The organism is Zhengella mangrovi (assembly GCF_002727065.1).
GTDB lineage: Bacteria > Pseudomonadota > Alphaproteobacteria > Rhizobiales > Rhizobiaceae > Zhengella > Zhengella mangrovi.
On the sequence record NZ_PDVP01000013.1, the window covers coordinates 57672 to 112701 of the forward strand.

The window sequence follows — 55030 nt, forward strand, 5'->3', positions numbered from 1 at the left end:
AGAACGCGGCCATGGCCGAGGAGGCCACCGCCACCAGCCATTCGCTGAGCAACGAGGCCGCCGAACTGACCGCCATGGTCCGCACCTTCCGCATTGCGGCCGAACCCGCGGTCGCCGCCGCCGGCCCCGCCAGCGCGCCGCGCCCCTCGCCGGTGTCGGCCATGCAGAAACGGGTCGCCAGCGCCTTCGCGCAGGCGCCGCGCGGCAATGCCGCGGTCGACGAGGACTGGACCGAATTTTGAGACGCGACAGGAGCAAGAGGAGCAAGGGCATGAAGCTGAAGGAAGACCTCGCCGGACCACAGTCCGCCGCTCTCTTCGACGCATTTCGCGAAGCGCGGGGCAAGCCCCTGGTCGTGGATGCCTCGGCGGTGCGCAAGGTGGACACGCCGGGCCTGGAAATCTGCCTTTCCGCCGCCAGGACCTGGCGCTCGGACGGAAAGGCGCTTCGCTACGAGAACATTCCCGATGTTCTCGACTCGGCAATCCAGACAATTGGCCTGACGTCCGACGACTTCCAGGCAGAGGGAGACTGATATGAGCAAGAAGATTCTCGCGGTCGACGATTCCCGCACCATGCGCCTGATGATCGAGGACTGCCTCGCCATGGCCGGTTACGACGTGGTGCTGGCCGTCGATGGTCAGGACGGGCTGGACAAGCTCGACGGCAACATGCCGGACGTCATCATTACCGACATCAACATGCCGGTCATGGATGGTTTCGCCTTCATCGAGGCCGTGCGCAAGGGCGGTACGGCCAGCCGTGTGCCGATCCTCGTGCTGACCACCGAGTCGAGCCCCGAGAAGAAGCAGCGGGCACGCGCCAGCGGTGCCACCGGCTGGATCGTAAAGCCTTTCATGCCTGAAAAGCTGATCGCGGCCATTGAGCGCGTAGCCCATTAGACGAGTGTGGACGGCCTGGTGATGAATACAGATCGGATCAAGGAAACATTCTTCCTCGAATGCGCCGAGCAGATGGCGGAGATCGAGGAATCACTGATGTCGCTGCACGAGGACCCGGCCCAGCCGGAGTGCATCAACGCCGTGTTTCGCGCGGTTCATTCCGTCAAGGGAGGAGCGGGCGCCTTTGGCTTCAACGATCTTGTTCACTTCGCCCATGTCGTTGAAAACGGCCTCGACGTGCTGCGCAACGGTGCCAACCCGGGCGCCGATCCGCGCCTCGACCTGATCGCGCGGGCGACCGACATCCTGTCGGACGCCATTTCCGCGACCCGCGACGGAACCGCGTTTCCCGAGACGGCGGCCATCGTCGGCGAGATTACCACGGCCTTCGCGCTCGGCGATCCCGACGCGGAGGAAGAGGACATCGCCTTCGACGCTGTCCCGATCGCCATCGAGGCGCTCGAGATCGCGGCCCCGCAGGAGCAGGTCTACCTCATCACGCTCAGGCCGCAGATGTCGTTCTACGTCCGCGGCGACGACATGCTCAAGCTGATCCGCAGCCTCGCCGAACTCGGCCGCATCCAGGTCGATTGCGACCAGTCCGCGCTGCCCGATCTCGACGGATTCGACCCGGACAAGGCCTATCTCACCTGGAGCATCCGCCTGGAAACCGCAGCTCCGCGCGAGGAAGTTGACAGCGTTTTCGAATGGCTGGACGAGGATTGCCAGTTTTCCATCGACGTCGAGGGCGCCGGGTCCGGCGATGACTTCGATCTCGACGCCCTGCTGGCCGGCCTGGATTCGACCGGCGACGTGGCCGCCCCGGACGCTCCGTTCGGCCTGGACCTGCCGGCGCTCGAGCCTCTCGAAGCGACCGGCGCCGTCGAGGAACGCAACATTCTCACGCCGCCGGCGCTGGCCGGATCGGACGCCGACCTGGTGCCCCTCGACAGTCCGGCCCCGGCGCCGGCCGTCGTGGAGACCGAGGCGCGTGACCGCAAGGAGCCGCGCGGCGCCGTGCCTGCGCAGGCCGCCGCTGCCCAGGGCACCACGGCCAAGGCGACCGCGACGATCCGCGTTGAGTCGGAAAAGGTCGACCGGCTGATCAACCTGATGGGGGAAGCGGTCATCAGCCAGGCCATGCTGGCCGAGCGCATCGCCGAGAACATCGAGACCGCCAACGGCTCCACGTCCTACCAGGTGCTGGACGAGATGCAGGGCCTGATGCGCGAGATCCAGGAAAGCGTCATGTCCATCCGGGCGCAGCCGGTCAAGCCGGTCTTCATGCGCCTGGCCCGCGTCATCCGCGAAGCCTGCACCGCCACCGGCAAGCAGGCCCGCCTTGTCCTGGAAGGCGAGGGCACCGAGGTCGACACCACCGTCATCGAGAACCTCAACGACCCGCTCACCCACCTGATCCGCAATGCCATCGACCATGGACTGGAATCGCCGGAGAAGCGGCGGGAACTGGGCAAGCCGGAAGAAGGCACGATCAAGGTCTCCGCCTTTCACATGTCCGGCCGCATCGTCGTCACCATCGATGACGACGGCGCCGGCATCAACCGCAAGCGCGTCCTGGAGAAGGCCGTCGAAAAGGGCATCGTCGATGCCGGCGCGGAACTGGCCGACAGCGAGATCGACAACCTCGTCTTCGCCCCCGGTTTCTCCACCGCGCAGACGGTTTCCGACCTTTCGGGCCGCGGCGTCGGCATGGATGTCGTACGCCAGTCGATCCAGAAGCTCGGCGGCCGGGTATCGATCATCTCCGCCCCGGGCAAGGGAACCCAGATCCGCCTCAGCCTTCCGCTCACGCTGGCCATCCTCGACGGCATGATCGTGCGCGCCGCCGACGAGGTCTTCATCGTCCCGATCACCAGTGTCATCGAGACCATCAGCGTCAAGAAGGGCGACATCAACATCATCGGCGGCAAGTACGTCGCCCGCCGCCGCGACACGCTGGTGCCGGTCATCAACGTGGCCGAGCGGCTGGGTTTCCGCGGCGCCCAGAAGGACATGGACAGCGGCACGCTGCTGGTCGTCGAGGCGCAGGACGGCTCCGTGGTCGCCCTTCTCATCGACGAGATCGAAGGCCAGCAGCAGATCGTCATCAAGAGCCTGGAGCAGAATTTCGGCTCGGTTCGCCATGTGTCCGCGGCCACCATCCTGGGCACCGGCCGCATCGCCCTCATTCTCGATATCGACGAGATCGCCAGCACGAAGCATGCCGAGGCGAGATCGCACCTGCAAAATGGCCATGTCGAAAGGATGTCAGCATGACCGACACTCAATCCACCCACGAGAACCAGGAATTCATCGCGTTCATCGTGCGCAACCAGGAATTCTGCATCGACATAAAGAAGATCCGCGAGATCCGCGGCTGGACCCATGCCACGCGCCTGCCGCATGTCCCGGGCTATGTCGTCGGCGTGATCAATCTGCGCGGCACCATCCTGCCGATCTTCGACGTGGCCCAGCGCTTCGGGATGGAACCGTCGACCTCGGGCGGCCAGAACGTCATCATCGTCACCCAGATCGGTGCCCGCACCGTCGGCCTGCTGGTCGATTCCGTCTCCGACATCCTTCACGTCGACAGCGCGCAGATCCGCGATCTCCCCGATGTCGAATCCGACATGGCACGGGATTTCCTCAAGCGCGTCATCCTGCATGACAACCGCATCATCTGCGAGATCATGCTCGAGAAGGTCGTCGACACCGATCAGCTGGAAGCGGCGGCCTGACGCGCATGGAAGCACTCCTCCGGACAACGGCTGAGGGACTGCCGCTCGACACGGTGCTGAGCGACAAGGCCTTTCGTACCGTGCAGGCGCTCGTCCACGAGCGGATCGGCATCAACCTCACCGATGCCAAGCGCGACCTCGTCCGGACACGGCTCATCAAGCGCCTTCGCGTTCTCCAGTGCAGCGGCTTCGACGAGTACCTGGACTACGTGGCCGATCCGGCGAATGCCGGCGAGTTGCAGCAGCTGATGATGGCCATCACCACGAACGTGACGGACTTCAACCGCGAGCCGCATCATTTCCGACATTTCCGCGACCATGTCGTGCCGGTCCTGCGCCAGCGCGTGGCGGAACGCCAGCCGGTCAGGATCTGGTCGGCGGGCTGCTCGGACGGGCGCGAGCCCTACACGCTCGGTGCCGTGATCCTGGATGCCATTCCCGATGCCGCGCGGCGTGACATCCGCATCCTCGCCACCGATATCGATGCCAACATGCTGGACCGTGGCCGCAGCGGCCGCTACAGCGCCGAGAACGCCGGCAAGCTGCCGCAGGAACTCGCCAGCCGCTGGTTCGAGCGCACCGCCGATGGCGTCGAGGCCGGCCAGGACCTCAGGACCCTCGTCGCGTTCCGCGAGCTCAACCTGATCGGCGAATGGCCGATGCGCCGCCCGTTCGAGGCGATCTTCTGCCGCAACGTCCTGATCTATTTTGCCCGGGACCTCCAGGCCAAGCTGCTGCAGCGCTTTTCCGAGCGCCTGAAGCCCGGCGCCCATCTCTACATCGGTCATTCGGAACGGATGCACGGTCCGGCCGCGTCGAGGTTCGAGCAGACCGATATCACGACCTACCGCTTCTTGCCGTCAACGGGGAGTGTTCAATGACCAGAGTTCTGATCGTCGACGATTCGGCGATGATGCGCCACCTGCTGACGGCCATTCTCGACGCCGATCCGGCCATCGAGGTCATCGGGACGGCCGGCGATCCATACGAGGCGCGGGCCCTGATCAAGGAGCTCAACCCGGACGTGATCACGCTCGACCTCGAGATGCCGAACATGAACGGCATCGATTTCCTGCACAAGATCATGCAGTTGCGGCCCATGCCGGTGGTGGTGATCTCCAGCCACGTGGAGCAGTCCGCCGCGGTTGCCCGCGAGGTGATGGAGGCGGGCGCCTATGCCTGCCTGCCCAAGCCGAAGCTGGATGACGAGAGCAGCCTGCTGGCCATGCGCCGCGTCGTCCGCCAGGCCGAGCTGGTCCTTCCGGGCCGCGGCGCCGCCGACGGCGCATTGGCGCCCCGCACCGAGAGCCGGCGGATGCCGGAAACACAGCCGCTGCGCACATCGGCCGGCCAGCCCGACATGATTGCCATCGGCGCCTCGACCGGCGGCATCGAGGCGATCTCGGAAATCCTCTCGACCTTTTCGGCCAACTGCCCGCCGACGGTCATCGTGCAGCATCTTCCGGCGGGCTTTTCCCGCAACCTGGCCGAGCGGCTCAACCGTCTCGTCCAGCCGACGGTCAAGGAAGCAGCCGACGGAGAGGCGCTGGCGCCCGGCACCGTCTACATCGCCCCGGGCGGCGAGCGCCATCTCGTCGTCGCCGGGGCGTCGCCGAAATGCAAGCTGCTGGCCGGCGACGCCGTGACCGGCCACCGCCCGTCGATCGACGTCCTGTTCGGTTCGCTGGCCCAGATGAAGGGCATTTCGGTCTCCGCCGCCCTGCTGACCGGGATGGGCGCCGACGGCGCCCGCGGCCTGCTCCAGATCCTGCGCAATGGCGGGCGCACCATTTCCCAGGACGAGGCGACCAGCCTGATCTACGGAATGCCGAGAGCCGCGGCAGAACTCGGGGCGGCCTCGGAAATACTCCCCATCAACCGGATCGCCGATGCGCTGTTGGCGACCCGCAAGAACACAGAAAATGAAGGAATGGGCCAATGAGCCTCAAGGACATCGTTCATATCATGGTCGTGGATGACCACATCACCAGCCGGATGATGACGGTCGAATCGCTGCAGGAGATGGGGGTCAAGAACATTCAGATCGCCAAGGATGGCCGCGATGCTTTCACCAAGCTCTCGACGCAGCCGGTGCATCTGGTCATTTCCGACGTGTTCATGCCGGATGTCGATGGCTTGGCGCTCCTCAAGGCCGTTCGCGCCCATCCGAAGCTGTCCAAGCTCGGCTTCATTCTCCTGACAGGCAAGCGCGACTACGAGGTCATCACCAAGGCCCAGGCGCTGGGCGCCAACAACGTTCTGGCCAAGCCGATCGACAAGGCCGGCCTGCGGCGCGCCATCGAGGGGGTCATCGGGAGACTGTGATGACCTTGACCATGAACCGCATCATCATCGCGCAGGGCGAGCACGCCTTCAGCGACGATCCCGGCGTCGTCTTCGGCGCCATCCTGGGGTCATGCGTGGCGACATGCGTCTATGATCGCGCGCTCAATTGCGGGGCCATGAATCACATTCTCCTGCCGGGCGGACAGGCATCCGCGGAGCATGACGCGGAGCGGCGCTACGGGGCCTATCTCATGGAGATCATGCTCAACGACATGTATAAGCGCGGATCGCGCAAGCGGGACCTCGTCTTCAAGGTCTTCGGCGGCGCGAGCCTGTTCGGGGCGACCCGCGGGCCGGGCGAGAAGAATGTCGCGTTCGTTCGCCAGTTCCTCGAGGCCGAGGGCTTTGCCATCGCCTCCGAGAGCCTGGCCGGAACCAAGGGTCGCCGGGTCGAGTTCACGCCGACCACGGGCAAGGCGATGATGAAGTTCCTGCAGGGCAGCGAAACCATTCAGCCGGTCGAAAGGCCGCTTCCCAGACAGCCTGTTTGCGCGGGCGAGGTCGATCTTTTCTAAGGGGCAATCGATGTCGGTGTCAGATCACGAAATGTTTTTCTTCGACGGTGGCGACGAGGCCGCTGAAACGGCGTGGCGCGACGAGGCTCCGGTCCGCGTCTCCTCCCGCCAGGTTCTCGGCGGCGCCGTCGACGAGCTGCTCGACGTCGCCAGGGCGCTGGACAACAGCGATCACTGGCCGGTCGAGGCGCTCTCCACCGATCATCTCGATTTCATCCAGTCGCTGGACCTGATCAGCCAGAAACTGCGCGAGATTGCGCGCATCATGGGCACCTACCAGGAAAAGACGACGGACAGTTTCGACATGGAACTTCACAGCGGCCTGGAGTCGCTCCAGCGCAGGATCGCCGGCGGCCGCTAGGCCGGGCGCCGCAGGCCGGTCCGCCCCGCGTTCGACGCGGCCTGTGCCGGTTCGGGATCCCACCCGCCGCCGCTGGCGGGGATTCAGCCCCTTTTTTGGCTTCTTTTTCCTGTGCGTGGCTTCGCTGCGCGCAGTTTTACGTATTTGTCTAAAAAACGATGCATCGGAAATATTCCTATTGGAAACAAGCTTTTACAAGATCTTGCAACGTGACATTAGGCGGCAATTAACGAATGCCGCCGAAGACTGCATGCTCGTTGCACGGATCATGATCGATCCGTTTGGAATTCGGCATTTCACGGCCGCCACGAATGACACGTGGACATCGCTTCCAACGGAAAGATCATGGGAACCTGGTTTAGCAAGCTCAAGCTGTCGGCGAAACTTGCCGGCGTCATCATCGGTGTGAGCCTGGTCGGCCTTCTCACCTATTCCGCTGCGTCCTGGTACATGCAGGAACGGGCCGCGATCGGCCATGCCGTCCGCACCTGGTCCCAGGCAACCGACCAGTTCGCCACGCTCGCCGCCGGTGCGGTGAAGTGGGGCCAGGGCGATGCCGTCGCCGAGACCTACAAGCATTACCGCGATGATCCGAGCCTCGCGCTTGTCGGCTTCTCTGCCGTCAACGGAAGCGGCGAGACCGTCAACGACTGGTTCGATGACGCCAGCGTTCCCGCCGATGCGCGAACGGCCGTGGCCGGAGCTGCGTCGGCCGACCCGGAAACGACAGACTCTGTCACGGATGTCGGCAGCGGCCTGCTGGCGATCACGACGGCCCTGCCCAAGGACAAGGCAGGCAAGAGCATCGGCACGGTGACCACGGTCTGGAGCACGGCCGCCATCGTGGCCGAGGCCCGCAACAGCGCGCTGGTGCTGCTGGGGTCCCAGGCCCTGATCATGAGCCTCGTGGTGATCGTCTTCCTGTTCGCCCAACGCCGGCTGATGAGCCAGCCGCTGCGGAAGCTGAGCGACCGGATCGTTGCCCTGCGTGAGGGCGACACCACCAGCGCCGTGCCTTACCAGGCCAACAACGACGAGATCGGCGTGGTCGCCCGCGCGCTCGAGATGTTCCGGACCGAGACGATCGAGAAGCAGGTCCAGGAAAAGTCGGCCGCGCAGGAGCGCGAGGCGATCAACCTGGAGCGCAACCGCAACGCCGAGGAGGCTGCGGACAAGGCCCGCATGCAGGCGGACGTCGTGTCCCGGCTGGCCAATGCGCTCGAGCGTCTGGCCGGCGGAGACTTCTCGGCCCGGGTCGATGACCTCGGACCGGAATTCGAGAAGGTGGCAAGCGATTTCAACCGCATGGTCGGCGCCGTCGCAGCCGTTCTCGACGAGATCAAGGTGACGGCGGGAAGCATCGAAACCGGCTCGCAGCAGCTGCTGCAGTCGGCCGAACAGCTCTCCGACCGGACCGCGCGCCAGGCGGCGTCGCTCGAGGAGACCGCTGCCTCCCTGGAGGAGATCACCGCCACCGTGCGGCGTTCGTCTGAAAGCGCCTCCGAGGCCGGCCATCTGGTCGGCAACACGAAGGAGGAAGCCCGCAAGTCCGTCGCCAAGATGCAGGATGCCATCGGCGCGATGGACCGGATCGAGGCCTCGTCCTCGCAGATCGGGCGCATCATCGGTGTCATCGACGAGATCGCGTTCCAGACCAACCTCCTGGCGCTCAATGCCGGTGTCGAGGCGGCCCGTGCCGGGGAAGCCGGCAAGGGCTTCGCCGTCGTCGCCCAGGAAGTGCGCGAACTGGCGCAGCGTTCCGCCGAGGCCGCCAAGGAGATCAAGCAGCTGATCGCCACCTCCGTCGAGGAAGTCGAAACCGGCGCCGCGCTGGTCAACCAGACCGGTAGCGTCCTGACGGAGATCGAGCAGCAGATCGGGATGATCTTCGAGAGCATCCAGGGGATCATGCAGTCCTACGGCGAACAGTCTGCCAGCCTGTCGGAAATCAACACGGCCGTGTCCTACATGGACCAGGTGACGCAACAGAACGCCGCCATGGCGGAAGAAACGAACGCGGCCAGCCACGACCTGGTGTCCCAGGGCGACATCCTGAAGAAGGCCGTGGCCCGGTTTGTCACCGGAACCGCCTCGGCCGGTGCTTCCGCGCGTGTCGCCCGGCCGGCGCCGCAGGCCGTCAGGCCGCAAGTCGCGGCAAAGGCAGCCGCACCGTCTTCCGTCCCGGTCCGGGCCAGCGTCGGCAATGCCGCGCTCGCGGAAGACTGGGAAGAGTTCTGATCCTGACAAACAACTTCGCGCTTTCGTTCCAGAGGAGACCCAGCATGCGGAAAGCCCTTTTTACCACGGCCCTGTTGGCCGGTCTTGCATCGCTCAACACGGCCGCCCAGGCCGAGGAAGCCTACGTCGCGCCGATCAAGGCCTTCATCCAGGAAAACGTTCAGCCCTGGCTGAGTGATCCGGTCGTCATCTCTGCCGTCAAGGAGCAGAACGCGGCCCACGCCAGCCTGACGCAATCCGACATCGATGCGATGGACAAGGATTGGCGCGCCGGTGTCGACGGCGGTGACCACAAGCTGATCAACGAGGTCCTCGGCAACAAGGTCTCCCAGTTCCTGAAGCAGAAGCAGAAGGACTCCGCCGGGATGATCACCGAGATCATCCTCATGGACGACAAGGGACTGAACGTCGGCCAGAACGACCTGACCTCGGACTACTGGCAGGGCGACGAGGCGAAGTTCCAGAAGTCCTATGGCGCCGGCGCCGGCGCGGTCTTCGTCGATGCCCCTGAAAAGGACGAGTCGACGCAGATGCTGCAGTCGCAGGCGTCGCTGACGATCGTCGACGAGAGCGGCAAGCCCATCGGCGCGATCACCATCGGTGTGAATCTGTCAGAGATCTGACAGCCGCGGGGAGGGGGCGGCACCGCGTGGTTCCGTCCCCTTTCTGACCCCGGACGAAGCCGTGCATGACGGCTTTGGTCCGCAGGAAATATCCAATGTCGGTTCAGGACCCAGCCTCCAGCGCAACACCGCGACGATCGACTGTCCGGCAATGGCTGCTGGCCGCCAACGTGGCCGCGGCGCTCTTCGTGATCCTCGCCATCGCCATCGTTCCGACAGGATCGCGCCTGGTCGTCGTGGGATCACCCTTTTCGCCGCCCGGTGCCCTGATGGGCGTGGTCTCGCAGGCCGGGGGCGCCCTCGTCGACGGCGGCGCCGTCGACTGGATCGTCATCGCCGAAGGCAGCTCCGCCGACTTCGCGCAACGTCTTTTTGAATCCGGCGCATTGCTCGTCCTGGACGGGCGCCTCGCCTCTGCATGCATGGGGATTTGAACAATGGATGGACTGACCGCCATTCGCAGGAACGCCTCCAATTTTTCCATCGGGCTGCTCTGGCTGAACGTGGGCCTGGTCGCCGCGCGCATGGCCTGGGGCACCGACGCGAGCCTTGCCGTGCTTGCCATCGGGGCTCTGGCGCTCGCCGGATCGGCAACCGCCCTCTGGAGCATCGACCGGACCGGAAAGCAGACCGGAACGGCGATCGGGGCCGCCCAGGCCGGGCTGATTGCCCTGCTTGTCTATGCCTTCACCGGGTCTTCGCTGCAGATCGACATCCACATGTACTTCTTTGCCGTCCTGGCGGCACTGGCCTTCTGGGTGGACTGGCGGCCGCTGGTGGCGTTCACCGCCGTCACGGCGCTGCATCATACGGTTCTGTATGTCCTGCTGCCGCACGCCGTCTTTCCGGGCCAGTCGGATTTCACCCGGGTCATTTTGCACGCGATCATCCTGTTGACGGAGGCCGTCACCCTGCTCCAGATGACCCGCATCATGCGGCGCGCGCTGGGCGATGCGGCAACCGCGCTCGATGAATCGGATGCGGCCCGCCAGGATGCCCTGCAGAGCAACCGGCGCGCCGAGGAATCCCGGGAAACGGCCGATGCCGAACGCCAGGCGCGCGAACGGGCCCGGGAGCAGGAGGCTGCCACGGTTGCCGCAGTCGTCAACCAGCTGGCCGGCAAGCTCAATGCCATGGCCAGCGGCGACCTGACGGTCACGATCGACGATGCCTTCCCGGGCGATCTCGAACGCCTGCGGATCGATTTCAACACCGCTGTCAGCAAGCTGCACGAAGCCATGGGGCATATCCACGAGAACGCGTCGACGATCTGGAACGTTTCCGGCGAGATCCGCTCCGCCGCCGACGACCTGTCGCGCCGGACCGAACAGCAGGCCGCCGCCGTCGAGCAGACCGCAGCCGCGGTCGAGGAAGTGACTGCATCGGTGCGTGAATCCGCCGGCCGCGCCGAAGGGGCTGGCGTGCTCATGGCGCGGACACGGACGACGGCGGAAACCTCCGGCGAAGTGGTGCGCGAAGCCATCGCGGCGATGCAGGAGATCGAGGCGTCGTCGCGCCAGATCGGCAACATCATCGGCATGATCGACGACATCGCCTTCCAGACGAACCTTCTGGCGCTCAACGCCGGCGTCGAGGCCGCGCGGGCCGGCGAGGCAGGCAAGGGCTTTGCCGTCGTCGCGCAGGAGGTCCGGGAACTGGCGCAGCGCTCCGCGGAAGCCGCGAAGGAGATCAAGACGCTGATCGAGACCTCGGCGCAGCAGGTCAGGAGCGGGTCGGAACTCGTGAACCGCACCGGCCAGACGCTGCAGACGATTGTCGGCCAGGTGCAGGAAGTCAACGCCGACGTCTCCGCCATCGTCGAAGCGGTCAAGGAACAGTCGACAACCCTGCAGGAGATCAACGCCGCCGTGAACGAGGTGGATCGCGGCACGCAGCAGAACGCGGCCATGGTCGAGCAATCCACCGCGGCAAGTCACAGCCTGGCCAACGAGGCAACGACACTTTCGGGCCTTCTGTCTCAGTTCAAGCTGGCCGGTCTCGCCCCACTCTCCAGGTCAAAGCCGGCGGAACGGCCCACCCGCAAGGAGACCGCGAGGGTCTACCCGGTCCAGGGCAATGCAGCCGTCAAGGCGGACGACTGGGAAGAGTTCTGATCCCTGGAAAGATGCCGTTGCCGCGGCCCTGACGCTGCGTCGGGGCCCGTCAGCCTCGCGCAAGCAGCCGGCGCTACAACCTCCGCCGACGGGCCAGCCCGCACGTCGACATTTCGGCGCGGATCCAGGACGGGGTCCGTCCGGTCCTCGGGCCGGATACAGGGCTGCAGAAGACACGGACGTCGTGGTCGTGTCGCCGGAGCGGATGGTGAAACACGGGCGCCCTGGGCAGGGCGGCGCCGGCAGGAAACGCATGGCCGTTCGACGCCTGAATCGAGCGCTGCGGCAAGTGTCGCCGAACCTTGGGAAAACAGCCCCAAAAAGCCTCTCCGTCAGAATATTTTGCATGACTCAAACAGCAAGTTCACGAGTCATTGCAGTCGGTTAAGTGCTTCCTTGAAAAATGAAGTGCGAAATCTTGTAATTGCCACTGAGAATCCCGCCGCGTTAGCCCTGTTAACCAGAATCAATTAATGATTCGAGGGGATTAGGCACATGATCGTTGTCGTGGATGATCGCGAGATCGTTGTGGACAGTTATAGGTCCATGCTGGGTCGCGAGGGGTTTCCGGTTGCCGGTTTTTCACCGGACGAGTTCATCGAGTGGATGGAAACGGCCGGGGAATCCGACTTCGATTCGATCATCGCCTGCCTGGTCGGGGATGTTCCGGACGACGTGCCTTTGCCGCAGGCCGGCCAGGGCGCAAACCGGATCGCCCGCATCGCCCTGATCGAGCGGCAGAACCTCGCCCGTACGCTCGAACTGTTCGACGCCGGTTTCGATGACGTTGTTCGCAAGCCGGTTCACGTTCGTGAAATCCTGGCGCGCATCTCGGTCATCCGCAAACGCCACGCGCCGGAAGTCGTCCAGGAAGGCACCGAACGCCTCAAGGTCTTCTTCGATGGCCGCGATCCCGAGATCGACGGCGAGGTCTTCCCGCTGCCGCGGCGTGAACGGCGCATCCTTGAATTCCTCGCTTCCGCCGAGGGCCGGCGCGTCAGCCGGGCGCAGATCTTCAACGCGACCTACGGTGTCTTCGATGACAGCATCGAGGAATGCGTGGTCGAGAGCCATATCTCGAAGCTGCGCCGCAAGCTGCGCGGTGCGCTCGGCTACGATCCGATCGATTCAAGGCGCTACCTCGGATACCGGCTGGTGGTGGAATCTGAGGGCGGCGAGGCGCCGCCCGCCGAGAAGGGGCGTTCACGTGAATTGTCCATGGCCTGAGCGCCCTGCCGTCGGAAGCGTCGCCCGCCCCCGGGCTGTCGCGGCAGCGGCGGAATTGGGCAGACGAGCCTGGCGCAAGCCTGGCTGCATAGAATCGCGCGTATGAACGCGGAGGTGCGAAATGAGCATTTATGGCATGATGCAGACCAGCATATCCGGGATGCAGGCACAATCGAACCGCCTGTCCTCGGTTGCTGACAACATTGCGAATTCCGATACCTACGGGTACCGGCGCAGCAACGTGCTCTTCTCCACGCTGGTTGCCGGCGGCGGTGCAGGCAGCGGCGGCACCGGCACCTATACGTCCGGCAGTGTTCTCAGCCATACCGTCCGGATGGCCAACCAGCAGGGCGCGCTGGAATACACCTCCTCGGCCACCGACCTCGCCATTTCCGGTGGCGGCTACTTCATGGTCCAGGATGCCGGCGGCCAGGTCTTCCTGACCCGCGCCGGCTCCTTCCTGCCCGATGAGCAGGGGCGGCTGGTCAACCAGAGCGGCTACTATCTGCTCGGATACCCGGCCGACGGGGCCGGCGATCCGTCCGCCAACGGCATTTCCGATCTGGAGATCGTCACGCTGGATACCTTCCAGCTGAGCGCGGTGCCGACGACCTCGGGATACCTGCGTGGCAACCTGCCCGCCGGGGCGGATATCGTCACCGGCAACACGCCGTCCTCCAACGCTGCCGACGCGACCTTCACCAACAAGATCTCGATGGTGACCTACGACAACCTTGGCGGCGAGGTGGTCCTGGATGTCTATTACACCAAGACGGCCGACAACACCTGGGAGGTCACGGTCTACGACGCGGCCGATGCCGACCCGACCAGCGGCGGCTTCCCCTATTCCTCGGCCGCGCTCTCGACCGACACCATGAGCTTCGATCCGACGACCGGCCAGCTCGATCCCGCTTCGGCGACGTCGCTGTCGATGACCATTCCCAACGGCGCCACCTTCGACCTCGACATTTCCGACTTCACCCAGCTCGAGGCCGAGTTCGGCATTTCCGATGCCAACACCGATGGCCGTCCCCCCTCGACGATCAGCAGCGTGCAGGTGTCCGAGGACGGCTTTCTCTATGGCCAGTACGAGGACGGCTCGTTCCGTGACCTTTACCGGATTCCGCTGGGATCGGTCGCCAATCCGTCCGCGCTTCGCGCGGTCACCGGCACCGTGTTTTCGCAGACGCCGGATTCGGGCGACATCATGCTGGATTTCCCGCAGCAGGGCGGGGCCGGCACGATCGTGTCATCCGCCGTCGAGCATTCGAACGTCGATATCGCCGAGGAACTGACCAAGATGATCCAGGCCCAGCGCGGGTTCACGGCCAATTCCAAGGTCTTTCAGACGGGGTCCGATCTGATGGACGTCGTTGTCAATCTGAAGAGGTGATCGCGGGTCGCCGCATGACGGGCGGCGGCCGCGAGTGGAGGCAGTAGGGTATGTCACTATCAGCAGTGCTCTACACGGCCCAGAATTCGCTGTTCAACCTGTCCAGCCGGGCGGGCGTGACCGCGCGCAACATCCAGAATGCCTCCGATCCGACCTATGCGCGCCGCGCCGCGGTGCTCGAAACCTCCGAGAACGGCGCCTCGATCGTCACCATCGACCGTGCCGCAAACGCGCGCGTTGCCGCATCGTCGCGCGATGCCCTGTCCCAGGCGTCGGCGCAGGACCGGATCAGCGAGACCGTCAAGGAACTCGCCCTTGCCCTGAACGGCAGCGATGGCTCCCTGTCGCCGTCCTCGCTGCTGTCCGGGCTCCACGACGCGCTCCAGATCTACAGTTCGAACCCGAGCGACACGCTGCAGGCCAATGCCGTGGTCGAATCCGCCCGCACGCTGGCGACTTCGATCAGGGGTGCCGCCAACGAGATTCACGCGCTGCGCGCCCGGATGGATGGCGATATCGCGGCCGCAGCCGAGGACCTGCGCACGCTTCTCGACGATTTCCACGACGTCAACACGGGCATCGTCAAGGCGAACCTGCGCGGAACCGACGCCAACGACCTGCTGGATCGCCGCGACAAGCTGCTCGGCCAGATCGCCGAGATCGTGCCGGTCACGGTGACCGAGCGTGACAACGGCGACGTCATGCTGACCACGGCCAATGGCGCCATGCTCTTCGAGACCACGCCTCGGTCGATCAGCTTCACGCCCAAGGTCGCCTATGGCCCGGGCGAGGTCGGCAACGTGTTCCGTATTGACGGCGTGCCGGTCAATCCCGGCGCCGGCGCGGACTCCTCGTCCACCGGAAGCATCGCCGCCATGCTTCAGTTGCGCGACGAATTCGCACCGAAGGCCGAAACGCAGATCGACGAGATCGCCCGCGGCCTCGTGGCGACCTTCGCGGAAACGGACCAGACCGGCGGCGGCCAGCCGCCCCTGGCCGGGCTGTTCTCCTGGTCCGGCGGTCCCGCGATTCCGCCCGCCGGCGTCCTGGTTCCGGGCCTTGCCGCGTCGCTGTCCGTGAACGCGCTCTACGATCCCCAGGCCGGCGGCAATGCGGCCTTCCTGCGTGATGGCGGCGCCAATGGCGCGGCCTACGTCGCCAACACCGGGGGCGGGTCGGCCTTTTCCGACCGCATCATCGCGATGACCGACGCCATGTCCGTGCCGGGGGCCTACGATGCGGCGGCCGGCCTCGACACCAATGCCAGTATCCTCGACTTCGCCAACGGAGCCCACGCCTGGCTGGAATCCTACCGGGCCGATTCCGGCGCCGCGTCGGAAACCAAGACCGCCCTTCATGCCGCCCTCAACGACAAGCTGGTCGCTGAAACGGGCGTGAACATCGACGACGAAATGGCGTCCCTGGTGGAGATCGAGCGCTCTTACGAGGCAACAAGCCGGATCATCTCCACGGTCGACAGCATGCTGGCGGCGCTCCTCGAGGCGGCGAGGTAAGCCATGAAAATCCAGTCCGTCTCCACCCTCTCCATGGCAACGGCGCTCCGGATGTCAATCCGGGCGACGCAGGCCGCCATGGTCACGGCCCAGCAGGAAACCGTGACCGGCCAGAAGGCCGATCCGGCCCGCGAACTCGGAACCCGCAACGGCTTTCGCCTGTCGCTGCAGCGCGAGTCCGAGCGGCTCGATTCGATCCTGACGACCAACGAGCTTGCCCGCACCCGCATGACCGCGGCGCAGACCGCGATGTCGCAGTTCTCCGACATGACCGGCAATGCCATGCAGGTATTCAATGCCGCGCTCAGCGGCACCGGGTCGGCCGACATGCTGCTGGATACGGCCAAAACCGCGCTTCAGGACCTCACCAACGTCATGAACACCGCGGTCAACGGCGAATACATCTTTGCCGGCGTGAATGCCGACGCCAGGCCGCTGGCCGATTTCGAGGGCAGCGCCTGGCAGGCCGACCTCGACGCCGCCTTCCAGAGCCATTTCGGCTTTGCCAAGGACGATCCCGGTGCCGCGTCGCTGACCGCCGCCGACATGCAGGATTTCGTCGACAACGTGGCGCGTCCGCTGTTCGAGACCTCGGGCTGGCCCGGCCTTTCCGTGGCCAGCGACGATGGCATCCGCTCCCGCATATCGCAGAACCAGACTGCCGTGACGTCCGTCTCGGCCAACGAGGCCGGCTTCAAGGATGCCTTCTTCGCGCTGACCATGGCGTCGAACTTCGTCAACTCCGGCATTTCCGGCGCCGCGCGCCACGAACTGATCCGCCAGACGGGCGAGGGGCTCGGCAATTCCGCGACCAACGTGACGCTCGTCCAGGGCCGGCTCGGCCTTGTCGAGAACCAGGTCTCCGACGCCAGCGAGCGCATGACGCTGCAGAAGAACTACATGTCCGATCTCGCCACCGAAATGGGGTCGGTTGACCCCTACGAGGCAGCAACCCGCATGACCAACCTGCTCAACCAGCTGGAAACGGCCTACACGCTGACCCAGCGCGTTCAGTCCCTGTCACTGACCCGGTATCTGTAGAAAGGGAGTAACCTTGATCCATATCGCCCCCCCTTTCGAGTCCCGGTACCCCGCCAGCATGAGGCTGGCCGGACATCCCGAATGTTGGAACGGTCCCGCGGCGGCCCGCTCCATGCCCTCAGCCATTCAGGAGGGCTGACGTGTATATTCACAAGTACGAAGAAATTCAGACCGATGACCTTGAGGAGGCCCGCGCGCGTGAACGCGAGGCCTTCGACCAGTCGATCGACATGCTGCAGGCAGCCAAGGCTGCAGGCGCAAAGTCGATCGAAGCCATCCACGCGCTTCACTTCACGGCGAAGGTCTGGATGGCGCTGATGACCGATCTGGCCGACCCGGAAAACGCACTTCCCAAGGAAGTGCGGGCCAGCCTTCTCAGTATCGGCATCTGGATGCTGCGCACGGTCGACGAGATCAGACAGGAAAGGTCGGAAAACTTCGATGGCCTGATCGACATTTCAAAAATCATTCGGGACGGAATACGATGAAAAGCACGTTCAAGATTTCGCTGAAAGCGAACGAAAAGATCTACATCAATGGCGCGGTTCTGCGTGTTGACCGCAAGACCGCCATCGAGATCCTCAACGATGTGAACTTTCTCCTGGAAAACCACATCCTCCAGGCATCCGATGCGACGACGCCGCTCAAGCAGCTCTATTTCATCGTCCAGATCATGCTGATGGCGCCGAACGAAACCGACCCGGCCATGGTGGTCTACAAGAACCAGATGCCCGGCCTGCTGGCAGCCTTCGAGAACGAGCATATCCTGTCCGAGCTGAAGGATATCGACCGGATGGTTCATCAGAAGATGTACTTCGAGGCCATGCGGTCCACCCGCGCGCTGTTCCCGCTCGAAGCCCAGATCCTGGCCAGCGCTCCGTCCACCGAAATGCCCATGGCCGAGAGCGAATTCATGGGCGCCAACAGGATGGCCATGCGATGACACCGGTATCAGCGACAACCGCGGCGGCCACGCCGTCCGCGCCTGCCAGCCAGGCCAGCACGAGCAACATGCTCAACTACGACACCTTCCTGCAGATCCTGGTGACGGAAATGCAGAACCAGGATCCGACGGAGCCCATGGATGCGAGCCAGTATGTCTCGCAGCTCGCCAGCTTCTCCAACGTCGAGCAGAACATCCAGACCAACAACAAGCTGGATATCCTCCTCGCCGCCTCGGTCGTCTCGCAGGCCGGCAGCGTGATCGGTCACACGATCACCAGCGCCGATGGCAATGTCACCGGTGTGGTATCCGAAGTCCGCATCGGCTCGTCCGGCCTGATTGCCATCCTCGAGGATGGCACCGAAGTGCCCGTGACGGTTGGAACGGTCATCAGCGAATGAATGCGACCGACGCCCTCGACCTGGTCCAGTTCTCCATCTGGACGGTGATCGTGGTGGCCGCCCCGGCGGTCCTCCCGGCCATGGTCGCCGGCGTCGTCATCGCGTTGCTGCAGGCCTTGACCCAGGTCCAGGAGGTCACGCTGACCTTCGTGCCGAAGATCATGATCGTCTTCTTTTCCACAACGCTCGCCGCCGGGTTCGTCGGCAGCAAGCTGCTGATCCTGACCAACGTGCTCTACGGGCGGATCGCCTCGGGGTTCTAGAGCAATTCCAGCGAAAGTGGACGCCGGTTTCGCGTCCGGAATTGCGCCGGGAAAACTGAATTCCAGCGAAAGTGGACGCCGGTTTCGCGTCCGGAATTGCGCCAGGGAAAACTCAATTCCAGCGAAAGTGGACGCCGGTTTCGCGTCCGGAACTGCGCCAGGGAGAACTCAATTCCAGCGAAAGTGGACGCCGGTTTCGCGTCCGGAATTGCGCCGGGAAAACACAATTCCAGTGAAAGTGGACGCCGGTTTCGCGTCCGGAATTGCACCGGGAAAACTCAATTCCCGCGAAGTGGATACCGGTTTCGCGTCCGGAATTGCGTCGGGAAAACTGAATTCCAGCGAAAGTGAACGCCGGGTTCCGGTCTGTGATCTTGTCGAAATCAGTATCGTCCAGAATTTTATTAAAATTAGCCTATAATAGATAGTTTAACTACTAATTTAAGTAAGTAGTGATATACGGCGAAAGATCATGTACTGGCAGCCCGCACCGGGTGCATGACCGCGCCGGAAGGACGGCATGTCGTTGAGCCGCCAACACGAAATACTGGAAAGCATGTTGGATACGCTTCTCAACCAGCTCGATCATGGCGACCGGATGCTGATCGCCGCGATCGAGGACGATGATGTGTCGGAGATCAACGAGATCGACCGGCGGCTCGGCTCGACCTGGCAATCCATCCTGGCCTATGCCCCTCGCGATGACCACGACAAGCGCCGCTTGTTCGTGTACCTGATCGACTACATGCTCCAAGCCACCGGTTCGGGCGAAGGCCACATGCGCGACATTCGCGACAAGCTCGTCGCGCTCTTCGACACGAACGGCTAAGGTCCGCGCCGCGCCGCAGACCTGGCGAATGGCCCCCGCTTTGATCCGGCCCGGTCCGCAGGGATGCTGCGAAGCTGCAGACAGTCCGTTCTCACCGGGAAATTGCCGGCCGGTTGCCTGCTCAGGCAGACCTTGTATCGGCCTTCCCTTGCCGGCAGGGCGCCGCTGACCACGAGCAGGAAACTGCCGGACGCACCCGCCGCGATCCGCGCTGGAAAGCCGATGAGCCGCATTCGGCTGGACGCCGGGTCCGGGGAGACCGTCAACGCAACCTGCACATCCTCTTTTCCGGGATTGCGGATATGCAGGCGGAAACCCGCCTCCGGTCCGAGATGGATGGCCATGTCATTGACCGCGAAGAAATCCCGATGGTCGGCGGCTGGCACGTGGCCGGAAAATGACAGTCCCGCAGCCTGCGCCGCGCCGGCACCGCTGACCGCAAGAAAGCAGGCTGCAAGACCGGCGATGCGCTGAAGCGGCCGGGAAGGAGGCGGCGGCGTCCGTCTTGCGAAGGAACGGCCGCGGGGGCGGGCGAAAAAGGGCATGGAGTCCGGTCGGGCGCGGTCGCGACGCATGGGATGCAGCGATGGCGCGGCAATGCGTGCGGGGAGATCGGGAAAACATGCCGGGACACGGCGCTGCGAGCCGGTTTCATACACGTTGCCCGGGGCAAGCTCGCAGGCATAGTGAACACCAGCCGGGTTGACGGGTCGTTGAGAAATTGTTCGGGATTTGAACGATGGCCAGCGCGGCCTTCGCGAAAAAAAAGAGGCGGCAGCCGGGACATAAAGTGGCAGGGATATGGCCCGGCTGTCCGCCCACTAGGTTGATCGGATCAACCTGTAAGTTAATGCTGTCAAAGGAGAACCGTGGCCGCGACCGGGCGACCCGCAAGCGGGCAGCAATCAAGATTCGAGGTCGGGCGGTTCAGGACATCCGGTGCATACCGGGCCGCGAAGTTGCATCATGCAAGGTCCGGGAAGGACTGTTCGCTTGGCTTCTGGGTAGCCTGTCAGCTCTTAATTTCACGTTAAGCCGGAATTTACAGATCGAGGCTTCCTGCCGTGATTTTCGCACAAGCTAGAGCGTCTAACCTGCGGGGCAATTGTTGCCATCGAAGAGAATGCCAGTGTCCGCCCCTGCCGTCTCAGCCCTGCCTGGCCGTCCGACCGATATCGCGCTCGCCGCCGGTATCGTCTTCATCCTGTCCATCCTCTTCCTGCCGGTCCCGACCTTCCTGATCGACCTCGGCCTGGCGGTCTCGCTGGCCCTCTCGGTCCTGATCCTCATGGTGTCGCTGTGGATCGCGCGCCCGCTCGATTTCTCGGCCTTTCCGACCGTGCTGCTGATCGCGACCATGCTGCGCCTGGCGCTCAACATCTCCACCACCCGTCTGATCCTGTCGCAGGGCCACGAGGGCGTGAACGCGGCCGGTTACGTCATCAGCGGCTTCGCCCAGTTCGTCATGGGGGGCGACTTCCTCATCGGCGTCGTCGTCTTCCTGATCCTCGTGATCGTCAACTTCGTCGTCATCACGAAGGGCTCGACCCGCATCGCGGAAGTCGGTGCGCGCTTCACGCTCGATGCCATCCCCGGCAAGCAGATGTCGATCGACGCCGATCTCTCCGCCGGCATCATCAACGAGAAGGAAGCGCAGGACCGGCGCAAGGAACTGGAAGAGGAAAGCGCCTTCTTCGGCTCGATGGACGGCGCGTCGAAATTCGTCCGTGGCGATGCCATCGCCGGCCTCATCATCACCGCCATCAATGTCTTCGGCGGCATCATCATCGGTTACGCGCGTCACGGCATGTCGCTCAACGAGGCCGGCGACGTGTTCATCAAGCTGTCGGTCGGCGACGGCCTTGTCTCGCAGATCCCCGCGCTCATCGTGTCGCTGGCCGCCGGCATGCTGGTCTCGAAAGGCGGCACCCGCGGGTCCGCCGACGTCGCCCTGTTCGCGCAGCTGGGCAACTATCCGCGTGCGCTCTTCGTGGCCGCCGCCCTGATGCTGCTCCTGGCGATCCTGCCGGGCTTGCCCCTGTTCCCATTCCTGACGCTGTCTGCCGGCTTCGGCCTGATCGGTTACACGGTCAGCCGCCAGCATTTCCGGCAGGTGCAGTCGCGGGAGCGCGAACGCGAACAGGCCGATCGCGCCAAGGCGGCGGTGGAAGAAAACTCCATGAAGTCGTCGCTGAAGACGTCGGAAGTCGAGGTTGCCTTCGGCAAGCAGATCGCGACCGCCTTCCTGGCCTCGCAGGAAGAACTCGCCTTCCGCATGACCAAGATGCGCAAGAAATTCGCCACCCAGTACGGCTTCGTCATTCCCGAGGTGAAGATTTCCGAGGACCTGGCACTGCCGCAGAAGGCCTACCAGATCCGGATCCACGGCACGGCATTCTCCATGCACGAACTGCGCCTCGGCGAGGTTTTGGCGCTGACCGGCAACAAGCCCTTGCCCGACATTCCCGGCGAGCCGGTCAAGGAGCCGGCCTTCGGCATGCCGGCCCTGTCGGTGCCGCAGAATTTCGCTGCCGATCTCAAGCGGATGGGGATCCCGACGGTCGACAACCTCTCGGTTCTGCTGACCCACTTGAGCGAGGTTATCCGCAACAACCTGCCGCAGCTCCTTTCCTACAAGGATACCAAGCGGCTCATCGCCCAGCTCGATCCGGAATACCGCAAGCTCGCCGACGAACTGTGCTCCACGCATATCTCCTATCCCGGCCTTCAGGCGGTGCTCAAACTGCTGCTGGCCGACCGGGTCTCCATCCGCAATCTTCCGCTCATCATCGAGGCGATCGCCGAGGTGGCGCCCCACGTCCGGCGCACCGAGAAGCTGGTCGAGCATGTGCGCATGCGCATGGCGCAGCAGATCTGCGGCGACCTCGCCGAGAACGGCGTACTCAACGTGCTGCGTCTCGGCGGACGCTGGGACCTCGTTTTCCAGGAAAGCGTGAAGCGCGACGCGAATGGCGAGGTGCGGGAGTTCGACATGGATCCGCGACAGCTCGAATCCTTCGGGCGCGAGGCGGCGGCCGCCATCAACAAGCTGCTCGACCAGTCCAAGCAGTTCGCCGTGCTCACCTCGCCGGAAGCGCGGCCCTACGTCCGCATGATCCTCGAGCGCCTCTTCCCGGCCCTGGCCGTTCTCTCCCATGTGGAGATCGCCCGGGGCGTCGAGGTCAACGTGATCGGCTCGGTTGGATGAACGCGCTCCTGCCGGTCCTGTTCATGCCGGCCGTGCTGGTCTTCTGCCGGATCGGCGGCTGCCTCATGGTATTGCCGGGCTTCTCCTCCATCCGCGTCCCGGTACGCGTCCGCCTCTTTACCGCCATCGCGCTCAGCGTGGCGCTGGCGCCGCTGGTCTGGTCCAGCCTGCCGCAGGTATCCGTCAGCGCGCCGGCGCCCTTCTATCTCTTCATCCTCACCGAAACGCTGATCGGCGCCTTCCTCGGCCTGCTCGTGCGGGTCCTGTTCTCAGCCCTCGAGTTCATGGCATCCGCCGCGGCCATGTCGATGGGCTTCGGCAACATGATGGGAACCCCGGTCACCGAGGCCGAACCGCAGGCAGCGTTCAGCGCCTTTCTCGGCATGGCCGCCGTGGTCCTGTTCTTTCTCGTCAATGCGCACCACGCGGTCCTCGCGGGCCTGATCCGTTCCTATGACATCATCCCTCCGGCCGGTGTCCTGGATCCGCAGCAGCTTCTTGCGCGGCTGGGTCAGCGGTTGAACGACGCTTTCCTGCTGGTCCTGCGTCTCGGCAGTCCGTTCATCGCCTACGGGATCCTGATCAACCTGATCATCGGCCTCCTAAACAAGCTGACGCCGCAGATCCCGGTCTATTTCATCTCGCTGCCCTTCGTGCTCGCCGGTGGCCTGCTCATCGCCTATTTCGTTTTCCCGTCCATGCTGAGCCTGTTCATTACGGCCGTGCCGGACAAGGGATTTTTCCACTAGGCAGGTCCGGCGAACGTGCATGCCGGTTCACGCCCGGAGTTGCGAAAGTCTCGAAGATGGAACCGGGCAGGTTCGGCGAATCGCGGAAATGACGTCTGGGCAAGGGGAAGCCATGGCACAGAAAAGCAAGGATATCCGGCGGCTGGTCCGGCTGACCGGCCAGCTTGAAAATCTCAACAAGGCGCACAGCGCCCATCTGGCCGGACGTATCAGCGCGGTGGAGGCCGACCTGCAGGCGCTGGACGCGCTGGCCCAGGGGCCCTCGCTGGCCATGGACCTGTTTCCCGACATGTTCGTGCGCAAGCAGACGGAACTGAAGACCGAGAAGTCCCGCCTGGTGGCCGAACGGGATCGCGTCGAGCGCGACCGCAAGCGCCGGGAGCGCCAGAAGGAGAAGCTCGGCGAGCGCCTTGCCGAGGCCGAGCACGAGGCCGAGAGCTCGTCCCAGGAGGAAAACGGCAACGACTGGGCCGCGCGTTCCGGCCGCTCCGGGACCAGTTTCCGGCAAGCATGAGACACTAGTGTGAGACCTGTTCGGAGCCGTAGGATCGGGGTGTGATCATGGATGCGCGAATAGCTTCCCTGGCAGGTCTGGCGCCCGCCGCGCCGGTTGCGGGGACGCCGTCTGCACCGGCCGCGAAGGCGGCAGAAGGAGCAGCCTGGCGCGATACGCTCGCCGTCGGTGCTCCGGTCCGCGCAGAGAAGGCCGCGGCCGCGGATGCCAGCGCGCTGACCCGTTTCGAGGCGGTCGTCCTGCAGACGTTCATCGCCGAGATGCTGCCGCAGGACGGGGATTCCGTTTACGGTGCAGGTCTGTCGGGCGACATGTGGAAATCCATGCTCAGCGAAAAGATCGCCGAGCAGGTCGCCAGCAATGGCGGGTTGGGCATTGCCGAGCGGATCGGCGAGCAGCTGGCACGGCGCGCCGCGCGCCAGGCCGATGGCGCATGAGACAGGACGAATGGTCGGGGCCGGGCAGGCTGAAGGACGTCCCAGACTGCCTGGACAGACGGAGTGAGACGACATGGTAGAGCAACGGATCGACAGTCTCCGCAAGCGCGAGGAGGAAGACCACCGGTCGATTATCCAGGTGCTGGAGGCCATCGGCGCGTGCCTCGATGGCGAGCGTGACATGCTTGCCGATCGGCGCCTGTCCGAACTGCAGGCCTACAACACCCGCAAGAGCCGGCTTCTCTACGAGCTGTCCCGCGCGATCAACGGCAATCCGGGCTGGCGGCGCATCGCCGGCCTTCGCGAGCGGCTCGACGACCTGAATTCCAAGTTGAGGGCCAATGCCCGCAGCCTCCAGGCCCAGGCCGCCGCCGTGCGTTCCGTGGCAGACCTCGTCATCAACGAGATCCGCGACAGCGAGGATGACGGAACCTATTCGACGGCATCGGTTGCCGGCCGGCTATGATCAAGTCCATCCTGTTCGGCCTGGTCGCGATCGCGGCCGCCTTCGGAGGCGGATTGGCCTCCACGCTCATGCCGGCCGGCGCGCCGGTCGAGGAAATGGCTGCGGATCAGCAGGCCGCCGAGCCGGAACCGGTCTTCTGGGATTCAGGCATTCTGGTCGCTCCGGTGATCCGGAATGGAACCGTGGCCGAATACAGGACGTTGAACATCATCGTTAAGACTGGTGCCAACAGTTCGCCGGACCGCTACCCGATGGTTCCGATCAGGATTCAGGAAATCTACCAGGAGTTGCTATTGTCTCCGGAATTCATCGAAAAGATGATCGATACGGCGGTTAACCCCAAGGTTATTTCGGAAAACATCAGTCTTCGCTTGACGGAAGCCTTCCCGGACAGTGACGTGAAGGATGTCCTGGTGGTTCATGCCGATCGTTTTGCCCCCAACGAGTTGCGCAAGAACCTCATCGACGACAATGGGACTGTTGGCGTTGGCCACGAAGTCAAGAAGGGGGTCGAGACCGAAAAGGCGCATTGATCTGTGAATTGTTTGATATCCATCAACTTCAATCTTTGCGAATTTTCGTAACATGTCACCGTTGAAAGAGGGCGGTAAGGTGAAACGTGAATTGATCGGTTCCGGACTTCCTGGCGACAGGAATTCGCAGCGGCGGGTTGTCGTCGAAAACATGTCCTGGCTGATCTCGTCGCCCCATGATGCATTCTCCCAGATCTTGAAGTTGTGCAAGCGCCATGGTTTTGAGGACTTCCTGATCTATCGCGGCAAGCCGGTTCATCTTCAGACAGGGTCGCTGGCCGATGTATTGTTGATGACCAGCATGTCGTCCTATTTCATCGAGATGCTGGATGGCGCCATCCAGCGCAGCGGCTGCGATCTGCTGGGCCCGGTGCGGGGCCATGTTGCCCCGGTGCTCTGGAACCTCGTCGAGCTCGACCCCGAGGCGGCGGGCGATGAAGACGGGGAGGGCATCGACGAGGGCAAGGAAAAGCTCCGGGAAGTGTTTGCCGAGAGCGGCATCGCCGGGGGCGTGATGATCCCGATCGCGACCGATGAACTCGGCATTGTCGTCTTTCATTTCGTATCCGCCGAACCGGTTCGCCGGATCACGTCCGAACTGATTGTCGAGGCGCTTGCGACCTTCGAGTCCGCGGCACGATTTGTGAGCAGTGGCATGCGGGAAGAAGACGAAGTGCTGACCGCGCGCGAGCGCGAATGCCTGTACTGGGCGGGCGAGGGCAAGACGAGTGCCGAAATGGCCTTCATCACCGGCCTTTCCGAGCACACGGTGAACCACTATTTCACGACCGCGTGCCGCAAGCTCAATTGCGTCAGCCGCATCCAGGCTGTGGCGAAGGCCGTCCGCAGCGGCTTTATTTAAGCGATATCGAAAATACAATCTGGCTGTTTGTTCGTCATTGCCTCAAGGTGGAAGGCGTTGTAACCTGCTGCTTTAAGTGCTCTGCACAAAATAATTGCATACAGTCAATAATGAGCAGCCGAACCACTTCATGTTCAAATATAGAAGCGCGAACTCGTTCCCTGTGCTTTCGATGGAATACGAAAGCATCATGTCGGCCATCGACGTGGCGATTCAGGCCGAGGACATGGCTGCGCTGAAGAAACTCGACCTGCAGGCCATCGAGGCATTCGAGAACATCCTGGCCTATGAGCCGCACGGGCACGAAGAAGCTGGCGAGATGTTTGATTACCTTCTGGAGATGCTGTGCGTCTTCGAACGGGGCGGCCGCCTGTGGTGGGCTATCAGGGCCCGGCTGAACCGGCTCTACGAAGAGCGCTGAATCCGGGCCTGCGCCCGGAGAGCGCCGCGGCAACCTTGATTTGCGAGCGATGGCGGCGGTGCGGGTGGCCGGACCGCGGACGCGTCCAGACGCATCATGAGGCGTGAGGTACGATAGCCATGCCCGGAACGAAGCGGAGGGCCGGCGTTGCGCCGGCGGGGCCGCGGGCCTCCGGTCCGGCAATGGGCGCCGGACCGCGATTTCCTTACTTGAACAGCGCCAGGATGTTCTGAGCCGAGGAGTTGGCGATGCCAAGGGCCTGGATACCCAGCTGCTGCTGCGTCTGAAGCGCCTGCAGCTTGGTCGACTCCTCCGTCATGTCCGCGTCCACGAGCGTGCCGATGCCCCGGTCGATCGCGTCGAGCAGCGTATTGACGAAGTCCGTCTGCATCGAGATCCGGCTCTTGGTCGCGCCCAGGTCGGCAGCCGCCGAGGTCAGGCCGACATGCGCCGCGTCGACCGCGGAGATCATGTCGTCGAGATCCTGGTTGGTCATCGTCGGATCGGTGATGTCGAGCGTGGCGACCGACACGGTCAGGGCACCCGTGCCCGTCGTCGTGAAGGTCGAGTCCATCATGCCCGACTGGTCGGCCGCGTCGAACAGTTCCAGGTTCGCGGTATCGATCTGGATCGTGTTGACGGTCACGCCGGCGCCGGACCGCGTGAAGGAGGAAACGACTTCCTTGACCTGCACGTAGTTGGCCGCGCCGGAATCGACCGACAGCCAGTTCTCGCCGGAGAAGGACGCGGATTGCGCGATGGCCCGCAACTGCGCCTGCAGTTCCGTGATTTCGCTCTGGATGCTCGACTTGTCGACACCCGGTTCGCGTGCCGCGACCAGCTTCGACTTGATCTTGTCGACCACGTCGATGCTGGAGTTCAGGCTCATGTAGGTGACGTCGATCTTCGCAGTGCCGAGGCCGAGCGCATCCTGGACCGTGGAAAGCGCCTTGCTGTCGGACTTCATGATCGTGGCAATCGACCAGTAGGCGGCGTTGTCCGAAGCCTCGGAAACGCGGTAGCCGGTCGATACCCGGTTCTGTGTTTGCTGGAGCGCTGTATTGGTCGCATTGAGCGTCCGCAGCGCAATCATTGCGGCGGGGTTGGTTTTGATGCTGGTCACGATCCCGGTCCTGTTGGGAACAAGCTGTCACATCCTGTCAACCAGGTGGGGTGATGCGGCATCATGCCTGGGCCATGCGGCCCACCACCCCAATTCGCTCAAAACGCATTTACAAACACGTTACGATTTTATCCAGCATGGTTAACAAATGTTAAACCATGTTAACAGGGAAAAAATATCATATGCGTTTCAGGTACTTGATACGCAACACTTCAAGTTTCGAAATCAGCGGGGCGGCATAGCGGCGATTGGCCGCCTCTTCCAGCCGGTCCCGCAGCCAGTCTGATTCGGGGACGCTTTCCTCGTCCTTCGGCACGTCCTTGGCGTCGTGCAGCAGCTGCAGAAGCGCGTCGCTGAGATACCAGGCGGCAACCTGGTCATCGACCGATGGCGCAAGCTCGCCCGCCACGTTGGCCACGATGTACCCCGTGACCGATCCCTTGGTGAACACGGGGACGATCAGGTCGGCGCTTTTCATCTGTTTCGGCGCCGCCACCGCGTGCTCGGACACGGCAGGCGCTTCCGGTGCGACGGGTCTCGCGATCAGGAAGGCGACCGCCAGCACCGTGACGATGCCGGTCGTGGCGATGATGGCGCTCCTGAGCATGAATGCACGTCCTGTTCCAAGCCTTCCGACCCTTCTATCCGGTGAAGCTTGCGCGAAGTCTGCGGGAAAGAATTTGGTAACCCTGTCCGTGCCAGTTTCCGCGAAACGACGCTTTTGAGCACGGGTATTTAGGAGTCAGAAACGAAATACCCTTATCACCGGCTCTTGAAACAGCAGAGGCGCCATTTTCCGTGGCGCGTGGCATGATGCCAGACTGCTGTACCGGACGGCCCGGTATGTCCCTTTTTTGGAAGTTTGGAGGGACACTTCATGTCCAGCATTATCACGAACTCTGCCGCAATGACCGCTCTGAAGTCGTTGCAGATGACCAACCACGCCATGGAAACGACGCAGAACCGGATCTCGACCGGCTACCGCGTTGCCGAAGCGTCGGACAACGCCGCCTACTGGTCGATCGCGACCACGATGCGGTCCGACAACAAGGCGCTTTCCACGGTCCAGGACGCGCTCGGCCTCGGCTCCGCCAAGGTTGACACGGCCTACACCGGCATGAACTCGGCGATCGACGTGGTCGACGAGATCAAGTCCAAGCTGGTCGCCTCCCGCGAGCCGGGCGTCGACAAGTCGAAGATCCAGTCGGAAATCGGCGAACTGCAGAACCAGCTGGTTTCGATCGCCGAATCGGCGTCGTTCTCCGGCGAGAACTGGCTGAGCGTCGACTCCAGCGCTGCCGGCTACATTGCCACCAAGGAAATCGTCGGTTCGTTCAACCGCGCTTCCGACGGCTCTGTGTCGGTCGGCCTGATCAACGTCGACACCACGACCACCGAACTGTTCGATGCCAATGACCAGTCCGGTATCCTCGACTCCACCTTCACCACGACGGGTGCGGGCGCTGCCACGGTCTCGGTCTCCGACCTCGACATCACGGCAGCCGGCATCGACGACACCGACATCGACGACATGATCTCCAACGTCGATTCGGCCCTCTCGTCGATGACCACCGCGGCCGCCAACCTCGGTGCCGCCAAGAGCCGCATCAACATTCAGACGAACTTCGTCTCGAACCTGATGGACTCGATCGACCGTGGTGTCGGCCAGCTGGTCGACGCCGACATGACCGAGGAATCGACCCGCCTTCAGGCGCTCCAGACGCAGCAGCAGCTGGGCATCCAGGCCCTGTCGATGGCGAACTCCAGCTCGTCCTCCATCCTGTCGCTGTTCCGCTGATCGCGGTCACGCACTGACCTCCGGGAAAGGCCGCCTCCGGGCGGCCTTTTTCATGCCGGGCGCACCGCTTTTGCGTCCGCGCCAATTCCGCGCAAGTTTCGCCCGCTAGGTTGACCGTCGAATAGGCGGAGCGGAATGTGGCGGATCAACTCCAGACATTGATCGGCAATCTGAAGGGATTGGGACCGGCAAGGCTTGCGGCCTTGGCCGCGGTGCTGGTCACCGTCGTCGCGCTCGTCGCCGGCGGATCCTGGTTCATGAGCCGCCCGACCTTCGAGACGCTCTACGTCGGGCTCGACCGGGATGACGTCAACCGGATGGGCATCGTCCTGTCGGAAGCCGGCATTTCATACGATATCGATTCCAAGGGCGGCACCTTCCTCGTCGAGGCCGGCGAAACCAGCCGCGCGCGCATGATCCTCGCGGAAAAGGGCCTGCCGGGCAGCGCGGGCGCCGGCTACGAGCTCTTCGACAACCTCGGCACCCTGGGCCTGACCTCCTTCATGCAGGAAGTCACGCGCGTACGCGCGCTCGAGGGTGAAATTGCCCGCACCATCCAGTCCGTCAGCGGCATCAAGGCCGCGCGCGTCCATCTCGTCATTCCGGACCAGGGCGGATTTCGCGACCGTGACCGCAAGCCGACCGCGTCGGTTCTCATCCGCACCAACGGCTCTGACGTCAGTTCCAAGGCGATGGGCATCCGCCATCTCGTCGCCGCGGCCGTGCCAGGCCTGTCCCGCTCGGACGTGACGGTCCTGGATGCGTCCGGCAAGCTGCTGGCCGCCGGCGAGGACACCTTCGGCGACGCCATCAGCGTCTCGCTGGACCTGGAGAAGAACGTCGAGAACGAACTCGCGCAGAAGATCTCCGACGCGCTGCGGCCGCATATCGGCAACCAGAATTTCCGCGTGTCGGTCAATGCCGAGCTGGATACCGACCGCAAGCGGGTCGAGGAGACGATCTACGATCCGGATTCGCGCGTCGAACGCTCTGTCCAGGTGGTCAAGACGCAGGACAGTTCGTCCCAGGCGGAGTCGGTCCAGAACACCACCGTCGAGCAGAACATTCCCACCGACCAGAACAACGGTGCCAACAACTCCGCCCAGAAGACCCAGGAAAACAGCGAGCGCCGCGAGGAAACCACCAACTACGAGATCAACACCAAGCGCGTCGCTGTCACCAGCAACGGGTTCGAGATCAAGCGCCTGTCGGTCGCTGTCGTCGTCAACCGGGACATGCTGGCCAAGACGCTGCCGGCCGGCACCGACATCGATGCGCGCCTGGCCAAGCTCCGCGACATGGTTTCCGTCGCCGCCGGCCTGAAGGACGACCGCGGCGACAAGCTCAACGTCACGGCCATCGAGTTCCTGCCGGAAGACCAGGAGATGGCGCCGGTGGACGCCGGCATGGGCAGCGAGATGCAGAGCTACGTCAACACGGCGATCAAGGCCGGCGCCTTCCTCGCCGTCGCGGCCCTCGTGGTCTTCTTCGGCCTGCGCCCGCTCACGCGCGCCGCCTTCTCCAATCCCGATGCCGCCGCCGAGGGGGCCGATGCCTTCAACGCGGATTTCTCCTCCGAACTGGAAGCCACCACCTTCGGGGAAGGCGGCCTTGGCGGCGACTTCGCGCCCGGAATGGGGCAGGGCCTTGGCCAGGGGATTGGAGGCCTGCCGGACCTTCAGGCGGCCAACGAGGACGGCGATTATCTCCAGGTCCTGCGAAACCAGGGCATGACGCCGAAGGAACGGCTCGAGATCATGGTCGACTACGACGAGGAACGCACCATCCAGGTCCTGCGGCGCTGGCTCAATGAGGCGGCATGATGAACCACCCCGCCGCCACACCCGGACAGGAGGCGTTCGAGGCCTTCGGCGAGGATCAGGCCGCGCCTGAGCCCTTCGTCGCCTTTGCCACCGATGAGGTGGCTGAATGGGAACCGCTGGTCCTGTCGGAAGAGCCGGAAACTGCCGCCGCGCCGCTGCCCGCTACGGCCGATTTCGAATTCCCGGCTGCCGAACCCGAATTGCCGTCCGGCGGGCTTGAGCCGCTGGAGGACACGCAGGCCTGGGAAAAGGCCCTGTCGGAGCCTTCCGACTTCGCCTTGCCGCCCCTGGATGCCGAAGCCGCCAACGGTGCTTTCGAGCCCTTCCCGGATCTCGCCACGGAAGAGGCCGATGACGGCATGGATCCGGAAGAGGCGGCCCCCGAGGGCGACGAGACCGCCGGAGAGCAGCCTGCCGGGACGGGCGATCCGCTGGCACTGTCGGGGGAACTGGACGAAAGCGGCGATTCCGACGACTACGGCTTCATGGGAGCCGTCGGGGGGATCGCCGATGCCGACGCCCGGATCAAGGCGCAATCGGCCGATCTTGCCGGCCAGCTTGCCACGGGCCTCGACCGGCTTGCCGTCGAACTTTCCGAAACCCTGTCGGCGACCATCGGCCGGATTCTCGAACCGATCGTCGCCACCGCCGTGCGGGACCGGACCGTGTCCATGTTCATGGCAGCAGTGCGTGAAGCCGTGGCCGCGCGGCCCGGCGGTCCGTTCCGGCTGGAGGTCCCGCGCGACCTCCTGTCCTCGCTGCGCGGCGAACTGGAGAAACAGGCGTGCGCCGTCGACCTGCGCGAAGGGCCGCCCGGCGGCCTGACCCTGCATCTCGACCGCGAGGTGCTGGCCACCCGCTTCGAGGCCCTGTCGGCCGCCGCCGGGGACGCTGACGATGCTTGACGGAGGCAACGCCCAGGAAATCATCATCGTCAAGCGGGGCGGTGAAGGCGAGGAAGGCCATCACGGCGGCGCCTGGAAGATCGCGTTCGCCGACTTCATGACCGCCATGATGGCGCTCTTTCTCGTTCTCTGGCTCATCAATGCCGCCAACGAGGAAACCAAGCGTTCCGTCGCCAGCTACTTCAACCCGATCAAGCTGGTCGAGCGCAACCGCAGCGAAAAGGGTCTGCAGGAAAACGAGGGCGGACCTGCTACGGGCGAACAGACGGCCCAGTCCGGCCAGGCCAACCAGCCGACCGAGGCTGCTGACACGCCGCCCGATCCGCTCAGCGAACAGGCATTCTTCGCCAATCCCGCCAAGAGCCTGGAAGCCATCGCAGGCCCGCCCGACATGAACAGCTTCCCCACGGTTCCGGTGGCCGACCCCATGTCCAACGCCAGCGGCGAGACCACGGATGGCTTCATCGATCCGCTTGCCGCCGACTACTGGGCCCCGTCCGAGGTGGCCAGCAAGCAGGACGGCAAGAAGGACTCGCCCGATAGCGGCGGCATGACCGACCAGGCCTTCCAGGCGGCGAGCGAGACGGAAAGCAAGGACAAGAGCGAGCCGGCCGGCAAGAAGACCGACCAGCCACCGGGCGAGGCCGCGACGGACATAACCGGCCAGCATGCGGAGAAGGTCGAGGCGGTGTCCAAGGACATCAGCCAGGCGCTGGAAAAAGCGCTCGGCCCCGCCGCCGGCCAGATCTACCAGCTCGAGGTCAAGCCGCAGGACAATGGCGTCATGATCTCCCTGACCGACCAGCTCGGGTTCCCCATGTTCGAGATCGGGTCGGCCGTGCCCAAGCAGCCGCTGGTCAAGGCGATGGACGCCATTTCGAAGGTCCTGGCGGAGGAGACCGGCAAGATCCGCATCTTCGGCCATACCGACGGCCGCCCGATCCGCGCCGCCAACGACGATAACTGGCGCCTGTCGCTGGACCGCGCCCGCGCCGCCTTCTTCATGCTCAAGCGCGGCGGAATGGAGGAGGCCCGGATTTCGCAGATCACCGGCTTTGCCGACCGCAAGCTTCGCGTACCGGAGGATCCCTACGACGATTCCAACCGCCGCATCGAACTGCTGCTCGAGGTCGCGCAATGAGCACGGGGCATCGCGTTGCGCTGGCCGTGATGCTGACGCTCCTTGCCGGGGCGCCGGCCTTGGCGGCCGATCACGGTGGCAGCGAACATGGCGGAGAGGCCGCCGCGCCTGGGAAGGTGCCGGAAGCGCCGCCCCTGCCGGCGCCGCGCGCTTCGGCCCTTCCGGGGGCCAGTGCCATGCTGTCCGGGCTCTACCAGGTCCAGGACAGCATCGTGAAAGGCGACCGCGATGCGCTGAAGCTGCAGGGCGACATCCTCAAGATGATGCGCGAACAGCTGCGCGCCATGCGCGGCAAGCCGGTGCTCCCCGACACCGATATCAGTCCCGTCATCGTCTTCGCGCTGGCCGGAGGCGATCCCGTGGCAGCCGTCCAGGTGCTGGCGTTCGTTCCCGACGACCACCCCGAGGTCGACCTCGCCAAGGCGATTGTCTCCTACCTGCGCCGCGATACCAAGACGGCCGCGTCGCGCCTGAAGGACATCGACGTCCGCGACCTGCCGCTTCCCCTCGGTGCCTATGTCGCCATGGCGAAGGCCAATGCATCGATCGGCAGCAACAAGGAAGTGGCGGCCGAGAACTTCAACCTCGTCCGCCTGCTCGCACCGGGAACCCTGCTCGAGGAAGTCGCGTTGCGGCGCCTCGTCTGGTTGTCCGCGACCACCGGCGACGCGGAAGGCTTTTACGATCGCGCGGCCAGCTATGCCCATCGCTTCGGCACCTCACCCTATTTCAGCCAGTTCCTGAAATTCTTCATGCAGGGTGTCGTCAAGCTGCCCACGGCGCCTGGCATCGACAGTGTCATGGACCTTCTGCCTGCCGCCTCCCGGGTGCCGGTCAAGATGCGCCTGTCGCGGGAAGCGCTGGTCGCGGGCCGCACGGAACTGGCGGAAAAGCTCTCCAGGAGCCTGCTCGCCGACCTGTCAGACCGCGCCGACAAGCGGGTCCAGCGTGCCCATCTCTATTCTGCCTTGACGCAGGTCGCGAAGGGCGAACTGGTCCGCGCCTGGAGCACGCTGAAGCATGTCCGCCGTGATGACCTGCCCGACAATGACAAGGGCCTTCTCGATGCCGCCGTCGCGGCCGTCAACCAGGCGACCGACGGGGATCCGGAATCCGCCGCGCTGGTGACTTCCGCGCTCGGCGGGGAGGACGCCGGCGCCCATGATGGCGCCGATGCCCCGCAGGATGGAACGGAAGGCGGGCAGGCCGCGAAGACCGGCGACGCGGAGCCGGGCAGCGATCCCAAGGCCGCCGAAGCCGAGGCCCTTGCCGACCTGAAGCCGCTGATGGACCAGGCCGGTGAACAGATGAATGCCGTGGACGACCTTCTGAAATCATTGCCACGACGAGGTGCGCCATGAATGGAATCCAGAGCCGCTTCATCTCTCCGCCCGCCCAGGATGGGCCGGGCGACAGGACGTCCGCGCAGAACCGCGGTGGCGGGTTGAAGGATCCGGGCCGCGACGCCTTCTCCGCCCTTGTCGCCGCGCCGGCGCGGCCCCACCAGCCGAAGGAAGCCGTTGCGCCCGGCGCCGGCGGGCGCTTCTCCGGGGTTCTTTCGGGAACGACGCCCGGGCTGAACGGTGCACAGACCGCGTCCGACATCGCCGATCCTCCGCCAGCCGAGGAGGAGGAGATACCGCTTACAGACGACCTGGTGCAGGAAACGCCGGACGAGCCGGGACCGGAAACGCTGGTCGACGATGTTCTGCCGCTGCTGTCGCTGACGGCCCGTTTCCGCCATGGTCACCCGGCGCCGCGAACCGGCAACCGCACCGAGGCGCTGGTCCCCAATTCCATCCGCCACGGCTGGGTGGACATGCGTTTCGGGCTGGGTATCACGCCTGGCGGACCGGCGCCGGTTGGAGACGGCGATGTCCCGCCGGCCAAGCGGATCGACCCGCCGCCCTACGCGATTCCTCTCGCGCCTGCGGGACAGGCCGACATGACCGCCCGCGCCGGGATCGTGGAACTCCCGGTCAATCCGCAGGCCAGGACCGTCAGGGACGCAGGCGACCGCCAGCCGCGGATTGCGTCGGGAACCGAAGCGATGGTCGCGGACGGTCCTGCCGGTGACGGCGCGGACATGCGAGACGGGTTGGGCATAGCGCCCGGGCAGCCGGTGCCAACCGGCGATGGCGATGTCTCCGACGACCAGCCGGGTGACAAGTCGCCCTTCGGTGATCCGGTCCCGCCGGCAAAACAGGTCACCTCGCAGGCCCAGCCTGTCAACGCGGCCTTCTCGGGCCAGGTCCAGTCATCGCCGCTCGATACGCGTTCGCTTGCCTCGGCCATCGCCGACATCGTGGACGGAGCCGACCAGGCCGGTGACCGGCAGTCCCGTCTTCCGGACGACGCCAGGGTGACCCAGTCCACGCCCCAGACGATGCGGATCCAGCTGAAACCCGAGCACCTCGGTCATGTCGGCCTGACGCTGCGCACGACGGGCGAAGGCCTGGTCGTGGAGATGAGGGCGGAAACGGCGGAAGGTCAGCGCTTGCTGGAAATGGATGCCGACAGCGTCACCGACTGGCTGCGCCACCAGGGCTGCACCATCGCCGAGCTTCGCGTCACCGGTGCGCACAACGCCCAGGGCGCGCCAGCCGCAACCATGCACCAGAACGGGGCGGACCGCGCCTCGTCGCAGGGCTTCGATCCGGGCGGCCAGGCGCACGCCGGTGATGGTGGCAACGGTCACTCCGGCGGTGCCTCCGGTGGTGGTCAGAACGCCAGGGACTCCCTGCCGGGCGGCCGGGCTGGAACGGGTGGCGATGCGGCAGAAGGCGCCGGTGGCGCTGGCGCGATTTACGTGTAGCCGTTCCAGACGACGGCCTCGGCCGGCATGGCACGGATCGCGGCGGCCGGCATGCCGGCGCCCGCATCGTCCTGCGCCAGCAGCTTGATCGCCGGACCGTTGGCCCCGAAGCGGACCAGGTAAAGCGATCCCTCTCCCGATTCCTTCGACCGGTAGAGCGCCTTGTCGGCTTCGACCAGCATGTGCTGCAGATCCGTCTTCCCCGTGTCGCAGTAGCTGATCCCGATGCTGCTGCCGACGAAGACGTGCCGGCCGTCCACCTCGAATTCCTCCTGGAAACGTTCCATGATGCCGCGCGCGGCATCCTCGGCATCCGCGGCCGTTCCGATCCTGGGCTGGATGACGGCGAATTCGTCGCCGCCGAGCCGGATGATCGTGTCCTCGCGGCGGGTTCCGGCCCGCAAGCGGCTGGCAACCTGCTTGAGGATAAGATCGCCGGCAAAATGGCCGTAGGCGTCGTTGATCTGCTTGAAGCCGTTCAGGTCGAGCAGGGCGACGGCCGTCCCGCAGCCGGGCTTGCAGTCCGAGAGCGCGTCCAGGCACGTCTTTTCCAGCACGCGCCGGTTATAGAGCCCGGTCAGTTCGTCCGTGCAGGCGATGTGTTCGATCGTCTTCTGCAGCTTGTGCTGGGTGGTGATGTCGTGGTGGGTGCACAGCCAGCCGCCGTCTTCCATTGGCGCCGCGTTGACCTCGATGACCTTGCCGTTGGTGAGTTCGCAGACGGCCCGCATCGGTTCGCGCCGGCTCAGCATGGCGTGGATCTGCTGCAGGTAGGTCCGGAAATGCTTTTCGCTGTAGGCGCCCCGGTCGGAACGCATCGAGAGCATGTCGAGCTTGCTCGTGCCGACGAGCGAGGTTTCCTGCGGCACGTCGTAGATCGACAGGTACTTCTCGTTGTGCAGGACAAGATTGAGCTTGCGGTCGTAGAGCGCGATGCCCTGAGCGACGCAGGCCATGACGACCTCGAGAACGGAGTTCTGTCGGGCAAGCTCCGTGAGAAGCTGGCGTTTGAGGCCTTCCATGATATCCCCTGTAGACTGCTTCTTGTTCTTGGTTGCCGGCCCGGAACTCGGGCGGCAGTTTTTTGACACCGGAAGCATTCCGGCCAGCAGGGGGACTCATTCCCGCGGCGATGATGGCGCGGAACGTTTAATTCGATGTGAATATGAGCGGCATATATCAGGGATATTGAAAAAATCGCAGCGGGCGCGCCGTTACGCCCGCCGGCTCAGCGGCTCATGGCGGCCGTGCGGCCCTGCCGGCTCATCGCGATGGCGAGGTGTTCGGTGTTGCGCTCCGGGTCTTCGTGGCCCGTTCCGAAACGGATGTAGTTGAGCCGCACCTTGGCCATGTTCCGTTCCAGGTTGACCTGGATGAAGGCTGTCATCAGCGGGTCCTCCAGCTCGATGTCGAGCGTCACCTTCGGCGGGCGGACCCAGGACATCTCCACGCTGCTGCCCTGGCCGAGCTTGACGAAACCGGGCTCGAAATAGAGCTCGGCGCAGGAATTGACCAGGTCCTCCAGCGAGGCATGCATGCCGATCGTGATGAAGGACACGAAATACTCCGGGTTGATCATCTGCAGCTCGCCGATGAAATCACGGATGCCCTGGGAGATGATGCGTTCGCGGGTCGATTTCAGATCGTCGGTTTTCATCCCGGATCACTTTCTGCTGTGGACGTAGCGAACCAGTTCGGCCACCGCCTTGAAGAAGGCCTGCGGGATGATCTGGTCGACCTTGACAACCTTGTAGAGACTTCGGGCCAGTTCCACCCGCTCGAAGACGGGCACGTCGTTGGCCTCCGCGATCGCACGGATGCGCAGGGCCAGGTCGTCGGTTCCCTTGGCCACGACCACCGGGGCGGCATCCCGCGCCGGATCGTAGCGCATGGCAACGGCAAAGTGGGTCGGGTTGGCGACGACCAGCGTGGCCGTCGGCACCGCGCTCATCATGCGGCTGCGCGACCGGGCCCTTGCGATCGAGCGGATGCGCGCCTTGACCATGGGGTCGCCTTCCGCCTGCTTGTGCTCTTCCTTGATTTCCTGGCGGGTCATCCGCAGGTCTTCGTACCAGAGGAAGCGCGAGGCGAAGATGTCGACCGCCGTCACGGCCGCCATGAACCCGCAGACCAGGAACAGCAGGTAGACGATGTTCGTCTCCAGCATCTGCAGCATGGCCAGCGGGTGCAGGTTCACGTAGCCGACCAGCGCCTCCATGCGGTCGCGCATGAAGAAGATCACGATCGCGAAGGCGAAGCCGATCTTCACTAGCGACTTGGCGAACTCGATGAAGCCGCGCTTGCCGAAGATCCGCGTCCATCCGCTGGCCGGCGACACGTTGGAGAACTTCGGTGCGATGCGGTCTCGCACCATGCGCGGCGCGTTCTGCGCCGTCGATGCCACGATGCCGGCAACGATGAGCACCAGGAACAGCGGCAGGATGGTCGTCATGACCGGGCTGAAGAGGGCGCTCGTCACCGCCGTGGCGTCGAGGCCGGTGTCGAGGTGGATTTCATGGGCGTGGCTCATGAAATAGGACAGCCGGTCGGTGATGATCATGGCCGAAGGCTTGGCGAACAGTGCCATGAAGCCGGCGGCCGCGAGCAGGGAGGCAAACAGGGGCGCCTCGCGCGAGAACGCGGTCTGACCTTTCTCCAGCGCGTCGCGGATCTTCTTCTCCGTCGGCGCTTCTGTTTTGCTGTCCTTGTCGTTGTCCGCCATCGTCGTTCAGACCGTCAGGCTGCCAGTTCGCCCGGTTCGCCAAGGCTGATCTCGCCCTTGTCGATTTTGTCGAGCACCGCCGCGACGATCGCGCGGCGGGCATCGGCCACCGCCTGCGGATTGCCCTTGGCGCCGGACGCGAGATCGGCCTCGATCATGCGGCGGCTGCGCTGGCCGATGGCCGAGAGCACGGCCTCGCGGATGTCGTCGTTGGTGCCGCGCAGGGCGTCGGTCAGCAGGGTCGATTCCATGGCGTCGAGAATGATCGAGCGCGCATCCTGTTCGAGGCGGACGATGTCCTCGAAGCGGAACAGCCGCGCCTTGACCGACGCGAGCTGGTTCGGCTCCACCCGCGGCTCCAGGTCGAGGAGCAGGTCGTCCAGCAGCACCCGGTCCATCTCGTTGAGCACGCTGGCCAGCCGTCCCGGCTCGTTGGCGGGGCCGGAGCTCGCCGTGCCGCCGAACACCTGGCGCACGCTTTCCTCGATCAGCCGCGCGGCCTCGGGACGCAGGTCCTTGGCCGTCAGCATGCGGGCCACGAGGCCGGCCCGGCGCGTCTTCTCGATCTTCTCCAGCGTCTGCGCGGTCAGCGATTCGGGCAGTCGCGACAGGATGTAGGCGGCCGCCTGTTCGTTCTCCGACGTGACATGGACGACGATTCGGTCGATGTCGGCCTTGGCAAGGATGCTCCAGACGTCTTCCTTGCTGGGTTCCGGCGCCCGTTTCTTGCTGTCGGTCAGCTCGGCGAATTCCTCTTCGCCCAGGCTCTTGATGAGCATCTGGTTCATGATGTCGGCCGAGTCCATCAGGCCGGCGCCCTGGGCGAAGTCGCCCTCGAACTCGCGGATGATGTCTTCGAGGATCTCCGGCTCGACGTTCTTGAATCCCCGCGCGATGGACAGCAGCGCCTTCAGCTCGTCCTTCTTGAAATGCTTCAGCAGTTCCGGGGCTTTCGGCGCACCGATGGCAACCAGGATGGCGACAGCTTTCTGGGGCTTGGTCAGGTTCATCAAAGCGATCAGGCCTTCATGCCGGAGGGATCAGTCGTTCAGGCTGTGGATCTTGATACCGAAGCTGGGCGTGTTGCCGGGAATGGCCACCAGGAAACCGGTACCGATCCGCGTCCCGTTGACGATGATGTCGACCGGGTCGCCGACCAGCTTGTTGAGCGCCACCGTCTGGCCGGGACCGAGGTTGGACAGTTCGCCGACCGTCATCTCGACGGCGCCGATGGCCACCTGCACCTTGAGCGGGATGTTCATCAGCGAACCGGGGCTGCTGGACGCGGCATCGGACCGCTCGTTCATGCCGCCGGACGGCCGCTCCGCGATCTCGCCCTTGAGCTCGCGGATCGCCTGGTCGAGATCCTGTTCCGATTTCTCAAGCGGGGTCATCGGGTCACTCCGGTATTGTTCGTTCTTGCGCCGCCGGCGCTTTCGGTGGCGTTGATCCGCACGCTCAGCATGCCGCCGGCCTGGCCGCACTGGCCGGCGAGGATCCGGCGTCCGCCGACGCTGACGCTGCAGTCGCGCAGGCTGCTCGAGGGGATCGGGATGATGGAGCCGGGGGTCAGCCGGCCGATGTCGCGCAGTGTCATGTCATTCAGGGTCAGCAGGAACTCGGCCTTCACGCCCAGCCGCTTCAGTGCCGCGACGTTGCGCTGGGCCATTTCGGCGGTCACGGCGAGACCGTCCAGCGAAATGCCGGTCATCGCGACCGACACCGGCAGGTTGGCCTTGCCGCACCGGCCGTTGAGGCGGAAAAGGTTCGCCGGAATGCCGGTCAGCGCGGTCAGGTCCGTTGCCGGACCGGTGCCGACCGTCGGCATCGGGATTTCCCGCCCGGCGACGCCCGAGATCGTCGTCGTGAGGTTTTCCGCCAGCATGCGGAAGAAGGACAGTTCGACGCCCGTCAGCGTGGTCTTCGGCTGGTCCGGGGCCGTCGGCTCGCCGCCCATGAAGACCGTCGAGAGGCAGGAGACCAGCGCCATGTCCATCCACAGCACGCAGGTCATCTCCGGATCCGCCTCGGTACCGTAGACGGCGACCGCGCACTGCGGTCCGAGGCGCGTGTGAAGCGCGTTCAGCGTACCGGATTCGTGGGCCGAGTAGTCGAACAGCAGGTCGCCGCCGATCTCGCCTTCCAGTTCGCCGGTCATGCGCTGGGCGAGATCCTTGCCGAGTTTCTTCATGATCGCCGCGGCGTCGTTGACCTCGCCGGCGTTCACGTTTTCCTTCAGGCACTTGAGCAGAAGCTCGTCGGCGCCGGGAAGCCGTCCCCCCTGCATCGCGCTCATCCTGACACCGCCGGGCTGGTCGTGGTGGATTCCTCGACGGCGTCGATGGAGGGCCGGTCGTGGCCGGCGATCGCCTTGCGGCCAAATTCCAGCGCCACCTGCGGCACCGATCCGTTCATGTGCGCGATCAGGGTCTGCTTGGCGACGAAGAACTTGCGCAGTCCCTTGTCGCGCACGACCTTGATCTTCGTGGCGATCGGCCCGATGACCGCGTAGGACAGGAAGATGCCGACGAAGGTTCCCACCAGCGCCGCGCCGATCAGGCCGCCCAGAACTTCCGGCGAGCTGTTGATCTTGCCCATCGCCTTCACCACGCCCAGGACCGCCGCGACGATGCCCAGCGCCGGCAGGCCGTCGCTGACCGCCTGGAGGGCGTGGTAGGATTTCATCCGGTCATGGCGGATGGTCGAGATTTCCTCTTCCATCAGCGCCTCGATCTCGTGCGGGCGGGCGTTGCCCACGGTGATCAGGCGGCAGTAGTCACACACGAAGCCGACGAACTCGGGGTCCTGGATCGCGCCGGGATAGTTCTGGAACAGCGGCGATTCGTCCGGCGCGTCGATGTGCTTCTCGATCTCGCTCTTCGGCTTGTCCTTCATCGTCCGCAGCAGGCTGTACAGCAGGCCGAGGATTTCCAGGTAGTCCGATTCGTGCGGAACGGCGTTCTTGAGGGCTTCCATCACGCCCTTGCCGGAGTCTTTCACCACGTACAGCGGGTTGGCGACCAGGAACGTGCCCAGTGCCGCGCCGCCGATGATGACGAACTCCCACGGCTGCGCCAGCACTTCGATATGGCCACCCATGGCCATGAAGCCGCCGAGCACGCAGCCCAGGGTCACGATCAAACCTACGATGATGCCCACGTTGAACCCCTTCGCATCCGTCTGGGGCCAGATGTATCCGGGCATGCTTGCGTGAGCCTGGTTTCCCCGTCCGGGCCACGCGATAGCCTGGCGCAAGGCTGGGCGCCTAAAGCTTGGATGATGCAGGAGGCGCGCCCATGCTCAGCACCTATGTGCAATACAACATGATCGCAAAGAACATGGATCGGTCGGTGGAGGCCGTGAATCGGGATCCCGTCGTCAGCCGCGATACCGAATACTATCTCTCCCATATCACCGAGGTGAACTCGGTCGACGAATTCGTCTCCGACACCCGGTTGTTCACCTACGCGATGAAGGCCTTCGGTCTCTCCGACATGACATTCGCCAAGGCGTTCATGACCAAGGTCCTCGACGAGGGCCACGATGACAAGGAAGCCTTCGTCAACCAGCTCGCCGACACGCGCTACGTCGATTTCGCCAAGACCTTCGACTTCAAGCGCTACGGCGCCACCGCGACGACCTTTACGCGGGCGCAGACCGGCGTGGTCGACAAGTACGTCCGCCAGACGCTGGAGGAGAACGCCGGCCAGACCAACGACGCCGTCCGCCTCGCGCTTTACTTTGAACGCAAGGCACCGGAGATCACCAGCGTCACGGACATCCTCGCCGACAAGGCCCTGTTTACCGTGGTTCGCACCAACCTCGGTCTTCCGACCAGCTTCTCGATGCTCGACATCGATCGCCAGATTTCCATCCTCAAGGACAAGGTGGACCTGAAGGAGTTTTCCGATCCCGAGGCGGTGGCCAAGCAGATCGAGCGCTTCTCCGCGATGTGGGACGCCCAGAACCCCGACCAGACGACGGCCTCGACGATCGGGCTGCTCTTCAACAATTCCGCCAGCACGGGCATCTCGTCCGACCTGATGATGGCCATCCAGACACTGAAGCGGTAGGCGCCATGCAAGTAGGAACCTATGTCGGCCTGTCCTCGCAGATGGCCATCGAGCGGCGGCTCGATACGCTCGCCGACAACGTCGCCAATTCCGGCACGGTCGGCTTCCGTGCCCAGCGCATCCAGTTTCACGAGGCGGTCCAGGGCACCGGCCAGGATGCCACGGCCTATGTCGTGGAAGGCAAGACCTATATCGACGACACGTCCGGCGCCTTCCGGCAGACCGGCAACCCGCTCGATTTCGCCATTCGGGGCAAGGGCTGGTTCGCCGTCAATTCCAGCATCGGCATGGTGCTGACGCGCGACGGCCGGTTCTCGGTCGATCCGGCCGGCCAGCTCGTCAACATCGATGGCGATCCCGTGCTCGATGCCGGCGGCGCCCCGGTTCTGATCAACCCCGCTGCCGGCGAGGTGACGGCCAGCAAGGACGGCCTGCTTTACCAGAACAACCGGCTTGTCGGCTCGCTCGGTCTCTACGAGTTCGACACCACGGGGGAAGTGAAACGCTACGGCGCTTCGGGCGTCATCCCGTCGACCCAGCCGACGCCGGTCGTCGACCGCATGGATGTCGGCACCGTGCAGGGGTTCCTCGAGGATTCCAACGTCAACCCGGTTCATGAAATGACCCGGCTGATCATGCTGCAGCGGACCTTCGACAGCGTCGCTTCGCTGATCAAGGATTCCGACAGCTCCCTCAACAGCGCCGTGCAGCTTCTCGGCGGCAAGTAAGGCTCATGACGGCGACGCTGGATCACCTGGAGGCGATGACCCGCTCGCTCGAAGCGAGCATCCTCCGCGGCGGCTACGTCGATTCCGTCTCGGCCGGTTTCTACCGCGTCCGTGGCCTGGAGACCGATGTCGCGCTAAACGACACGGTCTGGGCGGAAAGCGGCGGCGAGCGCCACTGGGGCAAGGTCATCCGCATCGATCCGGATGCCGTGATCGTGGCACCGTACAAGACGGTCCAGTCGCTGCGCCGCGGCGATGTCGTCCTGGCGGCGGGACGGTCGCACGCACCGCGTCCCAACATGGCCTGGCTCGGCCGCGTCCTCGATGCCCTTGGCGAACCGGTCGATGGCGGCGGCGCGATCCCGGTGCTACCCGAGCGCCGCAACGGCCCGCGCATCGTGCCGGCGCTCGACCGGGCCCGCGTCGATGCGCCTTTCCAGACCGGCGTCAACGTGGCCGATGTCTTCACGCCGCTGTGCTATGGCCAGCGTATCGGCATCTTCGCCGGTTCCGGCGTCGGCAAGTCCACGCTTTTGTCCATGTTCGCCCGCTCCGATGCCTTCGACGTGGCGGTCATCGCCCTTGTCGGCGAACGCTCGCGCGAGGTGCGGGAATTCCTCGAGGATACGGTCGGTCCGGAGTCGCTTGCGCGCACCGTCACCATCGTCGCCACCAGCGACGAGAGCGCGATGATGCGCTGTTCCGCCCCCGTCATGGCCATGGACGCCGCCGAGTATTTCCGCGATCGCGGCATGCGGGTGCTGGTCATGGTCGATTCGGTCACCCGCTACGCCCACGCCCTTCGTGAGGTCGGCATCGCGCTTGGCGAACCGCCCATCGCCCGCGGCTATCCGCCTTCCGTCTTCGCCGCCCTGCCGCAGCTGATGGAACGGGCCGGTCCGGGGCGCGAGGATTCCGGCTCGATCACGGCGATCGCGACGGTGCTCGTCGATGGCGACGATCACAACGAGCCGGTCGCTGACACCATGCGCGGCATCCTCGACGGCCACCTCGTCCTCGATCGCCATATTGCCGACCAGGGACGCTTCCCCGCGGTCAACATCCTGGCGTCCCTGTCGCGCCTCGCACTGCGTGTCTGGACCGACGAGCAGCGCCTGTTCGTCACCGAGTTGCGCGGCCTCATGGCCCGATACGAGGAGACCCGGGAGATCCGGATGCTGGGCGGCTGGATGCGCGGTGCCGATCCCGCGCTCGACCAGGCCGTCGATCTCGTTCCGGTCATCTACGACGCGATGAAACAGGGGCCGCACGACCCGCTGAGCCAGGATCCGTTCGGCGACCTGGCCCGCCGGCTCAAGGAACGCCAGCGCCAGGCGCAGCAGCCGGACGCCGCCCCGCAACAGAACCATGGAGAGAATTGAAATGCGCATCCTGTTCCAGGACCTCGGATGGAAGGCCTCCGGCGCCGCCCTGTCGGCGGTCTGCGGCGCACTTCCTTTCTATATCTACTACCACCAGAACGAGTTCTCCCCGCCGCAGATGCATTTCACCGGGGTTGTCGCCGAAGTCGCCGAGAAGGAGGATCGCACGGCCCGCTTCGAGAGCCTTGGCGCGTCCGGGCAGGTCACCGTGGTCGACGGCGTGGCCACGGGTACGGCGACGCCGACCGAGGAGCCGAAGCCGATCGGCGACCAGCCCTATCCCGGCGATGTGCAGGCCCTGCGCCTCCTGTCGGTATCGGCCAATTCGGCGCTGGTCGTCGATGGCGCGGTCGTCCAGCTCGTGCGTGTCGGCTCGCAGCTCTCCAACGGTGCCCGCGTCGAGGCGATCCGCACTTCCGCAAACGGCGGCGAACTGGTCACCAGCACCGGGCAGGTCCTCTCGGCGGTGCGCTGACAAGGCTTCCGACAAGCTACGCACAAGTCGAATCGCCTAGCCATCGAAGGGAGAAAGGTGAAAAGATGCAGATCCTTCCCTTGCTGAACATGGCGCACCAGCAGGCGACCTGGCTTTCCGCCCGGCAGTCCGCGGTGGCGACCAACATCGCCAACGCCAACACGCCCGATTTCAAGGCGCGCACGGTCACGCCGTTCGAGGTCTACCTCAACGGATCGGGGCGCGATCTTGCCGTCACGCAACCCGATCACCTTCTCTCGTCCGGTGAGAAGGCCTCGTCGGCGCGCGCCGGCCGCGGTGCCGACTACTCCATCTTCAAGACGGCCAAGCCCGTCGTGCTGGAAACCGAACTGCTCAACCAGACCGAACTGCGCAACGACTACGAGCTGAACACGGCCATCGTGAAGTCGTTCCACCGCATGTTCATGTCCGTGGCGAAAGGATAGGCATGGATCCGCTTTCCGCCTCCCTCAACGTTGCCTCGTCGGGCCTGCACGCGCAGTCGACCCGGCTGCGCGTCGTTTCCGAGAACATCGCCAATTCCGCCTCGACCTCGCTGCAGGCCGGCGGCGATCCCTACACGCGCAAGACGATCACCTTCGCCGAGGAGGTCTCGCGCGCCATGCCCGTGTCCAAGGTTCGCGTGGCCCAGATCGGCCGCGACGGGGCTGACTTCCCGCTCGAACTGGACCCGGGCAACGTGGCCGCCGACGCCAACGGCTACGTCAAGCTTCCAAACGTCAACGTGCTGGTCGAAATGGCCGACATGCGCGAGGCGAACCGGTCCTACGAGGCCAATATCCAGGTCATGCGGCAGGTGCGCGAGCTCGTGTCGATGACCATCGGACTGCTGGGGCAGAACTGATGGCCGATCCCGTTTCCGCAATTTCCGCCCTCGCGCTGCCGGTCACCGGCGAGATCGGCAAGACCCTGTCGTCTGCCGACGCGGAGAAGGCTGCCGCGACCTTCGGCGCTGCGCTGAAGAGCGCCGGCGAGAACTTCGCCGGCACCATGGCCGAGGGCGACCGCATGGCGCTGCGCGGCATCATCGGCAATGCCGGCCCCCGCGAGGTGGTCGATGCCGTGATGACGGCCGAGCAGACACTGCAGGCCGCCGTGGCGATCCGCGACAAGATCGTCTCGGCCTACCTGGAAATCAGCCGGATGAGCATTTGAGGAACACGCCATGAGAGCCCTGTCCATCGCCGCGACCGGCATGAGCGCCCAGCAGACCAACCTCGACGTGATCGCCAACAACATTGCCAACGTCAACACGACGGCGTTCAAGCGCGCCCGCGCCGAGTTCACCGACCTGCTCTACGAGGCCGAGACGCTGAAGGGCGCCCCCGCGCAGGCCAACACCAACATCGTGCCCGAGGGCGCCTATGTCGGCATGGGCGTGCGCACCGCGGCCATCCGCAACATCAACCTGCAGGGCGCGCTCGACGCGACCGGCAACGCGCTCGACGTCGCCATCTCCGGCAAGGGATGGCTGCAGGTCCAGGGCGCGAACGGCGAGACGCTCTACACCCGCGCCGGTGCGCTCAACACCAATGCCAACGGCCAGCTCGTCACCGCGGGCGGGAACCCGGTCGAACCGGCCATCACCATTCCGGCCGATGCCGTGCAGGTCGTCATCAACGAGACCGGCCAGGTCTTCGCCCGCTTCCAGGACCAGGTCGCCCTGCAGCAGCTTGGCCAGCTGACCCTGGCCAGTTTCGTCAACGAGGTCGGCCTCCTGCCGCTGGGCGACAACCTGTTCGCCGAAAGCCAGGCCTCCGGCCCGGCCGTGGTCGGCGTTCCGGGCGATCCGGGTTTCGGAACCCTGCGCCAGGGCTACCTGGAATCCTCCAACGTTGACCCGGTCCGCGAGATCACCTCGCTGATTTCCGCCCAGCGCGGATACGAGATGAATTCCAAGGTCATCCAGGCTGCCGATGACATGGCGGCGACCGTTTCGAAGAACCTGAGGTAAGGCCATGACGCTGCGCGCTGCCATACCGGCGCTTGCGGGGCTTGCAGCCCTGGCGGCAGGCGGCACGGCGTCGGCCGAGGCCGTGCTCGTGGCGACGCGCATCATCTATCCCGGCCAGAAAGTGACCGCCGGTCTGGTCGACCGGATCAACGTCAGGGGCAACGTGATTTCGAGCCGTGCCTTCCTCAAGGAGCCGGGCGAAGCCGAGGGAAAGGTCGCGACCCGGACGATCCTGCCGAACCGGCTCATCTATCCCGAGGACCTCAGGGAGGCCGACCTGGTCCGCGCCGGCGTGCCGGTGAAGGCCATCTACCGCTCCGGCGGCCTCGAGATCTCCCTGCTCGGCGTGCCGCTGTCAGATGCCGCCGAAGGCGAGCAGGTGCGGCTGCGCAACCGCGAAAGTGGCCGTCAGTTTTCCGGAACGGTGCAGGCGGATGGTTCGGTGCTGGTGAACATCCCATGATGCAGCTGGTCCGCCTTCTCCTCGCTGCCGTTTTCGCCCTGGCGGCGGTCGGTCCGGTCTCGGCTGCCCGCGTCAAGGATATCGCTGCCCTGCACAGTGCGCGCGACAATCAGCTGATCGGCTATGGCCTTGTGGTTGGCCTCCAGGGAACCGGCGACAGCATGCGCAATTCGCCCTTCACCGAGCAGTCGATGCGCTCCATGCTCTCCAACCTGGGCATTGCGACGGAGAACGGCGCGACCCGGGCCAAGAACGTCGCCGCTGTCATCGTCACCGCGAACCTGCCGCCCTTCGTGCGTTCCGGCGCCCGCATCGACGTGACGGTCTCGTCGCTGGGCGATGCATCGTCGCTGGCCGGCGGCTCGCTGGTCATGACGCCGCTGCGTGGCGCCGACGGCGAGATCTACGCCGCCGCCCAGGGTCAGCTGATCATCTCCGGCTTCGCCGCCCAGGGCGTTGCCGAGCAGGTGTCGCAAGGCGTGCCGACGACGGGTCGCGTTCCCAACGGCGCCATCGTCGAGCGCGAGATCCCCGTCCGGTTCTCCGACGAGAACAGCCTGACGCTCATGCTGCGCAACCCGGATTTCTCTACCGCGGTGGAGATGACCGACGTCATCAACGCCTTCGCGAAGAACCGGTACGGCGTGAAGGTGGCCAAGGAAATGGATTCCCGCACCGTCATCCTGACGCGGCCGAAAAAGACCAGCACGGCCCGTTTCGTTGCCGAGATCGAGAACCTCCAGGTCCATCCCGACACACCGGCCCGCGTCGTCATCGATGAACGCACGGGCACCATCGTCATCGGCCGCGACGTCACCATCTCGCAGGTCGCCGTCAGTCACGGAACGCTGTCGGTGACCGTGACCGAACTGCCCCAGATCATCCAGCCAAATCCGTTCTCCAAGGGCGAGACGGCGGTTCAGCCTTCGACCGCGGTTTCCGCGACCCAGCCCGACTCCGTGGTCGCCATCGTCAACGGCGTCAGCCTGCAGGCGGTCGCGAACGGACTCAATCAGCTGGGCGTCAAGCCGACCGACACCATCGCCATCCTGCAGGCGATCAAGTCGGCGGGCGCGCTGCAAGCCGATCTGGTGCTGCAATGAGCCGCGTCGTCCTCGCCAGCCTGATCGTGCTCGCGGCCCTGGGAACGGGCGCCGCCCTGGCCGGTGACGTGCGCAACCTGTCTGTCGACGGTGCGCCGTCCGCCGACCAGGATACCGAGCGCTACTGCAAGAACATCACGCAGGAAATGCAGGAGCTGCGCTACAAGATCAAGGAAGAGAAGCTGCGCAAGCTGCAGGCCGACGTCGAAGCCAAGATCGCCGAGCTGGAGACCAAGCGCAAGGAACTCGAGCAATGGGTCGGCCTGCGCGACGGCTTCGCCAACAAGGCCACAGACGCCCTCGTTGAGATCTACCAGAAGATGCGTCCGGACGCGGCGGCGGCACGCCTCGAGGTGATCTCGCCGCAGCTTGCCTCATCCATCCTTCTCGCCCTGCCGCCCGCCAAGGCCGGTGTCATTCTCAACGAGATGAACCCCAAGAGTGCGGCCAACATCACGATGATCCTGGCCGCTGCGGCCCGCAAGGATGACGGTACATGAGGACGTTCCTTCACTCCGTGGCCATCACGGGCGCCCTGCTGGTCATGGCGGGATGCAGCCAGACGGTCTCCGAAATGGGGCGGCCCCCGAACATGTCGCCGGTCGGCGCCGGCGTCGAGGACGGCATGCTGGCCTACAAGAGCTATCCCGACAAGCCGGCTGCCAGCACGTCGCGCTACTCGCTCTGGGACGATCGCGCGCACAATCTATACAGGTCGAGCAGGGCGCTTCAGGACGGCGACGTCCTCACCGTCCTCATCTCGATCAACGACAACGCCAAGTTCCAGAACAAGTCCGCACGGTCGCGCAAGAACAAGCGCGACATCGGTCTCTCGGCCGGCTTCGATGTCGGCGGCGCGGGCAGTTCCGCCTCCGCCAATGCCAACCTCACCGGCGGCTCGGACTATACCGGGGACGGCTCGACCGTCCGCTCGGAAAACCTGAGCCTGTCGATTGCCGCGCTGGTCGTCCGCGTTCTTGCCAATGGCAACCTGTTCATCCAGGGCAGCCAGGAAGTCCGCGTCAACAACGAGCTGCGCATACTCACCATCGCCGGCATCGTCCGTCCCGACGACATCGGCCCCGACAACACCATCCGCTACGAGCGGATCGCGGAGGCCCGCGTCACCTACGGCGGCCGCGGGCGCCTGACCGAGGTGCAGCAGCCGTCATGGGGCCAGCGCCTCACCGATCGCATCCTGCCGTTCTGAGGAAACACCATGAACGCGGAAGCCGAAGAAGCCGAAAAACCCTCCGTCATCATGGGTCTCGTGGTGCCGCTTCTGGCCATCGTGCTCGTCGGCGGCGGCGCCGGCTGGGGCCTCGGCACCTTCGTGCTGGCGCCCAACGTGCCAGCGCCCGTGGCCGAGGCCGCCGCTCCTGCCGGCCATGGCGAAGAAAAGGCGGGCGGTCATGACGCAAAGCCCGCCGAGGGCGAAGGCCACGCCGCCGAGACGGGCGGGGTGAAAATCGTCGATCTTGACCCCATCGTCACCAATGTCGCGGTCCCGTCGGAAACCTGGATGCGCCTCGAACTGGCGCTCGTCCTCGACGAGCCGCTCGACATCAACGTCGAGAAATACATCCAGCAGGACCTCTTCGCCTTCGCCCGCACGGTGCACCTGGCCTATGTCGACACGCCGACGGGCTATCTCCAGTTCCGCAACGAGCTGACCGACCGCGCGCGCATGCGCGCCGGCCCCGGCAAGGTCCGCCAGGTGATGGTCAAGGCGATGTTGTTTGAATGAAACGCGTCCTGACCCTGGCAATCGCGCTGGCCCTGGTGGCGCTGCTGGCCCCGGTGGCCATGGCCCAGGCGCCCGGCGGCGGACTGGGCAATGCCCTGTCCAACCTCGCCGAGGCCAACAGGATCGAGGGGCAGACCGCCGGCCAGATCATCCAGCTCTTCGGCCTGCTGACCGTGCTGGCCGTGGCGCCGGGAATCCTCATCACGATCACCAGCTTCACCCGGTTCATCATCGTCTTTTCCATTTTGCGCAGCGGTCTCGGACTCCAGACGACCCCTGCCAACCTCGTGCTGGTCAGCCTCGCCCTGTTCATGACCTTCTACGTCATGCAGCCCGCGGCCGACCGGGCCTGGACCGAGGGCCTGCAGCCGATGATGAACAACGAGATCACCCAGGCCGAGGCACTGGACAGGATCAGCGCGCCGTTTCGCGATTTCATGCTCCAGAACGTCCGCCAGGAAGACATCAAGCTGTTCGTCGACCTGGCCCGTGAACGGGATCCGGCCTACGAGCAGGGCGACACGCCGGGCTGGCGCGTGCTGGTGCCCGCCTTCATGGTGTCGGAACTCAGGCGCGGCTTCGAGATCGGCTTCCTGGTCATCCTGCCGTTTCTCGTCATCGACCTCGTTGTCGCCACCATCACCATGGCAATGGGCATGATGATGCTGCCGCCGACCGTCCTGGCGCTGCCGTTCAAGATCCTCTTCTTCATCCTGATCGACGGCTGGAACCTGCTTGTCGGCAGCATGATCCGTTCTTTCAACTGATCGGCCGCGCCGCTCTTCCGCCTCGAAAATGCCTGCTTTCCTCGCCACAGGGTTGAGCTGCGAATCGGCGGCTTTCTCTGTGCCGAAGAAGGCGGGTCGTTTCTTTTTCCGGCAATCTTCGCGCTGTTACTGAAAAGTTTATTTTCGGGGCCTAATTTTATCGTGATAGCCTTGTAACTGTGTATGCCATGAGTTCGCCCTTTCCCCGCCATGCCGCCATTCTTGCCGCGGCCCTGCTGATCGCGCTGCCGGCCCCGGCGAGCGCGCTGGAGCTGTTTGGCATCAAGATATTCGAGTCCCAGGCGGACAAGGACGAGGCGGCGGTGATTGGCGACCCGCAGTCCTACACCGTCGATTTCTCCGTCGAGGGCGATGACGGCGATGTCGAGGATGCCCTGAAGGGTGCGTCGTCCCTGTGGCAGGGACGGGAGAAACCGGCTTCCGGGGCGGCGGGCCTGATCGCTACGGCCCGCGGCGACTATCGCTCCCTTCTTGGTGCACTCTACCGTCAGGGCCGCTACGGCGGCGTCATCGAGATCAGCATCGATGGCCGAGATGCCGCTGGCCTGCAGCCCGACGCGGTCTTCCCCGAGCCCGTCTCCGTGTCCGTCCGGGTCCGGCCCGGGCCCGTCTTCACCTTCAGCGGGGCAGGGGTCATCAACGCCGCGCCGCCGCCCGTCGAGTCCGGCGACACGGTCGAGGCGCCTGCCGACAAGGGCTATGCGCCCGGTGAAGTGGCACGCTCGACCGCCGTCAAGGATGCCGCGCGCCTGTCCGTGGAGGCCTGGCGCCAGCAGGGCCACGCCAAGGCGCGCATCGCCGATACCGCCATTGTCGCCGACCATGACACCAACACCGTCGATGCCGAGCTGACCGTCGAACCGGGACCGCTTGCCCGCTATGGCCAGGTCTCGGTCGAAGGCACCGCACGCATGGACCCGGAATTCGTCGCGTGGATGGCGGGCCTGGAGCCCGGCAAGGAATACGACCCGGACGACCTGGCCCGCGCCTCCAAGCGCCTCGCCCGCCTGGACGTGTTCACCTCGCAACGGTTCGTCGAGGCGGACGCCATCGGCGATGATGGCATCCTTCCCGTCTCGCTCGTTGTCCAGGAGCGCAAGCCGCGCCGGATCGGCGTCGGAGCGACCTATTCGACCACCGATGGGCTGGGCGTCGAGGGCTACTGGCTGCACCGCAACCTGTTCGGCCATGCCGAGCGCTTGCGCATCGATGCCAAGGTGGCAGGGATCGGCCGCACTGCCGACCCGCGCAATTTCGACTATCGCCTGGCAACAACCTTCACGCGCCCCGGCGTCATCACGCCGGATACCGATCTCATCCTGTCCGGCGAGGTGGAGCGGGAAATCCTGCCGGCCTACAAGCGCACTGCCGGCGGCGGCGAGATCAAGCTGTCCCACCTCTTTTCCGACAAGCTGAGCGGCTACGTCGCCACCTTCGGCGAATACGCCCGCTACAACGACGTCTTCGGCACCCGCGATTTCACCACGGCCGGCCTGCGCTCGGGTCTGATCTGGGATACGCGCGACAACGAGACCGATGCCACCAGGGGCTTCTACCTGTCCGGCGAGGTCGAGCCCTTCTACGAGTTCGAATATGCCAATGCGGCCGTCAAGGCCGTCGGCGAGGCGCGGGCCTATGTCTCCCCGGCCGACAATGACCGCGTTGTGCTGGCCGCCCGCGTCAAGGCCGGCATGCTGGCCGGCGTCCCCATTGCCCAGACGCCGCCCGACAAGCTGTTCTTCGCCGGTGGCGGCGGCTCGGTGCGCGGCTATGGCTACAAGACCATCGGCGTCACCACGCCGCTGGGCCTCGTCGGCGGCCGGTCGCTGTTCGAAACCTCGGCCGAGATCCGCCTGAAGGCAACCGACACCATCGGCATCGTGGCCTTCGCCGATGGCGGTGCGGTCGGTCCGGATGCGGCGCCCGACTTCTCCGCCATGCGCTTCGGCGCCGGCCTCGGTCTTCGTTACTACACCGCGCTCGGGCCGATCCGCCTGGACGCCGCCGTCCCGCTCAACCGCCAGCCGGGCGACAGCCGTTTTGCCGTCTATGCAGGCATCGGGCAGGCGTTCTGATGCGCGCGGTTTTCCTGGCCCTTCTCGCGGTTTTCGCCCTTGTGGCCGTTGCGTCCTCGCAGCAGTCGCCGGAAGAGGAAAAGTCCTACTTCCTGCGTTATGTCGAGGACACGATTTCAAGCGACAACCGGCGCATCACCATCTCCGGCATCGATGGCGTCCTCTCGTCCGACGCCACCATCGGCCAGATCACCGTGGCCGACCGCAAGGGCGTCTGGCTGACGGTCACCGACGCGAAGATCACCTGGACCCGCTCGGCCCTGCTGACGGGCAACCTCGTGATCGACAAGCTGTCCGCCGCCACCATCGACATGACCCGCATGCCGGTGCCCGCCACGGACCTGCCATCGCCGGAAAGCAAGCCGTTTTCCCTGCCGGAACTGCCGGTTTCGGTGAAGATCGGCGACCTTGCCGTTGGCGAGGCCAGTTTCGCCGAGGTGGTGTTCGGCGAAGCGGCGTCCCTGTCGCTGAAGGGAAACATCGCCCTCGCCGATGGCGCGCTCGACGCAAAGCTTGATTTGAAGCGGCTCGACGGTCCGGGAGGCGCGCTGACGCTCGACACGTCCTTTTCCAACGAGACCCGCGTCCTCGCGATCGACCTGGAGGCCCGTGAGCCGGCCGACGGCGTGCTCGCCAACCTTCTCAACCTGGAGGGCCGGCCTGCCGTCGACCTGTCGGTCAAGGGCAAGGGTGAACTGTCCGATTTCGCCGCCGATATCGCGCTCGCCGCCAATGGCGATCCGACGCTCGACGGCCGCGTGACCGTGAAACAGTCCGACGAGGCCACCGGCTTTGCCGCCAGCCTGAATGGCAGGATCGCGGTGCTGGCGCCCCCGGAACTGCGTGGCTTCTTCGGTGACCGCACGACGCTGTTGCTGGCGGGCACCGTGCCTGCCGAGGGCGGTGTCGTCATCGAGACGCTGAAGACGGACGGCGGCGCCCTGTCGCTGTCCGGCAGTGCCCGGGTCCTGCCCGACGGTTTCCTGCGCCGTCTGGATCTTGCCGCCGCGATCGAACCGGTTGAGGGCGACCGTGTCGTTCTCCCGTCGGCCGGCAACGACACCAGCATTGGCGGCGCCCGCCTGTCGGTTGCCTATGGTGACACGGCCGAGGGCCAATGGACCGGCGAGTTAACCGCCCGCAACATCCGGACGCGCGATTTCACCATCGGCGGTTTCCGGTTCGACATGGGCGGCGAAGTGACGTCGCTGGACGATCCGGCCAGGCGCACCGTCACCTTTGACACCAGCGGCCAG

62 protein-coding genes (2 of these 62 only partly in view) are annotated in these 55030 nt (G+C 64.9%); 53 read left to right on the top strand and 9 right to left on the bottom strand.

The genetic code is table 11. The features are described 5' to 3' along the window. The 31 genes from CSC94_RS17740 to CSC94_RS17895 form a co-directional block, all read left to right on the top strand. On the top strand, nt 1–242 hold the final stretch of the coding sequence (locus tag CSC94_RS17740; RefSeq protein WP_165784494.1) for a methyl-accepting chemotaxis protein. The gene continues 1735 nt to the left of window position 1, outside the view; the window shows 242 of its 1977 coding nt (coding positions 1736–1977); its start codon lies beyond the left edge, outside the window; it ends in the stop codon at nt 240–242. A 29-nt stretch (nt 243–271) separates the two neighbouring features. Then, nucleotides 272–535 (top strand): STAS domain-containing protein, encoded by a 264-nt coding sequence (locus CSC94_RS17745; protein ID WP_099307717.1) that lies wholly within the window; start codon nt 272–274, stop codon nt 533–535. 1 nt (nt 536) lies between these two features. Continuing rightward, the gene (locus CSC94_RS17750) at nt 537–902 is read left to right on the top strand and encodes a response regulator (protein WP_099307718.1); all 366 of its coding nucleotides are present in this window, start codon (nt 537–539) and stop codon (nt 900–902) included. Nucleotides 903–923: 21 nt separating this feature from the next. Then, nucleotides 924–3179, top strand: a complete 2256-nt coding sequence (locus CSC94_RS17755; RefSeq protein ID WP_099307719.1) for a chemotaxis protein CheA — start codon at nt 924–926, stop codon at nt 3177–3179. Further along, nucleotides 3176–3640 (top strand): chemotaxis protein CheW, encoded by a 465-nt coding sequence (locus CSC94_RS17760; RefSeq protein ID WP_099307720.1) that lies wholly within the window; start codon nt 3176–3178, stop codon nt 3638–3640. Before CSC94_RS17755 ends, CSC94_RS17760 begins: the two co-directional genes overlap by 4 nt. Before the next feature lie 5 nt (nt 3641–3645). Next, nucleotides 3646–4521 carry a CheR family methyltransferase gene (locus tag CSC94_RS17765; RefSeq protein WP_099307721.1) on the top strand — a complete coding sequence of 292 codons (876 nt, stop codon included), beginning with the start codon at nt 3646–3648 and terminating at the stop codon, nt 4519–4521. Then, entirely contained in the window at nt 4518–5582 is a 1065-nt protein-coding gene (locus CSC94_RS17770) for a protein-glutamate methylesterase/protein-glutamine glutaminase (protein WP_099307722.1), read from the top strand. Before CSC94_RS17765 ends, CSC94_RS17770 begins: the two co-directional genes overlap by 4 nt. Next, nucleotides 5579–5965: a response regulator gene (locus CSC94_RS17775; protein ID WP_099307723.1), complete on the top strand. Its 387-nt coding sequence runs from the start codon at nt 5579–5581 to the stop codon at nt 5963–5965. Before CSC94_RS17770 ends, CSC94_RS17775 begins: the two co-directional genes overlap by 4 nt. Further along, a complete protein-coding gene (locus CSC94_RS17780; protein WP_099307724.1) occupies nt 5965–6501 on the top strand; it encodes a chemotaxis protein CheD in 537 nt (178 codons plus the stop codon). The genes CSC94_RS17775 and CSC94_RS17780 overlap by 1 nt, the downstream gene beginning before the upstream one ends. A 10-nt stretch (nt 6502–6511) precedes the next feature. Continuing rightward, on the top strand, nt 6512–6862 hold the full coding sequence (locus tag CSC94_RS17785) for a hypothetical protein (protein ID WP_133122921.1): 351 nt from the start codon (nt 6512–6514) through the stop codon (nt 6860–6862). Between the two features lie 345 nt (nt 6863–7207). Then, entirely contained in the window at nt 7208–9100 is a 1893-nt protein-coding gene (locus tag CSC94_RS17790) for a methyl-accepting chemotaxis protein (protein WP_099307783.1), read from the top strand. Nucleotides 9101–9144: 44 nt separating this feature from the next. Beyond that, nucleotides 9145–9723, top strand: a complete 579-nt coding sequence (locus CSC94_RS17795) for a hypothetical protein (RefSeq protein WP_205853349.1) — start codon at nt 9145–9147, stop codon at nt 9721–9723. Between the two features lie 95 nt (nt 9724–9818). After that, nucleotides 9819–10157, top strand: a complete 339-nt coding sequence (locus CSC94_RS17800) for a hypothetical protein (protein ID WP_099307726.1) — start codon at nt 9819–9821, stop codon at nt 10155–10157. 3 nt (nt 10158–10160) lie between these two features. Then, a complete protein-coding gene (locus CSC94_RS17805; RefSeq protein WP_099307727.1) occupies nt 10161–11837 on the top strand; it encodes a methyl-accepting chemotaxis protein in 1677 nt (558 codons plus the stop codon). A 495-nt stretch (nt 11838–12332) separates the two neighbouring features. Next, nucleotides 12333–13064 (top strand): response regulator transcription factor, encoded by a 732-nt coding sequence (locus CSC94_RS17810; RefSeq protein WP_099307728.1) that lies wholly within the window; start codon nt 12333–12335, stop codon nt 13062–13064. 121 nt (nt 13065–13185) lie between these two features. Continuing rightward, nucleotides 13186–14457: a flagellar hook protein FlgE gene (locus CSC94_RS17815; protein ID WP_099307729.1), complete on the top strand. Its 1272-nt coding sequence runs from the start codon at nt 13186–13188 to the stop codon at nt 14455–14457. Between the two features lie 50 nt (nt 14458–14507). Further along, a complete protein-coding gene (gene flgK / locus CSC94_RS17820; protein WP_099307730.1) occupies nt 14508–15971 on the top strand; it encodes a flagellar hook-associated protein FlgK in 1464 nt (487 codons plus the stop codon). 3 nt (nt 15972–15974) lie between these two features. Next, nucleotides 15975–17012: a flagellar hook-associated family protein gene (locus tag CSC94_RS17825; RefSeq protein ID WP_099307731.1), complete on the top strand. Its 1038-nt coding sequence runs from the start codon at nt 15975–15977 to the stop codon at nt 17010–17012. Nucleotides 17013–17152: 140 nt separating this feature from the next. Next, nucleotides 17153–17500 (top strand): flagellar biosynthesis regulator FlaF, encoded by a 348-nt coding sequence (gene flaF / locus CSC94_RS17830; protein WP_099307732.1) that lies wholly within the window; start codon nt 17153–17155, stop codon nt 17498–17500. Beyond that, a complete protein-coding gene (flbT, locus tag CSC94_RS17835; RefSeq protein ID WP_099307733.1) occupies nt 17497–17955 on the top strand; it encodes a flagellar biosynthesis repressor FlbT in 459 nt (152 codons plus the stop codon). The genes flaF and flbT overlap by 4 nt, the downstream gene beginning before the upstream one ends. Continuing rightward, the gene (gene flgD / locus CSC94_RS17840) at nt 17952–18356 is read left to right on the top strand and encodes a flagellar hook assembly protein FlgD (RefSeq protein ID WP_099307734.1); all 405 of its coding nucleotides are present in this window, start codon (nt 17952–17954) and stop codon (nt 18354–18356) included. Before flbT ends, flgD begins: the two co-directional genes overlap by 4 nt. Next, nucleotides 18353–18619, top strand: coding sequence for a flagellar biosynthetic protein FliQ (locus tag CSC94_RS17845; RefSeq protein ID WP_099307735.1), 267 nt, complete (start codon nt 18353–18355; stop codon nt 18617–18619). The genes flgD and CSC94_RS17845 overlap by 4 nt, the downstream gene beginning before the upstream one ends. Nucleotides 18620–19175: 556 nt before the next feature. Then, complete coding sequence (locus CSC94_RS17850) at nt 19176–19448, top strand: hypothetical protein (RefSeq protein ID WP_099307736.1); 273 nt, start codon at nt 19176–19178, stop codon at nt 19446–19448. Nucleotides 19449–20571: 1123 nt separating this feature from the next. Then, a complete protein-coding gene (flhA, locus tag CSC94_RS17860) occupies nt 20572–22656 on the top strand; it encodes a flagellar biosynthesis protein FlhA (protein WP_099307738.1) in 2085 nt (694 codons plus the stop codon). Continuing rightward, nucleotides 22653–23405, top strand: a complete 753-nt coding sequence (fliR, locus tag CSC94_RS17865; RefSeq protein WP_099307739.1) for a flagellar biosynthetic protein FliR — start codon at nt 22653–22655, stop codon at nt 23403–23405. The genes flhA and fliR overlap by 4 nt, the downstream gene beginning before the upstream one ends. Before the next feature lie 112 nt (nt 23406–23517). Further along, nucleotides 23518–23919, top strand: a complete 402-nt coding sequence (locus CSC94_RS17870; RefSeq protein ID WP_099307740.1) for a hypothetical protein — start codon at nt 23518–23520, stop codon at nt 23917–23919. A 47-nt stretch (nt 23920–23966) separates the two neighbouring features. Next, entirely contained in the window at nt 23967–24356 is a 390-nt protein-coding gene (locus CSC94_RS17875) for a rod-binding protein (protein ID WP_099307741.1), read from the top strand. Between the two features lie 73 nt (nt 24357–24429). Next, on the top strand, nt 24430–24822 hold the full coding sequence (locus tag CSC94_RS17880; protein WP_099307742.1) for a hypothetical protein: 393 nt from the start codon (nt 24430–24432) through the stop codon (nt 24820–24822). Next, entirely contained in the window at nt 24819–25355 is a 537-nt protein-coding gene (locus CSC94_RS17885) for a hypothetical protein (protein WP_099307743.1), read from the top strand. Before CSC94_RS17880 ends, CSC94_RS17885 begins: the two co-directional genes overlap by 4 nt. Before the next feature lie 52 nt (nt 25356–25407). Continuing rightward, nucleotides 25408–26217, top strand: coding sequence for a helix-turn-helix transcriptional regulator (locus tag CSC94_RS17890; protein ID WP_099307744.1), 810 nt, complete (start codon nt 25408–25410; stop codon nt 26215–26217). A gap of 190 nt (nt 26218–26407) precedes the next feature. Beyond that, nucleotides 26408–26638, top strand: coding sequence for a hypothetical protein (locus CSC94_RS17895; protein WP_165784495.1), 231 nt, complete (start codon nt 26408–26410; stop codon nt 26636–26638). 205 nt (nt 26639–26843) lie between these two features. Here the strand turns inward: CSC94_RS17895 and CSC94_RS17900 are convergent, their stop codons facing one another. Both CSC94_RS17900 and CSC94_RS17905 read right to left on the bottom strand, forming a co-directional pair. After that, nucleotides 26844–27761 carry a flagellin N-terminal helical domain-containing protein gene (locus tag CSC94_RS17900; RefSeq protein WP_099307746.1) on the bottom strand — a complete coding sequence of 306 codons (918 nt, stop codon included), beginning with the start codon at nt 27759–27761 and terminating at the stop codon, nt 26844–26846. 178 nt (nt 27762–27939) lie between these two features. Next, entirely contained in the window at nt 27940–28368 is a 429-nt protein-coding gene (locus CSC94_RS17905; RefSeq protein ID WP_099307747.1) for a hypothetical protein, read from the bottom strand. Nucleotides 28369–28638: 270 nt separating this feature from the next. Between CSC94_RS17905 and CSC94_RS17910 the strand changes: the two genes are divergently transcribed. The 6 genes from CSC94_RS17910 to CSC94_RS17935 all read left to right on the top strand — a co-directional run bounded on the left by CSC94_RS17910 (nt 28639) and on the right by CSC94_RS17935 (nt 36243). Continuing rightward, the gene (locus CSC94_RS17910; protein WP_099307748.1) at nt 28639–29559 is read left to right on the top strand and encodes a flagellin N-terminal helical domain-containing protein; all 921 of its coding nucleotides are present in this window, start codon (nt 28639–28641) and stop codon (nt 29557–29559) included. A gap of 137 nt (nt 29560–29696) precedes the next feature. Continuing rightward, a complete protein-coding gene (fliF, locus tag CSC94_RS17915; RefSeq protein ID WP_099307749.1) occupies nt 29697–31382 on the top strand; it encodes a flagellar basal-body MS-ring/collar protein FliF in 1686 nt (561 codons plus the stop codon). Beyond that, complete coding sequence (locus tag CSC94_RS17920) at nt 31379–32287, top strand: hypothetical protein (RefSeq protein ID WP_133122923.1); 909 nt, start codon at nt 31379–31381, stop codon at nt 32285–32287. Before fliF ends, CSC94_RS17920 begins: the two co-directional genes overlap by 4 nt. Further along, the gene (locus tag CSC94_RS17925; RefSeq protein WP_099307751.1) at nt 32280–33428 is read left to right on the top strand and encodes a MotB family protein; all 1149 of its coding nucleotides are present in this window, start codon (nt 32280–32282) and stop codon (nt 33426–33428) included. Before CSC94_RS17920 ends, CSC94_RS17925 begins: the two co-directional genes overlap by 8 nt. After that, complete coding sequence (locus tag CSC94_RS17930) at nt 33425–34789, top strand: hypothetical protein (RefSeq protein ID WP_099307752.1); 1365 nt, start codon at nt 33425–33427, stop codon at nt 34787–34789. Before CSC94_RS17925 ends, CSC94_RS17930 begins: the two co-directional genes overlap by 4 nt. Further along, on the top strand, nt 34786–36243 hold the full coding sequence (locus tag CSC94_RS17935) for a flagellar hook-length control protein FliK (RefSeq protein WP_099307753.1): 1458 nt from the start codon (nt 34786–34788) through the stop codon (nt 36241–36243). Before CSC94_RS17930 ends, CSC94_RS17935 begins: the two co-directional genes overlap by 4 nt. On the opposite strand, the gene CSC94_RS17940 is transcribed toward CSC94_RS17935, so the two are convergent. From CSC94_RS17940 to motA, 7 genes are all read right to left on the bottom strand, one after another. Beyond that, entirely contained in the window at nt 36234–37265 is a 1032-nt protein-coding gene (locus tag CSC94_RS17940) for a sensor domain-containing diguanylate cyclase (protein WP_165784496.1), read from the bottom strand. The two genes, CSC94_RS17935 and CSC94_RS17940, sit on opposite strands and share 10 nt — an antisense overlap. Nucleotides 37266–37471: 206 nt before the next feature. Beyond that, nucleotides 37472–37900: a hypothetical protein gene (locus tag CSC94_RS17945; protein WP_099307755.1), complete on the bottom strand. Its 429-nt coding sequence runs from the start codon at nt 37898–37900 to the stop codon at nt 37472–37474. A 6-nt stretch (nt 37901–37906) separates the two neighbouring features. Beyond that, the gene (locus CSC94_RS17950) at nt 37907–38965 is read right to left on the bottom strand and encodes an EscU/YscU/HrcU family type III secretion system export apparatus switch protein (protein ID WP_099307756.1); all 1059 of its coding nucleotides are present in this window, start codon (nt 38963–38965) and stop codon (nt 37907–37909) included. 14 nt (nt 38966–38979) lie between these two features. Continuing rightward, nucleotides 38980–39975 (bottom strand): FliG C-terminal domain-containing protein, encoded by a 996-nt coding sequence (locus CSC94_RS17955; RefSeq protein WP_099307757.1) that lies wholly within the window; start codon nt 39973–39975, stop codon nt 38980–38982. 30 nt (nt 39976–40005) lie between these two features. Continuing rightward, entirely contained in the window at nt 40006–40359 is a 354-nt protein-coding gene (locus tag CSC94_RS17960) for a FliM/FliN family flagellar motor switch protein (RefSeq protein ID WP_099307758.1), read from the bottom strand. Then, nucleotides 40356–41261: a FliM/FliN family flagellar motor C-terminal domain-containing protein gene (locus CSC94_RS17965; RefSeq protein ID WP_099307759.1), complete on the bottom strand. Its 906-nt coding sequence runs from the start codon at nt 41259–41261 to the stop codon at nt 40356–40358. The genes CSC94_RS17960 and CSC94_RS17965 overlap by 4 nt, the downstream gene beginning before the upstream one ends. Then, entirely contained in the window at nt 41258–42124 is an 867-nt protein-coding gene (gene motA / locus CSC94_RS17970) for a flagellar motor stator protein MotA (RefSeq protein ID WP_099307785.1), read from the bottom strand. The genes CSC94_RS17965 and motA overlap by 4 nt, the downstream gene beginning before the upstream one ends. Nucleotides 42125–42261: 137 nt before the next feature. On the opposite strand from motA, the gene CSC94_RS17975 reads away from it, so the two are divergent. The 16 genes from CSC94_RS17975 to CSC94_RS18050 all read left to right on the top strand — a co-directional run. Continuing rightward, the gene (locus CSC94_RS17975; protein ID WP_099307760.1) at nt 42262–43038 is read left to right on the top strand and encodes a DUF1217 domain-containing protein; all 777 of its coding nucleotides are present in this window, start codon (nt 42262–42264) and stop codon (nt 43036–43038) included. A 5-nt stretch (nt 43039–43043) separates the two neighbouring features. After that, nucleotides 43044–43766: a flagellar basal-body rod protein FlgF gene (gene flgF, locus CSC94_RS17980; protein ID WP_099307761.1), complete on the top strand. Its 723-nt coding sequence runs from the start codon at nt 43044–43046 to the stop codon at nt 43764–43766. Nucleotides 43767–43771: 5 nt separating this feature from the next. Then, entirely contained in the window at nt 43772–45148 is a 1377-nt protein-coding gene (locus CSC94_RS17985) for a FliI/YscN family ATPase (RefSeq protein ID WP_099307762.1), read from the top strand. A gap of 1 nt (nt 45149) precedes the next feature. Continuing rightward, the gene (locus CSC94_RS17990; RefSeq protein WP_099307763.1) at nt 45150–45623 is read left to right on the top strand and encodes a hypothetical protein; all 474 of its coding nucleotides are present in this window, start codon (nt 45150–45152) and stop codon (nt 45621–45623) included. Between the two features lie 65 nt (nt 45624–45688). Next, entirely contained in the window at nt 45689–46069 is a 381-nt protein-coding gene (locus CSC94_RS17995) for a flagellar basal body protein (protein WP_099307764.1), read from the top strand. Between the two features lie 2 nt (nt 46070–46071). After that, a complete protein-coding gene (gene flgC, locus CSC94_RS18000; protein ID WP_099307765.1) occupies nt 46072–46488 on the top strand; it encodes a flagellar basal body rod protein FlgC in 417 nt (138 codons plus the stop codon). Then, the gene (fliE, locus tag CSC94_RS18005) at nt 46488–46799 is read left to right on the top strand and encodes a flagellar hook-basal body complex protein FliE (protein ID WP_099307766.1); all 312 of its coding nucleotides are present in this window, start codon (nt 46488–46490) and stop codon (nt 46797–46799) included. Before flgC ends, fliE begins: the two co-directional genes overlap by 1 nt. A gap of 10 nt (nt 46800–46809) precedes the next feature. Continuing rightward, the gene (gene flgG, locus CSC94_RS18010; protein ID WP_099307767.1) at nt 46810–47598 is read left to right on the top strand and encodes a flagellar basal-body rod protein FlgG; all 789 of its coding nucleotides are present in this window, start codon (nt 46810–46812) and stop codon (nt 47596–47598) included. 4 nt (nt 47599–47602) lie between these two features. Then, nucleotides 47603–48061, top strand: a complete 459-nt coding sequence (gene flgA / locus CSC94_RS18015; protein ID WP_099307768.1) for a flagellar basal body P-ring formation chaperone FlgA — start codon at nt 47603–47605, stop codon at nt 48059–48061. After that, nucleotides 48061–49164 carry a flagellar basal body P-ring protein FlgI gene (locus tag CSC94_RS18020; protein ID WP_099307786.1) on the top strand — a complete coding sequence of 368 codons (1104 nt, stop codon included), beginning with the start codon at nt 48061–48063 and terminating at the stop codon, nt 49162–49164. The genes flgA and CSC94_RS18020 overlap by 1 nt, the downstream gene beginning before the upstream one ends. Continuing rightward, the gene (locus CSC94_RS18025; RefSeq protein WP_099307769.1) at nt 49161–49664 is read left to right on the top strand and encodes a MotE family protein; all 504 of its coding nucleotides are present in this window, start codon (nt 49161–49163) and stop codon (nt 49662–49664) included. Before CSC94_RS18020 ends, CSC94_RS18025 begins: the two co-directional genes overlap by 4 nt. Further along, nucleotides 49661–50374: a flagellar basal body L-ring protein FlgH gene (flgH, locus tag CSC94_RS18030; RefSeq protein ID WP_099307770.1), complete on the top strand. Its 714-nt coding sequence runs from the start codon at nt 49661–49663 to the stop codon at nt 50372–50374. Before CSC94_RS18025 ends, flgH begins: the two co-directional genes overlap by 4 nt. Nucleotides 50375–50383: 9 nt before the next feature. Then, nucleotides 50384–50911 carry a flagellar basal body-associated FliL family protein gene (locus CSC94_RS18035; protein ID WP_099307771.1) on the top strand — a complete coding sequence of 176 codons (528 nt, stop codon included), beginning with the start codon at nt 50384–50386 and terminating at the stop codon, nt 50909–50911. Beyond that, nucleotides 50908–51678, top strand: a complete 771-nt coding sequence (gene fliP, locus CSC94_RS18040) for a flagellar type III secretion system pore protein FliP (RefSeq protein ID WP_099307772.1) — start codon at nt 50908–50910, stop codon at nt 51676–51678. The genes CSC94_RS18035 and fliP overlap by 4 nt, the downstream gene beginning before the upstream one ends. A gap of 188 nt (nt 51679–51866) precedes the next feature. Beyond that, nucleotides 51867–53774 carry an autotransporter assembly complex protein TamA gene (locus CSC94_RS18045; protein WP_099307773.1) on the top strand — a complete coding sequence of 636 codons (1908 nt, stop codon included), beginning with the start codon at nt 51867–51869 and terminating at the stop codon, nt 53772–53774. After that, nucleotides 53774–55030: the 5' end (the start) of a translocation/assembly module TamB domain-containing protein gene (locus CSC94_RS18050; protein ID WP_099307774.1), read on the top strand. 3342 nt of this gene lie beyond the right edge of the window; the window shows 1257 of its 4599 coding nt (coding positions 1–1257); the start codon lies at nt 53774–53776; its stop codon lies off the right edge, out of view. The genes CSC94_RS18045 and CSC94_RS18050 overlap by 1 nt, the downstream gene beginning before the upstream one ends.

What these genes read in the sequence shown, in the direction of transcription:
- CSC94_RS17745 (WP_099307717.1), top strand. Translation starts at nt 272, where the DNA reads ATGAAGCTGAAGGAAGACCTCGCCGGACCACAGTCCGCCGCTCTCTTC.
- CSC94_RS17750 (WP_099307718.1), top strand. Translation starts at nt 537, where the DNA reads ATGAGCAAGAAGATTCTCGCGGTCGACGATTCCCGCACCATGCGCCTG.
- CSC94_RS17755 (WP_099307719.1), top strand. Translation starts at nt 924, where the DNA reads ATGAATACAGATCGGATCAAGGAAACATTCTTCCTCGAATGCGCCGAG.
- CSC94_RS17760 (WP_099307720.1), top strand. Translation starts at nt 3,176, where the DNA reads ATGACCGACACTCAATCCACCCACGAGAACCAGGAATTCATCGCGTTC.
- CSC94_RS17765 (WP_099307721.1), top strand. Translation starts at nt 3,646, where the DNA reads ATGGAAGCACTCCTCCGGACAACGGCTGAGGGACTGCCGCTCGACACG.
- CSC94_RS17770 (WP_099307722.1), top strand. Translation starts at nt 4,518, where the DNA reads ATGACCAGAGTTCTGATCGTCGACGATTCGGCGATGATGCGCCACCTG.
- CSC94_RS17775 (WP_099307723.1), top strand. Translation starts at nt 5,579, where the DNA reads ATGAGCCTCAAGGACATCGTTCATATCATGGTCGTGGATGACCACATC.
- CSC94_RS17780 (WP_099307724.1), top strand. Translation starts at nt 5,965, where the DNA reads ATGACCTTGACCATGAACCGCATCATCATCGCGCAGGGCGAGCACGCC.
- CSC94_RS17785 (WP_133122921.1), top strand. Translation starts at nt 6,512, where the DNA reads ATGTCGGTGTCAGATCACGAAATGTTTTTCTTCGACGGTGGCGACGAG.
- CSC94_RS17790 (WP_099307783.1), top strand. Translation starts at nt 7,208, where the DNA reads ATGGGAACCTGGTTTAGCAAGCTCAAGCTGTCGGCGAAACTTGCCGGC.
- CSC94_RS17795 (WP_205853349.1), top strand. Translation starts at nt 9,145, where the DNA reads ATGCGGAAAGCCCTTTTTACCACGGCCCTGTTGGCCGGTCTTGCATCG.
- CSC94_RS17800 (WP_099307726.1), top strand. Translation starts at nt 9,819, where the DNA reads ATGTCGGTTCAGGACCCAGCCTCCAGCGCAACACCGCGACGATCGACT.
- CSC94_RS17805 (WP_099307727.1), top strand. Translation starts at nt 10,161, where the DNA reads ATGGATGGACTGACCGCCATTCGCAGGAACGCCTCCAATTTTTCCATC.
- CSC94_RS17810 (WP_099307728.1), top strand. Translation starts at nt 12,333, where the DNA reads ATGATCGTTGTCGTGGATGATCGCGAGATCGTTGTGGACAGTTATAGG.
- CSC94_RS17815 (WP_099307729.1), top strand. Translation starts at nt 13,186, where the DNA reads ATGAGCATTTATGGCATGATGCAGACCAGCATATCCGGGATGCAGGCA.
- flgK (WP_099307730.1), top strand. Translation starts at nt 14,508, where the DNA reads ATGTCACTATCAGCAGTGCTCTACACGGCCCAGAATTCGCTGTTCAAC.
- CSC94_RS17825 (WP_099307731.1), top strand. Translation starts at nt 15,975, where the DNA reads ATGAAAATCCAGTCCGTCTCCACCCTCTCCATGGCAACGGCGCTCCGG.
- flbT (WP_099307733.1), top strand. Translation starts at nt 17,497, where the DNA reads ATGAAAAGCACGTTCAAGATTTCGCTGAAAGCGAACGAAAAGATCTAC.
- flgD (WP_099307734.1), top strand. Translation starts at nt 17,952, where the DNA reads ATGACACCGGTATCAGCGACAACCGCGGCGGCCACGCCGTCCGCGCCT.
- CSC94_RS17845 (WP_099307735.1), top strand. Translation starts at nt 18,353, where the DNA reads ATGAATGCGACCGACGCCCTCGACCTGGTCCAGTTCTCCATCTGGACG.
- CSC94_RS17850 (WP_099307736.1), top strand. Translation starts at nt 19,176, where the DNA reads ATGTTGGATACGCTTCTCAACCAGCTCGATCATGGCGACCGGATGCTG.
- flhA (WP_099307738.1), top strand. Translation starts at nt 20,572, where the DNA reads ATGCCAGTGTCCGCCCCTGCCGTCTCAGCCCTGCCTGGCCGTCCGACC.
- fliR (WP_099307739.1), top strand. Translation starts at nt 22,653, where the DNA reads ATGAACGCGCTCCTGCCGGTCCTGTTCATGCCGGCCGTGCTGGTCTTC.
- CSC94_RS17870 (WP_099307740.1), top strand. Translation starts at nt 23,518, where the DNA reads ATGGCACAGAAAAGCAAGGATATCCGGCGGCTGGTCCGGCTGACCGGC.
- CSC94_RS17875 (WP_099307741.1), top strand. Translation starts at nt 23,967, where the DNA reads ATGGATGCGCGAATAGCTTCCCTGGCAGGTCTGGCGCCCGCCGCGCCG.
- CSC94_RS17880 (WP_099307742.1), top strand. Translation starts at nt 24,430, where the DNA reads ATGGTAGAGCAACGGATCGACAGTCTCCGCAAGCGCGAGGAGGAAGAC.
- CSC94_RS17885 (WP_099307743.1), top strand. Translation starts at nt 24,819, where the DNA reads ATGATCAAGTCCATCCTGTTCGGCCTGGTCGCGATCGCGGCCGCCTTC.
- CSC94_RS17890 (WP_099307744.1), top strand. Translation starts at nt 25,408, where the DNA reads ATGTCACCGTTGAAAGAGGGCGGTAAGGTGAAACGTGAATTGATCGGT.
- CSC94_RS17895 (WP_165784495.1), top strand. Translation starts at nt 26,408, where the DNA reads ATGTCGGCCATCGACGTGGCGATTCAGGCCGAGGACATGGCTGCGCTG.
- CSC94_RS17905 (WP_099307747.1), bottom strand. Translation starts at nt 28,368, where the DNA reads ATGCTCAGGAGCGCCATCATCGCCACGACCGGCATCGTCACGGTGCTG.
- CSC94_RS17910 (WP_099307748.1), top strand. Translation starts at nt 28,639, where the DNA reads ATGTCCAGCATTATCACGAACTCTGCCGCAATGACCGCTCTGAAGTCG.
- CSC94_RS17920 (WP_133122923.1), top strand. Translation starts at nt 31,379, where the DNA reads ATGATGAACCACCCCGCCGCCACACCCGGACAGGAGGCGTTCGAGGCC.
- CSC94_RS17925 (WP_099307751.1), top strand. Translation starts at nt 32,280, where the DNA reads ATGCTTGACGGAGGCAACGCCCAGGAAATCATCATCGTCAAGCGGGGC.
- CSC94_RS17930 (WP_099307752.1), top strand. Translation starts at nt 33,425, where the DNA reads ATGAGCACGGGGCATCGCGTTGCGCTGGCCGTGATGCTGACGCTCCTT.
- CSC94_RS17935 (WP_099307753.1), top strand. Translation starts at nt 34,786, where the DNA reads ATGAATGGAATCCAGAGCCGCTTCATCTCTCCGCCCGCCCAGGATGGG.
- CSC94_RS17940 (WP_165784496.1), bottom strand. Translation starts at nt 37,265, where the DNA reads ATGGAAGGCCTCAAACGCCAGCTTCTCACGGAGCTTGCCCGACAGAAC.
- CSC94_RS17945 (WP_099307755.1), bottom strand. Translation starts at nt 37,900, where the DNA reads ATGAAAACCGACGATCTGAAATCGACCCGCGAACGCATCATCTCCCAG.
- CSC94_RS17950 (WP_099307756.1), bottom strand. Translation starts at nt 38,965, where the DNA reads ATGGCGGACAACGACAAGGACAGCAAAACAGAAGCGCCGACGGAGAAG.
- CSC94_RS17955 (WP_099307757.1), bottom strand. Translation starts at nt 39,975, where the DNA reads ATGAACCTGACCAAGCCCCAGAAAGCTGTCGCCATCCTGGTTGCCATC.
- CSC94_RS17960 (WP_099307758.1), bottom strand. Translation starts at nt 40,359, where the DNA reads ATGACCCCGCTTGAGAAATCGGAACAGGATCTCGACCAGGCGATCCGC.
- CSC94_RS17965 (WP_099307759.1), bottom strand. Translation starts at nt 41,261, where the DNA reads ATGAGCGCGATGCAGGGGGGACGGCTTCCCGGCGCCGACGAGCTTCTG.
- CSC94_RS17975 (WP_099307760.1), top strand. Translation starts at nt 42,262, where the DNA reads ATGCTCAGCACCTATGTGCAATACAACATGATCGCAAAGAACATGGAT.
- flgF (WP_099307761.1), top strand. Translation starts at nt 43,044, where the DNA reads ATGCAAGTAGGAACCTATGTCGGCCTGTCCTCGCAGATGGCCATCGAG.
- CSC94_RS17985 (WP_099307762.1), top strand. Translation starts at nt 43,772, where the DNA reads ATGACGGCGACGCTGGATCACCTGGAGGCGATGACCCGCTCGCTCGAA.
- CSC94_RS17990 (WP_099307763.1), top strand. Translation starts at nt 45,150, where the DNA reads ATGCGCATCCTGTTCCAGGACCTCGGATGGAAGGCCTCCGGCGCCGCC.
- CSC94_RS17995 (WP_099307764.1), top strand. Translation starts at nt 45,689, where the DNA reads ATGCAGATCCTTCCCTTGCTGAACATGGCGCACCAGCAGGCGACCTGG.
- flgC (WP_099307765.1), top strand. Translation starts at nt 46,072, where the DNA reads ATGGATCCGCTTTCCGCCTCCCTCAACGTTGCCTCGTCGGGCCTGCAC.
- fliE (WP_099307766.1), top strand. Translation starts at nt 46,488, where the DNA reads ATGGCCGATCCCGTTTCCGCAATTTCCGCCCTCGCGCTGCCGGTCACC.
- flgG (WP_099307767.1), top strand. Translation starts at nt 46,810, where the DNA reads ATGAGAGCCCTGTCCATCGCCGCGACCGGCATGAGCGCCCAGCAGACC.
- flgA (WP_099307768.1), top strand. Translation starts at nt 47,603, where the DNA reads ATGACGCTGCGCGCTGCCATACCGGCGCTTGCGGGGCTTGCAGCCCTG.
- CSC94_RS18020 (WP_099307786.1), top strand. Translation starts at nt 48,061, where the DNA reads ATGCAGCTGGTCCGCCTTCTCCTCGCTGCCGTTTTCGCCCTGGCGGCG.
- CSC94_RS18025 (WP_099307769.1), top strand. Translation starts at nt 49,161, where the DNA reads ATGAGCCGCGTCGTCCTCGCCAGCCTGATCGTGCTCGCGGCCCTGGGA.
- flgH (WP_099307770.1), top strand. Translation starts at nt 49,661, where the DNA reads ATGAGGACGTTCCTTCACTCCGTGGCCATCACGGGCGCCCTGCTGGTC.
- CSC94_RS18035 (WP_099307771.1), top strand. Translation starts at nt 50,384, where the DNA reads ATGAACGCGGAAGCCGAAGAAGCCGAAAAACCCTCCGTCATCATGGGT.
- fliP (WP_099307772.1), top strand. Translation starts at nt 50,908, where the DNA reads ATGAAACGCGTCCTGACCCTGGCAATCGCGCTGGCCCTGGTGGCGCTG.
- CSC94_RS18045 (WP_099307773.1), top strand. Translation starts at nt 51,867, where the DNA reads ATGAGTTCGCCCTTTCCCCGCCATGCCGCCATTCTTGCCGCGGCCCTG.